Source organism: Pseudoalteromonas sp. PA2MD11, assembly GCF_017808125.1.
Lineage (GTDB): Bacteria > Pseudomonadota > Gammaproteobacteria > Enterobacterales > Alteromonadaceae > Pseudoalteromonas > Pseudoalteromonas simplex.
Genome location: NZ_JADKNF010000011.1, coordinates 57672 through 114293 on the forward strand (window position 1 = coordinate 57672; position 56622 = coordinate 114293).

General features: G+C 42.0%; 59 protein-coding genes (2 of these 59 running past the window's edge). 39 read left to right on the forward strand and 20 right to left on the reverse strand.

Going from position 1 to position 56622, the window contains the following annotated elements; all coding sequences use genetic code 11:
* A protein-coding gene (gene leuC, locus ISP07_RS12740) for a 3-isopropylmalate dehydratase large subunit (protein ID WP_054554474.1) crosses the window boundary here: on the forward strand, window positions 1-1300 show its 3' portion. The gene continues 101 nt to the left of window position 1, outside the view; the window shows 1300 of its 1401 coding nt (coding positions 102-1401); the start codon falls outside the window, past its left edge; it ends in the stop codon at window positions 1298-1300.
* A complete protein-coding gene (leuD, locus tag ISP07_RS12745) occupies window positions 1300-1899 on the forward strand; it encodes a 3-isopropylmalate dehydratase small subunit (protein WP_054562894.1) in 600 nt (199 codons plus the stop codon). Before leuC ends, leuD begins: the two co-directional genes overlap by 1 nt.
* A gap of 47 nt (window positions 1900-1946) precedes the next feature.
* On the opposite strand, the gene ISP07_RS12750 is transcribed toward leuD, so the two are convergent.
* Entirely contained in the window at window positions 1947-2375 is a 429-nt protein-coding gene (locus tag ISP07_RS12750; protein ID WP_209327845.1) for a hypothetical protein, read from the reverse strand.
* A gap of 206 nt (window positions 2376-2581) precedes the next feature.
* Between ISP07_RS12750 and ISP07_RS12755 the strand changes: the two genes are divergently transcribed.
* A complete protein-coding gene (locus ISP07_RS12755; RefSeq protein WP_054562892.1) occupies window positions 2582-3175 on the forward strand; it encodes a hypothetical protein in 594 nt (197 codons plus the stop codon).
* Between the two features lie 2 nt (window positions 3176-3177).
* On the opposite strand, the gene ISP07_RS12760 is transcribed toward ISP07_RS12755, so the two are convergent.
* The gene (locus ISP07_RS12760; RefSeq protein WP_251603649.1) at window positions 3178-3495 is read right to left on the reverse strand and encodes a hypothetical protein; all 318 of its coding nucleotides are present in this window, start codon (window positions 3493-3495) and stop codon (window positions 3178-3180) included.
* 175 nt (window positions 3496-3670) lie between these two features.
* Here ISP07_RS12760 and ISP07_RS12765 point away from each other — a divergent pair, with 175 nt between their 5' ends.
* Window positions 3671-4117 carry a TerB family tellurite resistance protein gene (locus tag ISP07_RS12765; RefSeq protein ID WP_054554468.1) on the forward strand — a complete coding sequence of 149 codons (447 nt, stop codon included), beginning with the start codon at window positions 3671-3673 and terminating at the stop codon, window positions 4115-4117.
* A 23-nt stretch (window positions 4118-4140) separates the two neighbouring features.
* On the opposite strand, the gene ISP07_RS12770 is transcribed toward ISP07_RS12765, so the two are convergent.
* Complete coding sequence (locus tag ISP07_RS12770; protein WP_054554467.1) at window positions 4141-4710, reverse strand: NADPH-dependent FMN reductase; 570 nt, start codon at window positions 4708-4710, stop codon at window positions 4141-4143.
* Between the two features lie 115 nt (window positions 4711-4825).
* On the opposite strand from ISP07_RS12770, the gene ISP07_RS12775 reads away from it, so the two are divergent.
* Window positions 4826-5719: a LysR family transcriptional regulator gene (locus ISP07_RS12775; protein WP_054562888.1), complete on the forward strand. Its 894-nt coding sequence runs from the start codon at window positions 4826-4828 to the stop codon at window positions 5717-5719.
* On the opposite strand, the gene norR is transcribed toward ISP07_RS12775, so the two are convergent.
* A complete protein-coding gene (gene norR / locus ISP07_RS12780) occupies window positions 5716-7278 on the reverse strand; it encodes a nitric oxide reductase transcriptional regulator NorR (RefSeq protein ID WP_209327846.1) in 1563 nt (520 codons plus the stop codon). The genes ISP07_RS12775 and norR overlap by 4 nt on opposite strands.
* A 156-nt stretch (window positions 7279-7434) precedes the next feature.
* Here norR and ISP07_RS12785 point away from each other — a divergent pair, with 156 nt between their 5' ends.
* On the forward strand, window positions 7435-8667 hold the full coding sequence (locus tag ISP07_RS12785) for an NnrS family protein (RefSeq protein WP_209327847.1): 1233 nt from the start codon (window positions 7435-7437) through the stop codon (window positions 8665-8667).
* Between the two features lie 20 nt (window positions 8668-8687).
* Window positions 8688-9851 carry an NO-inducible flavohemoprotein gene (hmpA, locus tag ISP07_RS12790; protein ID WP_209327848.1) on the forward strand — a complete coding sequence of 388 codons (1164 nt, stop codon included), beginning with the start codon at window positions 8688-8690 and terminating at the stop codon, window positions 9849-9851.
* A gap of 33 nt (window positions 9852-9884) precedes the next feature.
* Here hmpA and ISP07_RS12795 read toward each other — a convergent pair whose 3' ends face one another.
* From ISP07_RS12795 to ISP07_RS12805, 3 genes are all read right to left on the reverse strand, one after another.
* Window positions 9885-10259 carry a hypothetical protein gene (locus ISP07_RS12795; RefSeq protein WP_209327849.1) on the reverse strand — a complete coding sequence of 125 codons (375 nt, stop codon included), beginning with the start codon at window positions 10257-10259 and terminating at the stop codon, window positions 9885-9887.
* A complete protein-coding gene (locus ISP07_RS12800) occupies window positions 10252-11883 on the reverse strand; it encodes a S41 family peptidase (RefSeq protein WP_209327850.1) in 1632 nt (543 codons plus the stop codon). Before ISP07_RS12800 ends, ISP07_RS12795 begins: the two co-directional genes overlap by 8 nt.
* Window positions 11884-11947: 64 nt before the next feature.
* On the reverse strand, window positions 11948-12607 hold the full coding sequence (locus ISP07_RS12805) for an endonuclease (RefSeq protein ID WP_209327884.1): 660 nt from the start codon (window positions 12605-12607) through the stop codon (window positions 11948-11950).
* Window positions 12608-12717: 110 nt separating this feature from the next.
* Between ISP07_RS12805 and ISP07_RS12810 the strand changes: the two genes are divergently transcribed.
* The gene (locus tag ISP07_RS12810; RefSeq protein ID WP_209327851.1) at window positions 12718-13071 is read left to right on the forward strand and encodes a VOC family protein; all 354 of its coding nucleotides are present in this window, start codon (window positions 12718-12720) and stop codon (window positions 13069-13071) included.
* Here the strand turns inward: ISP07_RS12810 and ISP07_RS12815 are convergent.
* A complete protein-coding gene (locus ISP07_RS12815) occupies window positions 13046-13771 on the reverse strand; it encodes a hypothetical protein (RefSeq protein ID WP_209327852.1) in 726 nt (241 codons plus the stop codon). The two genes, ISP07_RS12810 and ISP07_RS12815, sit on opposite strands and share 26 nt — an antisense overlap.
* Before the next feature lie 158 nt (window positions 13772-13929).
* Here ISP07_RS12815 and ISP07_RS12820 point away from each other — a divergent pair, with 158 nt between their 5' ends.
* Window positions 13930-14310 carry a hypothetical protein gene (locus ISP07_RS12820; protein ID WP_054554459.1) on the forward strand — a complete coding sequence of 127 codons (381 nt, stop codon included), beginning with the start codon at window positions 13930-13932 and terminating at the stop codon, window positions 14308-14310.
* Between the two features lie 7 nt (window positions 14311-14317).
* Here the strand turns inward: ISP07_RS12820 and ISP07_RS12825 are convergent, their stop codons facing one another.
* Entirely contained in the window at window positions 14318-14755 is a 438-nt protein-coding gene (locus ISP07_RS12825) for a PaaI family thioesterase (protein ID WP_209327853.1), read from the reverse strand.
* A 161-nt stretch (window positions 14756-14916) separates the two neighbouring features.
* Between ISP07_RS12825 and lexA the strand changes: the two genes are divergently transcribed.
* From lexA to ISP07_RS12850, 5 genes are all read left to right on the forward strand, one after another.
* Entirely contained in the window at window positions 14917-15534 is a 618-nt protein-coding gene (gene lexA, locus ISP07_RS12830; protein WP_054554457.1) for a transcriptional repressor LexA, read from the forward strand.
* A gap of 437 nt (window positions 15535-15971) precedes the next feature.
* A complete protein-coding gene (coxB, locus tag ISP07_RS12835) occupies window positions 15972-17114 on the forward strand; it encodes a cytochrome c oxidase subunit II (RefSeq protein WP_054554456.1) in 1143 nt (380 codons plus the stop codon).
* Window positions 17114-18709: a cytochrome c oxidase subunit I gene (gene ctaD / locus ISP07_RS12840; protein WP_054554455.1), complete on the forward strand. Its 1596-nt coding sequence runs from the start codon at window positions 17114-17116 to the stop codon at window positions 18707-18709. The genes coxB and ctaD overlap by 1 nt, the downstream gene beginning before the upstream one ends.
* Window positions 18709-19239 (forward strand): cytochrome c oxidase assembly protein, encoded by a 531-nt coding sequence (locus ISP07_RS12845; RefSeq protein ID WP_054554454.1) that lies wholly within the window; start codon window positions 18709-18711, stop codon window positions 19237-19239. The genes ctaD and ISP07_RS12845 overlap by 1 nt, the downstream gene beginning before the upstream one ends.
* A 37-nt stretch (window positions 19240-19276) precedes the next feature.
* The gene (locus ISP07_RS12850) at window positions 19277-20152 is read left to right on the forward strand and encodes a cytochrome c oxidase subunit 3 (RefSeq protein WP_055020536.1); all 876 of its coding nucleotides are present in this window, start codon (window positions 19277-19279) and stop codon (window positions 20150-20152) included.
* On the opposite strand, the gene ISP07_RS20735 is transcribed toward ISP07_RS12850, so the two are convergent.
* The gene (locus tag ISP07_RS20735) at window positions 20052-20363 is read right to left on the reverse strand and encodes a DUF2909 domain-containing protein (RefSeq protein ID WP_209327854.1); all 312 of its coding nucleotides are present in this window, start codon (window positions 20361-20363) and stop codon (window positions 20052-20054) included. The genes ISP07_RS12850 and ISP07_RS20735 overlap by 101 nt on opposite strands.
* A gap of 14 nt (window positions 20364-20377) precedes the next feature.
* On the opposite strand from ISP07_RS20735, the gene ISP07_RS12860 reads away from it, so the two are divergent.
* The 13 genes from ISP07_RS12860 to ISP07_RS12920 all read left to right on the forward strand — a co-directional run bounded on the left by ISP07_RS12860 (window position 20378) and on the right by ISP07_RS12920 (window position 32429).
* Window positions 20378-21127, forward strand: coding sequence for an SURF1 family protein (locus tag ISP07_RS12860; protein WP_209327855.1), 750 nt, complete (start codon window positions 20378-20380; stop codon window positions 21125-21127).
* The gene (locus tag ISP07_RS12865) at window positions 21108-21602 is read left to right on the forward strand and encodes a hypothetical protein (protein ID WP_054554451.1); all 495 of its coding nucleotides are present in this window, start codon (window positions 21108-21110) and stop codon (window positions 21600-21602) included. The genes ISP07_RS12860 and ISP07_RS12865 overlap by 20 nt, the downstream gene beginning before the upstream one ends.
* A 20-nt stretch (window positions 21603-21622) precedes the next feature.
* Window positions 21623-22612, forward strand: a complete 990-nt coding sequence (locus ISP07_RS12870; protein ID WP_054554450.1) for a COX15/CtaA family protein — start codon at window positions 21623-21625, stop codon at window positions 22610-22612.
* Between the two features lie 9 nt (window positions 22613-22621).
* Window positions 22622-23530, forward strand: coding sequence for a heme o synthase (cyoE, locus tag ISP07_RS12875; protein ID WP_054554449.1), 909 nt, complete (start codon window positions 22622-22624; stop codon window positions 23528-23530).
* Window positions 23527-24144 carry an SCO family protein gene (locus ISP07_RS12880; RefSeq protein ID WP_194442656.1) on the forward strand — a complete coding sequence of 206 codons (618 nt, stop codon included), beginning with the start codon at window positions 23527-23529 and terminating at the stop codon, window positions 24142-24144. The genes cyoE and ISP07_RS12880 overlap by 4 nt, the downstream gene beginning before the upstream one ends.
* A gap of 164 nt (window positions 24145-24308) precedes the next feature.
* A complete protein-coding gene (locus ISP07_RS12885; RefSeq protein ID WP_054554447.1) occupies window positions 24309-24581 on the forward strand; it encodes an STAS domain-containing protein in 273 nt (90 codons plus the stop codon).
* A 9-nt stretch (window positions 24582-24590) separates the two neighbouring features.
* On the forward strand, window positions 24591-24953 hold the full coding sequence (locus ISP07_RS12890) for a response regulator (RefSeq protein WP_054554446.1): 363 nt from the start codon (window positions 24591-24593) through the stop codon (window positions 24951-24953).
* A 15-nt stretch (window positions 24954-24968) separates the two neighbouring features.
* Entirely contained in the window at window positions 24969-27050 is a 2082-nt protein-coding gene (locus ISP07_RS12895) for a chemotaxis protein CheA (RefSeq protein ID WP_209327856.1), read from the forward strand.
* Window positions 27047-27532 carry a chemotaxis protein CheW gene (locus ISP07_RS12900; RefSeq protein ID WP_054554444.1) on the forward strand — a complete coding sequence of 162 codons (486 nt, stop codon included), beginning with the start codon at window positions 27047-27049 and terminating at the stop codon, window positions 27530-27532. Before ISP07_RS12895 ends, ISP07_RS12900 begins: the two co-directional genes overlap by 4 nt.
* A gap of 29 nt (window positions 27533-27561) precedes the next feature.
* Window positions 27562-29889, forward strand: coding sequence for a methyl-accepting chemotaxis protein (locus ISP07_RS12905; RefSeq protein WP_209327857.1), 2328 nt, complete (start codon window positions 27562-27564; stop codon window positions 29887-29889).
* A 64-nt stretch (window positions 29890-29953) separates the two neighbouring features.
* Window positions 29954-30772, forward strand: coding sequence for a CheR family methyltransferase (locus ISP07_RS12910; RefSeq protein ID WP_054554442.1), 819 nt, complete (start codon window positions 29954-29956; stop codon window positions 30770-30772).
* Window positions 30769-31386 carry a chemoreceptor glutamine deamidase CheD gene (cheD, locus tag ISP07_RS12915; protein ID WP_054554441.1) on the forward strand — a complete coding sequence of 206 codons (618 nt, stop codon included), beginning with the start codon at window positions 30769-30771 and terminating at the stop codon, window positions 31384-31386. The genes ISP07_RS12910 and cheD overlap by 4 nt, the downstream gene beginning before the upstream one ends.
* A gap of 8 nt (window positions 31387-31394) precedes the next feature.
* Window positions 31395-32429 (forward strand): protein-glutamate methylesterase/protein-glutamine glutaminase, encoded by a 1035-nt coding sequence (locus tag ISP07_RS12920; RefSeq protein ID WP_138601017.1) that lies wholly within the window; start codon window positions 31395-31397, stop codon window positions 32427-32429.
* On the opposite strand, the gene ISP07_RS12925 is transcribed toward ISP07_RS12920, so the two are convergent.
* Window positions 32416-33447 carry a polysaccharide deacetylase family protein gene (locus tag ISP07_RS12925; protein WP_228290611.1) on the reverse strand — a complete coding sequence of 344 codons (1032 nt, stop codon included), beginning with the start codon at window positions 33445-33447 and terminating at the stop codon, window positions 32416-32418. The genes ISP07_RS12920 and ISP07_RS12925 overlap by 14 nt on opposite strands.
* On the opposite strand from ISP07_RS12925, the gene dinF reads away from it, so the two are divergent.
* On the forward strand, window positions 33424-34758 hold the full coding sequence (gene dinF, locus ISP07_RS12930; protein WP_209327858.1) for an MATE family efflux transporter DinF: 1335 nt from the start codon (window positions 33424-33426) through the stop codon (window positions 34756-34758). The two genes, ISP07_RS12925 and dinF, sit on opposite strands and share 24 nt — an antisense overlap.
* A 1-nt stretch (window position 34759) precedes the next feature.
* Here the strand turns inward: dinF and ISP07_RS12935 are convergent, their stop codons facing one another.
* Both ISP07_RS12935 and nfuA read right to left on the reverse strand, forming a co-directional pair.
* A complete protein-coding gene (locus ISP07_RS12935; RefSeq protein ID WP_054562862.1) occupies window positions 34760-35029 on the reverse strand; it encodes a hypothetical protein in 270 nt (89 codons plus the stop codon).
* A 14-nt stretch (window positions 35030-35043) separates the two neighbouring features.
* Window positions 35044-35619, reverse strand: coding sequence for a Fe-S biogenesis protein NfuA (nfuA, locus tag ISP07_RS12940; protein ID WP_209327859.1), 576 nt, complete (start codon window positions 35617-35619; stop codon window positions 35044-35046).
* A 144-nt stretch (window positions 35620-35763) separates the two neighbouring features.
* On the opposite strand from nfuA, the gene ISP07_RS12945 reads away from it, so the two are divergent.
* Window positions 35764-38316 carry a M14 metallopeptidase family protein gene (locus ISP07_RS12945; protein WP_209327860.1) on the forward strand — a complete coding sequence of 851 codons (2553 nt, stop codon included), beginning with the start codon at window positions 35764-35766 and terminating at the stop codon, window positions 38314-38316.
* A 6-nt stretch (window positions 38317-38322) separates the two neighbouring features.
* Here the strand turns inward: ISP07_RS12945 and ISP07_RS12950 are convergent, their stop codons facing one another.
* Complete coding sequence (locus ISP07_RS12950) at window positions 38323-39039, reverse strand: ComF family protein (protein WP_138601023.1); 717 nt, start codon at window positions 39037-39039, stop codon at window positions 38323-38325.
* 58 nt (window positions 39040-39097) lie between these two features.
* Here ISP07_RS12950 and bioH point away from each other — a divergent pair, with 58 nt between their 5' ends.
* The 3 genes from bioH (at window position 39098) to ISP07_RS12965 (ending at window position 41118) form a co-directional block, all read left to right on the forward strand.
* Complete coding sequence (gene bioH / locus ISP07_RS12955) at window positions 39098-39835, forward strand: pimeloyl-ACP methyl ester esterase BioH (protein WP_209327861.1); 738 nt, start codon at window positions 39098-39100, stop codon at window positions 39833-39835.
* Window positions 39836-39936: 101 nt separating this feature from the next.
* A complete protein-coding gene (locus ISP07_RS12960; protein WP_054554434.1) occupies window positions 39937-40245 on the forward strand; it encodes a hypothetical protein in 309 nt (102 codons plus the stop codon).
* A gap of 6 nt (window positions 40246-40251) precedes the next feature.
* Entirely contained in the window at window positions 40252-41118 is an 867-nt protein-coding gene (locus ISP07_RS12965; protein WP_209327862.1) for a putative metalloprotease CJM1_0395 family protein, read from the forward strand.
* Window positions 41119-41185: 67 nt separating this feature from the next.
* On the opposite strand, the gene ISP07_RS12970 is transcribed toward ISP07_RS12965, so the two are convergent.
* From ISP07_RS12970 to greB, 4 genes are all read right to left on the reverse strand, one after another.
* On the reverse strand, window positions 41186-43501 hold the full coding sequence (locus ISP07_RS12970; RefSeq protein WP_209327863.1) for a Tex family protein: 2316 nt from the start codon (window positions 43499-43501) through the stop codon (window positions 41186-41188).
* Between the two features lie 135 nt (window positions 43502-43636).
* Window positions 43637-44233, reverse strand: a complete 597-nt coding sequence (locus ISP07_RS12975; RefSeq protein WP_209327864.1) for a CBS domain-containing protein — start codon at window positions 44231-44233, stop codon at window positions 43637-43639.
* A gap of 49 nt (window positions 44234-44282) precedes the next feature.
* Window positions 44283-44588 carry a hypothetical protein gene (locus ISP07_RS12980; protein WP_054554430.1) on the reverse strand — a complete coding sequence of 102 codons (306 nt, stop codon included), beginning with the start codon at window positions 44586-44588 and terminating at the stop codon, window positions 44283-44285.
* Window positions 44589-44702: 114 nt separating this feature from the next.
* Complete coding sequence (gene greB, locus ISP07_RS12985; RefSeq protein WP_209327865.1) at window positions 44703-45185, reverse strand: transcription elongation factor GreB; 483 nt, start codon at window positions 45183-45185, stop codon at window positions 44703-44705.
* 166 nt (window positions 45186-45351) lie between these two features.
* Here greB and ompR point away from each other — a divergent pair, with 166 nt between their 5' ends.
* A complete protein-coding gene (gene ompR, locus ISP07_RS12990; RefSeq protein ID WP_054554428.1) occupies window positions 45352-46071 on the forward strand; it encodes a two-component system response regulator OmpR in 720 nt (239 codons plus the stop codon).
* A gap of 5 nt (window positions 46072-46076) precedes the next feature.
* Window positions 46077-47372, forward strand: a complete 1296-nt coding sequence (envZ, locus tag ISP07_RS12995) for a two-component system sensor histidine kinase EnvZ (protein ID WP_138618428.1) — start codon at window positions 46077-46079, stop codon at window positions 47370-47372.
* Between the two features lie 132 nt (window positions 47373-47504).
* Here envZ and ISP07_RS13000 read toward each other — a convergent pair whose 3' ends face one another.
* Window positions 47505-49547: a glycoside hydrolase family 97 protein gene (locus ISP07_RS13000; RefSeq protein ID WP_209327866.1), complete on the reverse strand. Its 2043-nt coding sequence runs from the start codon at window positions 49545-49547 to the stop codon at window positions 47505-47507.
* A 160-nt stretch (window positions 49548-49707) separates the two neighbouring features.
* Between ISP07_RS13000 and ISP07_RS13005 the strand changes: the two genes are divergently transcribed.
* The 3 genes from ISP07_RS13005 to ISP07_RS13015 all read left to right on the forward strand — a co-directional run bounded on the left by ISP07_RS13005 (window position 49708) and on the right by ISP07_RS13015 (window position 53213).
* Window positions 49708-50322, forward strand: a complete 615-nt coding sequence (locus ISP07_RS13005) for a methylamine utilization protein (protein ID WP_209327867.1) — start codon at window positions 49708-49710, stop codon at window positions 50320-50322.
* Entirely contained in the window at window positions 50309-51538 is a 1230-nt protein-coding gene (locus ISP07_RS13010) for a hypothetical protein (protein ID WP_209327868.1), read from the forward strand. The genes ISP07_RS13005 and ISP07_RS13010 overlap by 14 nt, the downstream gene beginning before the upstream one ends.
* Window positions 51539-51611: 73 nt before the next feature.
* A complete protein-coding gene (locus ISP07_RS13015) occupies window positions 51612-53213 on the forward strand; it encodes a methyl-accepting chemotaxis protein (protein WP_054554423.1) in 1602 nt (533 codons plus the stop codon).
* A 49-nt stretch (window positions 53214-53262) separates the two neighbouring features.
* Here ISP07_RS13015 and speE read toward each other — a convergent pair whose 3' ends face one another.
* The gene (gene speE, locus ISP07_RS13020) at window positions 53263-54126 is read right to left on the reverse strand and encodes a polyamine aminopropyltransferase (protein ID WP_054554422.1); all 864 of its coding nucleotides are present in this window, start codon (window positions 54124-54126) and stop codon (window positions 53263-53265) included.
* 198 nt (window positions 54127-54324) lie between these two features.
* Between speE and speA the strand changes: the two genes are divergently transcribed.
* Complete coding sequence (speA, locus tag ISP07_RS13025; RefSeq protein WP_054554514.1) at window positions 54325-56205, forward strand: biosynthetic arginine decarboxylase; 1881 nt, start codon at window positions 54325-54327, stop codon at window positions 56203-56205.
* 21 nt (window positions 56206-56226) lie between these two features.
* Window positions 56227-56622 carry the start of an acyltransferase gene (locus tag ISP07_RS13030; protein ID WP_054554421.1) on the forward strand. 483 nt of this gene lie beyond the right edge of the window, so only the first 396 of its 879 coding nucleotides appear in the window; it begins with the start codon at window positions 56227-56229; the stop codon falls past the right edge of the window.

The following is a 56622-nucleotide window of genomic DNA, read 5'->3' on the forward strand; positions in this document are numbered from 1 at the left end:
AGTTACATCGCCGCAAGCCTTTGCGGGTTTACGTGAGAAAAACCGCAAAGTACGTTGCCCAGAAAAAACCTTTGCGACTATGGACCATAATGTTTCAACAAAAAGTCGCTCATTAGATGCTGCGAGTGAAGTGTCAAAAAATCAATTAATGGCACTGGATGCAAACTGTAAAGAGTTTGGTATACAACTTTATGATTTAAATTCGATTAATCAAGGTATTGTGCATGTAATGGGGCCTGAGCAGGGCATTACCTTACCGGGCACAACCATAGTGTGTGGTGACAGCCATACCTCTACCCACGGTGCATTTGGCGCACTAGCGCACGGTATTGGTACTTCAGAAGTTGAGCATGTTCTAGCTACTCAAACGCTACAGCAGAAAAAAGCCAAGTCGTTAAAAATTCAAATAAATGGTCGCCTGCGCCCAACCGTTACTGCCAAAGATTTAATCATGGCTGTGATTGGTAAATTAGGCACTGCGGGTGGTACTGGCTATGTTGCTGAGTTTTGTGGTGAAGGGATCGAAGCGCTGTCTATGGAAGCGCGCATGACACTTTGTAATATGAGTATTGAAATGGGCGCAAAAGCGGGTTTAATCGCACCAGATCAAACAACTTATGATTATTTAAAAGGTCGCCCATTTGCACCACAAGGTGCTGACTTTGATAGTGCCGTTGCCTACTGGCAAACACTAAAAACTGATGAAGGCGCAGAGTTTGATCATGTTGTTGAATTAGAGGCTGCTGATATTCAACCGCAAATTACGTGGGGTACCAGCCCTGAGCAAGTGATTGGCGTAGATGAATTCATTCCTGATCCTGAGCAAGAGCCAGATCTAATCAAGGCTGATGCAATCCGCAGCGCACTAAAATATATGGGTTTAAAAGCTGGTGATAAATTGTCTTCTGCGACTGTTGATACCGTATTTATTGGCTCATGTACAAATAGCCGAATTGAAGATTTACGTGCTGCTGCGCAAATTGTTGAAGGTAAGCAGGTTGCAGCGGGTGTTGAAGCGCTGATTGTTCCTGGTTCTGGCCTTGTAAAAAAACAAGCTGAAGACGAAGGCCTTGCAGATATCTTCAAAGCAGCTGGCTTTGAATGGCGTGAACCAGGTTGTTCAATGTGCTTAGCAATGAATGACGACAGATTAGAAGCCGGTAAACGCTGTGCGTCGACCTCTAATCGTAACTTTGAAGGTCGCCAAGGTCGCGGTGGCCGCACTCACTTAGTGAGCCCAGCAATGGCTGCGGCAGCGGCAATTCATGGTCGTTTTGTTGATATCAGAGGAGAAGCCTAATGAGTGTATTTTTTAGTGGCTTAATGGCCCCGTTAGATAAAAACAATGTTGATACTGACCAAATTATTCCAAAGCAGTTTTTAACTTCGACCAGCCGTGATGGCTTTGATGCGGCGCTTTTTTATGATTGGCGTTATTTAGATAACGGCGAGCCAAACCCTGAGTTTATTTTGAACCGCCCTTGTTACCAAGGTGCGCAAATTCTTTTAACTCGCGACAATTTTGGTTGTGGTTCATCGCGTGAGCATGCGCCATGGGCATTAAAGCAATATGGTTTTGAAGTGATCTTAGCGGAAAGCTTTGCCGATATTTTCTTTAATAACTGCGGCAATAACCAAATGCTTGCTATCGCATTACCAGCAGAAACACTTGAGCAATTATTTGTGCTGAGTGAACAGCATGACGATATTCATATCGAAGTTGATTTAGAAAACCAACAACTTCGTAGCGATAAGTTTGACACTATTCACTTTGATATTCGCCATGACATTAAAGAGCGTTTATTAAGTGGCTTAGACTTTATCGGTGTGACTGAAACACTTAACAGCCAAATTGATGCCTTTGAGCAGCAACTTGCAGCAGAACGCCCTTGGCAATAACCTGTTTTTCCATGTGAACCTAAACGCGGCCAAGGCCGCGTTTTTATTTATTTTTTGCAGGATATGATTGCTTGTTTGAGCTCATGTCCATCATCACATCTAAAAACATCATATTTTTTACCATGTTCACATATAATAGTTTCACGATAATATAAAGGTTTACGACAGACTCTTTGTCGTAAAGGCAGCTTGAAACTACAGAGTTTTGTTGTTCCTCTTGAAGCCTTAGCTCCTTTTTTGGTGAAATAGTTAGTCGTTAATACAGTTGCAACGAAGGGCACAACGACTTTGCCCACTTCATAAAGAGCTTGGATCTCTTCAGGCCCAAATAAAAGACTAGCCCCACGATACTGACCTCTTTTAAATCGACCCTCATTGCCTTTTAATACAATATTTTTTCTGCTAACAGTAAGTCGAAAGTTACTTTCAGCCTTTTTAGGAGCGGAACTAATTTTATTTGGATTAATCTTTTTCATGTAATTTTTATTTTAGATTTGGATAAATGAATATTTATTCTGCTTGATGGCGTTTGAACTTATAAAAAAGATAATATTAGCATGACGCAGTAATTTTACTAATATTGCGAGTGTTCTGATATGAAAGCTCACTATTCATCTATTTTATTTTCTTTCTAAACTTTAAGTCATTAGGCTAGGCTGAAATTTTATTTAGGGAACACACCATGAAATATTTAGTGGCATCGATGCTCGTAGCTGCATCATCAGTAGCGGCTGCGCGACCTGCACCGTTAGTGTCAATTCCAAGCCATGATGGCTTTTTTGATAATATTGCTGCCCATTGCGGTAAAGCTTACGAAGGTAAAGTGAGCGTTGATAACGCAGCTGGCCCGAGCTCATTTGCGGGCAAAAAGTTAGTAATGCATGTACGTCGTTGTAACGAGCGTGAGTTACAAGTGCCATTTCATGTAGGGGATGATGCGTCTCGTACTTGGATCATCACAAAAACGGGCAGTGGACTTAGTTTAAAGCATGACCATCGTCATAAAGATGGCAGCGATGATAAATCAACCATGTATGGTGGCCATACCCTTGATGCGGGTTTTGCTAACGCACAGTCGTTCCCGGCTGATCAGTATTCAAAAGAGTTGTTTGTGAGTCAAGGTATTCCCCAATCAATGGGTAACACGTGGCAAATGTATATTTATCCAAAGCAATTTACGTATCGCTTAGTGCGTGAAGGACGTGAGTTTCGCGTTGATTTTGACCTAACTAAACCTATCACGCCGCCAAGCGCGCCGTGGGGATATGAAGACTAGTGCTATTTAGCTTCGTCTTCACACTGTAAAACAACCGTTAAAGGTGGCTGATAGGCGCGTGGTTTAGTTGGAAAACGTTCATACTCCTGCACCCCATCAGTCACTCTTAGCATAAAAGGTTTGTCTCTACATAAGCGACTAGCATGGCGCAGTAAGAATACGCTTTGATTGCGAAAGTGCTTGTAGTCGTCAGACTGAATTTCGAGGTGGTAGCGGCCGTCGGCCAATTTAGTTTGGTAGTAATGGACTTTTTCGTCGAAGTCATAGAGCTTTTCGGTTTCGCCTTTTGCTGCCTGTGCATTACTGCACCCCGCTAACATTAAAACGGCGCTAATTAATAGTGCTTGTGTACTTCTCAGTTCACTCATTAACACTTAACTCCATGTGATTAATACCTTGTTTCATCGTGATGTTGAACCTGAATTAGCATCCATAGTCAAACTAAGGTAACGTTACGTCTTACATGTAGTCTAACACCCAAAAAGGGAAAATGTGATGCTCAATAAAATAAAACAGCTGTTTTCAGCGCTGAATGATACCCAATCTAGCATTACTGAGCATGACCTAAAAACCGCCGTTGCTGCGTTATTGATTGAGGTTATGCGTGCAGATAATGAGTTACAAGATGATGAGCAACAGACCCTGAATGAGACCTTAAAGAAGTATTTCTCGCTTAACGAGGAAGAGGTTCAAGAGTTAGTTGCAAGTGCATCACAAAGCCTAGATGATGCAATAGATTATTTTCAGTTTTCAAAGCAAATTAATGCCCAGTGCAGCGCCGAGCAGCGTATTGATATCATCGAACTGTTGTGGCGATTAGCCTACGCAGATGGCAATTTAGATAAGCATGAAGAAATGGTTATTCGCCGCGTCGCAAGCTTACTTTATGTAACCCATGAAGACTTTATCGCTGCTAAGCTAGCAGCGACAAAGCTAAGTTAGTAGCGATAAAACTAGGCTAGCAATTATTTATTTAATTTGCTCGCTACGCTCACAAGTTGCTGGGCAAGGCTGGCAACTTTATCGGCTGTATCAGCATCGCTGATGCGGCCTTGCTCATCTAATTTAGTGTGGATAGCAGGCACTGCTAGTTGATCTGCAAGTACTAAGCTACCAATACCCGATAAAATATCACGTACGTGATTTAAACCACGTAAGCCACCTAAACCACCCGGTGACGATGCATACAGTGCAGTAACTTTATTTCGAAAAGCAGGCACTGCACCTTGCTCTGTACGAGATGCCCAATCGATTGCGTTTTTAAGTGGTGCTGTAATTGAGCCATTATATTCTGGGCTTGCTAATAAAATGCCATCAGCAGCGCGGAGCTTATCTTTTAATAATTGTGCGCCAGCAGGTGTACCTTGCGCTTCAATATCTTCGTCAAATAAAGGTAAGTTTAAATCGCTTAATTTAATCACTTCTACTTCAGCACCACTTTCGAGGGCGAAGCGCGCAGCTTCATTGATCAGTTTTTGATTAAAGCTGTCTTTACGTAGGCTGCCTGCTAGGGCAATAATTTTTGGTGCTGTCATGATTGCTTCCTTTTTTAAGCTTCACTGTTGATATACTCACTGTAGCAAAAAACAGCTTGCAGAAAAGCCAAATAAACGCAAAACTTATGTGCGTATATGCACACAAGGAGCCGTTATGGCGATTCAATTTGATGATTGGCAAGATGTAAAAGTTGCTTATGAGGTGGCAAGGCTCGGCACGTTAACCGCTGCTGCCGAATCGTTAGGTGTTCATCACAGCACAGTGCTTAGAAGAATCAACAATTTAGAAGATAACCTTGATGCGCGGTTATTCCACCGTCATGCTCGTGGCTATACAGTGACAGAAATTGGCGCTAAGTTGTTTGCGACTGCAAAATCGATTAACGCTGAACTTGAAAAACTTCACAACGATATTATTGCCGCTGATAGCCAACTGCGAGGCAGTTTATTATTAACTACGGTTAGTGGTTTTATTGATGTGCTTAGTGATGTCTGCGAGCAGTTTCAAAGTCTGCACCCGCAAGTGCAACTCGAAGTTATTCTTGATCAAAACCGTTTACGCCTTGATCACGGTCAGGCGCATATTGCCGTGCGAGCGGGCCCTCGACCTGATGAAGGCGACTATATTGCCCAGCATTTAGCTGAACTTTCGTCAGGGTTTTATGCCTCTAAAAGTTATATTGAAAAGTATGGCATGCCAAAGAATATTGAGCAGTTGCAGCAGCATAGTTTTGTCTCTGGGGTGGCTGGCTATAACGGTAAAGTGCCTTATTTTGCATGGGTTGATCAACACATTGAACCTTCGCAAATTAAGCTACGGGTGTCTGAAACATCAGAAGCTACACGGGCGATTGTGAGGGGCTTAGGAATTGGTGGTTTACAGCATGAAGTGGCAAGCCAATACCCTGATCTGCTGCCAGTGCTTCCTAAAGAGCTAAACTGGCCAACGGATCTTTGGCTGGTAACGCATCACTTGGTGCATCGCACAGCCAAAGTCCAAGCATTTAGTCAGCTTTTAAAAGCCTATTTTAAAGATTTAAAAGCTTAAACAGACTTTTTAACGCTAATGCCTAGCCGTTTGGCTAGGCGCACAAGGTTGGCTCTATCAACACTTAAGCTACGTGCTGTGGCAGCCCAGTTTAGGTTATGTAGTTCAAGTTGTTGCATAATCAATTGATAACTAAAAGCGTCAGTTGCCTCTTTCAGCGATAAGCGAGTGGCTTTTTGTTCGTTAACTGCAACAGGGCTTGGTGCGGCAACGGCGGTTTTAGCAATATCACAATGTTCAGGCTCGATTGTGACAATGCTTTGTTGCCATTGCTGTTGTTTGGCTTTGAGTGCTGCGCGACTGATCACATGTTCAAGCTCTCTCACATTGCCTGGCCAATCATATTGACGCAGTAGTAATTGTGTATCGCTACTAAGCTTAAGTTGCTTAATTGCCAGTTTTTTAGATGTTTGCTCAATAAAAAAGCCTGCTAATAAAATAACATCGTTATCGCGCTCTTTTAGTGGTGCAACATGCAATGGGTAAACGCTTAATCGGTGATAAAGATCTGCACGAAAGCGCCCCGCAGCGACTTCTTGTTTTAAATCGCGATTGGTTGCTGCAATCACTCTGACATCAACATAACGGCTTTGATCTTCCCCCACCGTTTGTACTTCACCACTTTGTAATACGCGCAATAGCTTACTTTGCATAGCAAGCGGCAGCTCGCCGATTTCATCTAAAAACAGGGTGCCACCATCGGCAAGTTGAAACTTTCCCTGACGCGCAGTATGTGCGCCAGTAAATGCACCTTTACTGTGACCAAAAAATTCACTTTCGGCTAAGTTCTCTGGTAACGATGCACAGTTTAAGTGGATCAACGGCATGTCGCGGCGTTTTGAGTTTAAATGGATATTGCGCGCAACGAGTTCTTTACCGACACCTGTGTCGCCTTGTATCAATACGCTAAATTCTGAGGCAGCCACCAGCTGAATATCATTTTTAAGGGTCTGCATTGCTTGGCTATTACCAATAATTTCGACACCTTCTCGTGTTAGTGCCTCAAGGTTAAGCTGCTGCGCAACTTGATGGTTGTGCTGTGCATGTTGCCTAAAATGCTGCAAGGTTAGGGCATGCTCAACATAGCCTGCAGCTAGCTGTTTTAGTTGATTGAGCTCGTTCATTGCTAAAGCGTCAAAGGCATGTTCATCTAAACTATCAAAGGTCAAAACACCGAGTAGTTCGTTATTGTCTTTGCTGCTCTGCAGCGGCACACCCATGCAGGCATGAACAGGAAAGTCGCCATGCTGGCTTTGTAATAAACCATCGTAAGGGTCGGGTAGGCCACAATCTTTGGCAAATTTTAGCGGTTCACTGCCACGGCATATTTCAAATAAACGCGGATGCTCCGCTATTTTAAAGCGTCTTCCTAACGTATCGTCCGACAATCCACTAAGGGCTACGGGCTTTAACACATCGCCTTGTTTCAATAATAAGGCAACTGCATCACATTCAAGCCAATCATTAATGCAACTCAACAGATAACTGAAATTATGATCAACACTGCTTGCTTTGGTAAGTGCAAGTGCAACATCAAGAAGGGATTTTTTGAACATCATGTCAATTTGACCTGAATGTGTTTTATTGATGTTTTTAATGGTGTGTTATTTTGACTTATTTATCAAGCGCCCAAATTTAATGTATTGATATTTAATGGTTTTTATTTTTGGCTTGAACTGTGCAATAGCTGGGGAAATTAAACGCTGAGAGCACGAATGAAAGTCATTAATTTAACTGAACCTATGCCAACTAAGATCAAATTTTATCAACTCAGCCAGTGGCCGTTATGGGCATTAGCATTTCGGCCTTTTTTCTTGGCAGCAGGTGCCTTAGCTGTATTTGCTATGAGTTACTGGTTTTTAATCTTGGCGGGCTATGCACAGTGGCACCTAACAATGCCCGCAACGCTTTGGCATGCTCACGAAATGCTGTTTGGCTTTGCAGGCGTGGTTGCCATGGGTTTTTTGCTAACCGCCGCACAAACATGGACAGGCGTGCCGAGTGTAAGTGGTATTAAGCTTTGTTTGCTTAGCATGATTTGGCTTGCTGCAAGGTTTAGTTTTTTTATTGATATTGCAGGGTTCGAGCAGCTTAACCTTTATATTGTTAGTGCGCTACAACTCGTTTGGTGGCTAGCTGGAATTATTATTCTAGCTGACATGCTGATACAGGCAAAAAGCAGCCATAACTACTTATTTGTTGTCATCGCATCTTTGCTCTGTGCGCTCAATGTGATTTTTTTGAGCTTAGTTGTACTTAATAAAATGTCGCTGGCACTGGGGGTTGTTGATACCGCTGTACTTATCATGACACTGCTAGTTGGTGTTGTGGCTGGGCGAGTTGTGCCATTTTTTACCGCGCGCGGTCTTAACCTAAGTGAGCAAGTTAGAGCCCCCAAGCTCGATAAATTAGTCGTATTTAGCTCATTTTTCGCTATTGCGTGGTTCTTTATGAGTCAGCTATTTTTTAGCGCAATGAGCACCGGTTGGGTTTTTGCTTGGCTTGCTTGTTTACATTCAGCTCGGTGTGTTTTGTGGTGGCATAAAGGCATTCTAAAAGTGCCTTTGCTATGGTCATTACACGTGGCTTATTGGGCTTTATCGGTTGGTTTAATACTCATCGCGCTGAGCTATTTCAGCCCCATTATCTTATTCAAAGATGCGCTTCACCTGATCACTGTTGGCACCATAGGTGTGATGATCATCGCCATGATGGTACGTGTCTCTCATGGTCACACTGGGCGTGCATTACAAGCCCCTGGGTACATTAGTTTTGCATTTATACTCATTGTGATAGCTGCCATTGTACGTTCGTTACTTCCCGTTTATTTAGGTCATCACCTTGCATGGCAGTTAAGTGCGTTGCTGTGGGTTGCTGGCTTTAGCTTATTTTTATTTCATTGTGCGCCCATCTTAGTGAATCGTCGTGTTGATGGTCGCCGCGGTTAACCTCTCTAATAGGAAAAACTATGTTATCTGAAAAAACGATCCAGGTTGTTAAAAGTACTTTGCCTTTGCTTGCACAAGCAGGCCCTCAAGTGACTGAGTATTTTTATGATCGTATGTTTAGCTACAACCCGGAGCTTAAAAATATTTTTAATATGACACATCAGCAATCGGGCTCTCAGCAATTTGCGCTGTTTAATGCCTTAGCTGCCTACGCGGCAAATATTGATAACTTGGCAGTGTTAAAAGGTGCGCTTGCACGCATTAATCATAAACACACCAGTTACCATATTTTGCCTGAGCATTATCCTATTGTTGGTGGACATTTAATTGCGACTTTAAAAGAGTTATTGCCAGAACAATTTACTCCTGAGGTCGAGTATGCATGGCGTGAAGCCTATTCATTATTAGCTGATGTATGTATTAATGAGGAGATGTCGCTTTATCAAAAAACCAAAAAGGCACCGGGTGGTTGGTTCGGTACTCGTACTTTCACTATTACAGAAAAACGTATGGAGTCATCGCAAATTTGTAGTTTTACATTAACGCCTGTCGATACAAAGCCTGTAGTGGCGTATTTACCGGGCCAATATTTAGGGATTAAAGTAACGCCTGCAAACAGTGATTTAACGCAAGTGAGACAATACTCTTTATCGCAGCAAAGTAATGGTCGTAATTACCGAATTAGCGTGAAAAAAGAAGGCTTAGTATCTAACTACCTACATAGCTTAACTGAGGGTGATGAGGTAGAAATTTACCCACCCGCAGGCGACTTTGTGCTTCGCGAAATTGACTCGCCTGTTGTATTGATTTCAGCGGGAGTTGGTCAAACCCCGATGATGGCGATGCTCGAAACACTATTAAGTAATCAACCTAATCAGCCAATTCATTACCTGCATGCTTGCGACAGTGAGACACAGTTTGCCTTTAAAGAGTACTTATTTAAGCAACAGCAAGCGCACGCTTCATTACATTGTGTTACCTGGTTTAAAGATGGCAAGGGGGGCGATTTTGCGGGCTTAATGGATGCAAACCTCATCGCTGACAGCTTACCAATAAGCAAAGGTGACTTTTACCTGTGTGGCCCAATCGCATTTATGGCAATGATAAAAGAGCAACTACTAGGTATTGGGGTTGCAAGTGAACGCATTCATTATGAGGTGTTTGGCCCTCACCAAAGTCTATGATGTAAAAGGCGCAGCTGAAGCTGCGCCTTTTTGTTAGTTAACTTCGCACTCTAAATTGGGAAGTGAAATACGGAGCTCTTTTTTGGGGTAGTAAAGCAGGCATTGCTCACCTGCTTTTTGCAACACAAACTTCTCAGAAGGAATTGAATGGGCACCCATAATTGGCAGGCCATCAGGGCCTTTGTTGGTGCCGTGATCAATCAGTAACTCTGCGCTCTTAGTAAACACATCATCGGCTAAGGTGACCAATGCACCGCCTTTAGCTGATTGAATAGCCTGCTGTAGCTCAGTAATCACTCCCGGGTTTACCCGAACAAGCGTGGCATTTTGCGGTTGCTCCGCTTGAGTACTTTTACAGCCAGCTATGCTTGCCAGTAAGGTGCAGGTTAATAACAGTGCTTTATTCATTATCATCCTCCTTAGCTGGTAGCGGACGGGTTAAATCCATATTATTTTTGAAAAGTGAAGTATTGGCTTTTAGCGAAATACCAGCTTCATCAGCAGCATAAGATGAGGTTGTCGCTTGCTTAGCTGTGACACTTTGCGTTACCACTGGGCAACTATCATTCTCAATATGATAAAGTGCTGCACTTAGTAGTGCTTCATCGCTATCACCAAGTTGATGGGAAAAGTCGTCATCAAGTTCGCAGCCTTTTACATCAGCAGCGAATTGTGGTGAAGGAGTAGGCATTAAGCCATCGGCATATTCACCAAAACCTTTGTAATTAGTACCTGTAAATTGAATAGTATAGTAGGTTGTTGCGCAATTATGCGTAGGCGTAAATCCGTAAGGCTTACCGCAAGTTTTTCCACCTATTAATATCACTTCAGCATTAATACCATTTAAACCATTTATAAATGCTTCAGATGCAGAACAGGTACTCGCAGTGCTAAGCACATAAACTTTAGATAAGTTTAAATCTGGAAGAAGGTCATTTGTTAGCTCAAAGGTTGAATAGTCAACTTCAACGTTGATAAATGGAAATGGGTCGTTAAGAGGTTGTTTATCATTTTCAATGACTTGATAATAATAAAAGTCTTCTGTATTGGCCGGGCCTGCAACCATGTAGGCAAGCTGTGATGAAAGCGCTAATAAACCACCGCTATTGTATCTAAAGTCGATAACAAGCTCATTAATGTTATCTTCTTGAAATTTGTTCATCGCACTTATTAGTTCAGGCTGCGCAATACTAATATGGCTGTTGAACTGCATATAGCCAACTTTTGTTCCGCTATTCGTTATAATTGTGTCTACATTTTGTACAGGTGTTTGCGTTATATTTCCAGCTACTAATGAGAATGTTTTTTCTGTCCCATCATTGCTTTTTACTTTGAAGGTATGAGTATCGCCAGCGGTTGGCCCAAACAAAGCTTCATTCAAAGTGTCGATCCCGGACTCAGTATTTGTATCAATACTTACGCCATTGACTAAGATAACACGATCGCCTCGTTGTAATCCTGCATTGGCAGCTGGAGAGTTATCTTCTAAATAAGCAACTCTTAAGTCACGAGGTGGGGTATTATTAATTAAGGCCCAGTTAATTCCATAACCTGACACCACGCCAGACTGAGATTCTTGAAAAAAATCTTCAGTAGGTTCACTAAAATGGAAGTTATCTTTAAAGGCGCCTGAGTCTGTAGTTTCGAAGGTTTTTAGTTGTTCAAAATAAGCGGCGACTGAGCTGAAGTTATCAGGGTCGTTGTCTTCTATTTCGTTATACCAAAGATAGGTTTCGTCACTCCATGAACGTAGCCACATCTTCTCAGTAAACTCAGAGCCTGCTGTATCTGGGTAAGGTTGATTATCGTTATATGGATCATTGCCAGTTCGCGGTACAGCGCATTGATCTTTAAATTCGCTTGATGGCTCAAAGACACCAGCCGTCCAAGTGGGGTCGCTGCTTGTTGGTGGCGGAGTTGTTGTGTTGTTGTTATTGGTAGAGGAGCTTCCGCTACCGCCACCACAGCCAGATAAAGACACGCTTGAGACAGCTAAAAATATCGCAAAAGCGAGTTTATTTTTGGTAATCATAAGTGCTTCCATTCTAATAGTCATCGCTTTAAAGTTAACAATTACTTTACATGAAAGCAATATATTATAGCGCCTTACGATTGCTCATTTCAGCTATTTCAAGCTTTTGCCACGATTCAAATAACTTACGTTGTTTGTCAGATATTTTTAAGCCATAGGTTTTTTGCATATAAAAATAGGTATCGGCTATTTGCTTTCTTGCATAAATGGGTGGCTCAAATACGCGTTGCTTAAAGTCAACTTTTACAGGGCATGCTCCGTAACTTGCACTTGATGTTGACACCATGCCATAGCGAAAGTTTGAGCGGTCAGCATTGATCTCGCCTATAGCAGGTGCAAGGTTATTAATGTCGGCTTCCATTTGACGAAACTTTTCACTGACCTTTTTACAGTTTTTGCGACCGCCATCCTGCCAGCATTGTAATTGATGGCCAAACTCCCAGGCAGGCACAATGTGCTCCCACTCTATTCTTTTTGCGCGAGCATTCTCTTTTCCAGAGCGGGTGACAGAGTTTCTAGGAATATAACCACAAGCATCAGGATCTGGCACAAGTTTTTTACCTTGGCGCTTGATATCGCAACCACAATATAAGCTTTTACTATTGCTTGGTAGATTCTTAATTAAATGCTTTTTGGCACTGTAAAAGCTCGAAAACTCTTTAGCGGATATAGGAGAAGTGAAAATAAAACAAAGGGCTAAGTATAGGAATAAACGCATATCCATCACATCAGTGAACTACAGGAACAGCTATTCTAGAACGACTATTCTAAAAAGGAAAAGTTTTTCAACTCAGCTATAGTTGTTAGGCCGTTTTTATTAAAGGAATTACAACCATGTTATTAGGTGCTTTTTCTGTAAGTCTAAATGTAAAAGATATTCGTGCTTCAAAGCAGTTTTATGAAAAGCTAGGTTTCAAAGAGTTTGCTAGGGAGATAGAACAGCATTGGCTAATTATGAAAAACGGTGAACATTTGATTGGTTTGTTTCAAGGTATGTTTGATAAAACCATGCTGACCTTTAACCCTGGGTGGGATCAAAATGCCGAAGCTTTGGATGAATTTGCAACCTTTGAGCAATTAGCTGCACATTTTCAGCAACAAGAATTAGAAATACAAAAGGTCGGTGATGCGAGTTTTATTATCACCGACCCAGATGGCAATCCTATTTTGATTGACCAGCACGTGTAGCCGGTTTTTTACGTTTAATTCGAACGTTTTGTAATAACAAAATAATTCCCGTGATACAAAACAGTACGCTGGTGGCTGAGAAGCTGATGAGTAGTGGATTGTTAAAGTTTTCACGCTCATCATAATCCATAATGTGCAGCATCCAGAAAAAGTCGAAAACCCGCCACAGATTGCTGCGCACAGTAATAACTTTACCGGTTTGACTATCTAAATATAAAGTAGTTGTTCGCCAATCATCAAAGCTTACTTGCCAAACATTGGCTTTGTGACCGACTTCTCTAGGCCCTTTTGTTAATAACTGCGCTTGCGTTATTTTTGCCTCAATAAGCAGGTGAGCTTGCGCATTTTCAGTGATTTGCGCTTTACTCGGTACAGGCATTTTAGCACCTGTTCTGCCATCAAAAGTAAACGTACCGCTAGAGGTTGTGACTTCTATAGTCGGGGTATCTAGAAAGTGGCTATATTTAATACCTTCGATTTGCTCAAATTGCGCTGTTATTTTATCAATTGAAGTTGGGTAGTCCGACAATAAAAATGGGCTACTTAAACTGCGATTAGCCAGATGCTTACCATGTACTTTTTCAAGTGGTAATGAACTCATTACCAGCCCACCTAAGAGCCAAAAGAAGATCTGTACAGCAAGCAAGTAGCCAAGCCATTTATGCCCTTTGCGAGCATATTTGAAGGTGCGTTTATTCATTACTACCCCGTTATTATTGTTCTGTGGGCGCTATTTTAGGTTGTTTAGCTAGATTGCCAATGCGGCATAATGTCGCATTAACTGTATTCTAGATTTGGTATATATACAAAACTGAGTTAAAGTTTCAGTCGATATCAATAGAGGGTAAAAACGAGAGTATGTCGGAAATTCAATTTTTAAATGTAGATCTGGAGCTTGAATCAAAGCACGATATTAGTGCGCTTGTTGCTGATTTGAAGAAAAACGCCATGGTTTTACATTATGACCAAGATGAATACCGCCAACTAGCACGTATTGAAGCAACCGCAGATATCAGCTCTCCAGATAAAGCGATTAACCAGCTTTGCGAGCTTATTGAGTCTTGCTCGCGCAATGCATTAAAACAGTGGTTATCGTGTTCAAAGCGTACATTTGATATAGGCTTTGAATCAGGTAATTCGCCTAAATGCTTTAACCAACCCCTGCATGCCGATACTTTGTTACGTATCTCAGCAATTGGCGCAGGGATTGAAATTACTATTTATCCTGTTGAAAAATAGTCTTAGTTTAGCGCTCTACAACGGCTGCGGTCATTCTTGATACGCAGCACAGCTCTCCTGCGGCATTGGTAATTTTAATATCCCAAACAGAAGTTCGCTTACCTAAATGCAGCGGCCTAGCGGTTGCTGTTAACGTTCCTTTACGTGATGCTTTAATATGGTTGGCATTAATTTCTTGGCCAACAGCATAAAACTTACTGAAATCAACCACAAAGTTGGCTGCATAGCTTGCTACTGTCTCTGCTAATACAACGTTTGCTCCGCCATGGACCATACCCATAGGGTTGTGATGTTCAGGAATAGCAGGCATGGTCGCTACTAAGTAGTCATCACCAATTTCAGTTACCTCAATGCCCATGGTTTTCATTAAAGTGCCTTGCCCTGTTATTCCATTTTCAAAGCCTTTGCATTGCTCTAGTGTAATTGGGTGGTGCCAAATACTCATTGTGTTTCCTTAGCCTGCTAGTTAAAGCTATTACCTTATGGCATCTTTCGATGTGGTTCAATGTTAGTTTTGTAGCAATATGATGAGGTTAATTTAAATTTGCGATTTTCAAATAACTGTATATACTCACAGTTAAATGTACTGTATGGAAAACCAGTTGTATGCGCCCATTAACGAAACGCCAATCGCAAATTTTAGAACTAATTAAAGTCTTTATTAAAGATACTGGCATGCCTCCTACGCGTGCTGAAATAGCTCAAACATTAGGTTTTAAAAGTGCCAACGCTGCTGAAGAACACCTAAAAGCACTGGCTAAAAAAGGCATGATCAAAATGAAGCCTGGGGCGAGTCGCGGTATTCAGTTAATTGAAGAAGATGAGCCAGAGCAACTAGGCTTACCTTTAATTGGCCGTGTTGCAGCTGGTGAACCTATTTTGGCGCAAGAGCATGTTGAAAGTCACTGCCAAGTTGATCCTTCATTATTTAAACCTGCAGCCGATTTCTTACTGCGTGTAAATGGCATGAGTATGAAAGACATTGGTATTATGGATGGCGATTTGCTTGCAGTACATAGAACACAAGTTGCTGAAAATGGGCAAGTAGTTGTAGCTCGAGTCGATGAAGATGTAACAGTTAAGCGCCTAGAAAAGGCAGGTCGCAAAGTGCTTTTACATGCTGAGAACGAAGAGTTTTCGCCTATTGAGGTTGACCTTGAGCATGAGTCGTTCAACATCGAGGGGTTAGCTGTTGGGGTTATTCGTAACGCTGATTGGATGTAAACGTTCCCAATTTGGTGCATCAAATTGACTCAATTTGGTGCGCCACTGAAATTTTACTACTTAATTAGGATTTGTGAATCCTTACTCTTCATTTAAAGCCTTATATGGCGCAGTTTTCCTCTCTTTTTATATTTCGTTTTTACTCCTAAACATTAAATAACGCGCTGATTATAGTTGTTATTTCTGCACCAAAATAAACATTTATTATCATTAAAACTTGCTTATTGGTCATTTTTTAACTAATTGGTTAATACACTGTATTAACACCTAATTAATAAAAAGACACAAAAATGTGCGAGGTGTTAGACAGGGGGTCGGTATCATAAGTGGGTCAAAATGATACGTAGTCGCTCTGAACAATAAGAAAAACGAATGGGCACCTTGTTGTATCGCCTTTTCGCTTTGCGTCTTGCAATAGCATCTAAAGGAGCCGTCACATGGGTAAACTGCGTTACGCCTTGTGGCTTATATTGGTTGCACTTCCTGAACTTGCATTGGCGAACAGCCAATACAATATGCGTAAAGGGGTGACCGATATAAGTAATAATGTTTATGAGTTACACATGACGATATTTATTATCTGCTGTGTAATCGGCATCATCGTATTTGCGGTGATGTTTTGGGCTTTAATACACCACCGTAAATCCAAAGGGGCCAAGCCTGCCCAATTTCATGAAAGTACAAAAGTTGAAATACTTTGGACTGCCATTCCATTTGTCATCTTAATCGCCATGGCTGTGCCTGCCACAAAAACCTTAATTGCCATGGAAGATGCCTCTAAAGCCGATATCACCATTAAAGTGACCGGCTCACAGTGGAAGTGGCATTACGAGTACATGGGCGAAGACATTGCTTATTACTCGATTCTATCTACTCCTAAAGACCAAATAGACAACCAAGCAGAGAAAACTGAGCATTATTTGCTTGAAGTAGATAAACCGCTAGTACTTCCTATCAATAAGAAAGTTCGCTTTTTAATGACCTCAGACGATGTAATTCATTCATGGTGGGTGCCTGATTTTGCGGTTAAAAAGGATGCAAATCCTGGGTTTATTAATGAAGCGTGGACACGTATTAACGAACCCGGAGTATACCGTGGTCAATGTGCTGAGTTATGCGGTAAAGATCATGGCTTTATGCCTGTTGTGGTGAAAGCCTTACCTGAAGATGAATTTGCTAATTGGCTTGCAGATGCCAAGCAAGAAAAAGCCAATGCGGCCGCAGCAGATGCTGCTTTGCTTGATCAAACATTACCGAAAGAAGAGCTTATGGTCTTAGGTGAGCAAGTGTATATGGCAAGCTGTGCTGCATGTCACCAACCTACCGGTATGGGCCTACCTGGCGTATTTCCAGCACTTAAAGGCAGCCCGATTGTATTAGGTGATGTAAAAGATCACATAGACATTGTGTTACACGGTAAGCCTGGTACAGCAATGCAAGCGTTTGATAAACAGCTTTCAATTAAGCAACTTGCTGCGGTTATTACTTATAAGCGAAACGCGTGGGGTAATGATACCGGCGATGTTATCCAACCGAGTCAAATTCAAGCCGCGATTGATGCAGCAGCGGAGGCGAACTAATGAGTAATGTTATTAACGAGCAAGCAACAGGGCATGCGCATCACGACCATCATCACCCAGCTAAAGGTTTTAAGCGTTGGCTTTACACCACCAATCATAAAGACATCGGGAGTTTATACCTGATTTTTTCACTCACCATGTTTTTAATTGGCGGAGCAATGGCAATGGTGATCCGCGCTGAACTGTTTCAGCCTGGATTACAGTTAGTCGATCCGCACTTTTTTAATCAAATGACTACCGTACATGGCTTGATCATGGTGTTTGGTGCCGTTATGCCCGCGTTCACTGGGCTTGCAAACTGGATGGTACCTATGATGATAGGCGCACCAGATATGGCCTTACCACGTATGAATAACTGGAGCTTTTGGATATTGCCGTTCGCATTTTTAATCCTGTTGGCTTCGTTACTCATGCCTGGTGGTGGTCCTGCGTTTGGTTGGACTTTCTACGCACCACTATCAACAACTTACAGCAACGATAACACTGCACTTTTTGTGTTTGCCGTACATATCATGGGTATCAGCTCAATTATGGGGGCGATTAACGTTATCGTGACCATCGTCAACTTAAGAGCACCAGGTATGACGTGGATGAAGCTACCGCTATTTGTTTGGACATGGTTAATCACTGCATTTTTGTTAATTGCTGTTATGCCTGTTCTAGCAGGGGCGGTCACTATGGTGTTGACCGATAAATACTTTGCAACCAGCTTTTTTGATGCAGCCGGAGGGGGCGACCCTGTGATGTTCCAGCACATTTTCTGGTTCTTCGGTCACCCTGAAGTGTACATCATGATTTTACCAGCCTTTGGCATTATATCGACTATCGTACCTACCTTCTCGCGCAAAAAGCTATTTGGCTATGCGTCTATGGTGTATGCAACTTCATCGATTGCGCTGCTAAGTTTTATCGTTTGGGCACATCATATGTTTACCACAGGGATGCCTGTAGCAGGCGAGTTGTTTTTCATGTACGCCACCATGCTCATTTCGGTACCAACGGGCGTTAAAGTGTTTAACTGGGTAGCCACCATGTGGCGCGGTTCAATTAGCTTCGAAATTCCGATGATGTTTGCCATCGCCTTTATTGTGTTATTCACCTTAGGTGGTTTCTCTGGCTTGATGCTTGCGATTACACCGGCAGATTTTCAGTATCACGATACCTATTTTGTGGTGGCTCATTTCCATTATGTGCTTGTGACAGGAGCTGTGTTCTCAATTATGGCGGGGGCCTACTACTGGTTACCGAAATGGACTGGCAACATGTACAACGAAACGCTGGCGAAATGGCATTTTTGGTTATCGCTAATCAGTGTCAACGTGTTGTTCTTCCCTATGCACTTTGTTGGCCTTGCCGGTATGCCGCGTCGTATTCCTGACTATGCACTGCAATTCGCTGACTTTAACGCCATTATCAGTATTGGTGGTTTTGCATTTGGCTTATCGCAACTGTTGTTTGTGTTGGTGGTATTTAAATGTGCCAGAGGGGGCGAAAAAGCACCTGCCAAAGTATGGGATGGAGCTGAAGGTTTAGAGTGGGAAGTCGATTCTCCAGCACCTTATCATACTTTTGAAACACCGCCGGAGATTAAGTAATGAACCATGCACCTTTGCTAAAAAAACTGCTGATTACATGCTTGCTCATGTTTGCTTTTGCTTTTGCAATGGTGCCGCTTTACGACGTGTTTTGCGACGTTACAGGGTTGAATGGTAAGCCATCATTAGAAAAAGCGAGCGCGAGTGAATCAATAAATACACAGCGTCAAGTTGATGTCAGCTTTACCACTCACGCTCAAAGCGGCGCGCCATTTAAGGTGCAGTCTGAGCAATACAGTGTGGCAGTACAACCTGGTGCCATGCGTGAAGTTAAATTCTCAGCGAAAAACACCAGTAATGAAGACAAAGTCATGCAAGCAATTCCATCAGTATCACCGGGTAAAGCAGCAAAGTACTTACATAAAATCGCCTGTTTTTGCTTTGATCAGCAGCCAATGAAAGCCGGTGAAGAAATGGAGTTTACCTTGTTGTTTTATGTTGATACTGAGTTACCCGACGATGTTGAGGAACTGACGTTGTCGTATACCGTGTTTGATATTAGCGGGCATGTTGTGGCTAAAAACGATTAAAAGCCGCCAAGCTAATTGCTAATTGGGAGCAAACAAAATGAATCAAAATTATGAAAAATACTATGTTCCAGCCGAGAGTCCTTGGCCAATAGTTGGTGCCATCGCGATGTTTTTAATTGCTGTTGGTGCTGGTTTAACTGTGATGCAAGTAAGTGGTGAGGGCAGTAGTGGCCAGTATGTGTTGTATCTAGGCATTGCCATATTAGTTTATATGGTTTTTAGCTGGTTTAGAAACGTTATTGAAGAGTCTCATAAAGGGCTTTACTCAGCACAAATGGACCGCTCCTTCAGACAAGGTATGAGCTGGTTCATATTCTCTGAGGTTATGTTCTTTATGGCGTTTTTTGGCGCTCTCTTTTACGCACGTATGATTTCGGTGCCTTGGCTCGGTGGCGCTGGTAATAACGCTATGACCAATGAAGTGCTCTGGCCAACCTTTGAAGCCGTATGGCCGCTATTAACTACGCCAGCGGGCGAGACCACACAAGCTATGGGCTGGCAAGGTCTACCATTGATCAACACGCTTATTCTGCTTACCTCGTCGGTCACAATTCACTTTGCTCATGTTGCTATTGAAAACAATAAGCGCGGCGCCCTGAAGGTGTTTTTATCTTTAACCGTGCTATTAGGTGTGATTTTCCTTGGCTTACAAGTTTATGAGTATATGCATGCTTATCAAGATCTAGGTTTGACCTTAGATGCGGGCGTTTATGGGAATACCTTTTTCTTGTTAACGGGCTTTCACGGTATGCACGTGACACTTGGAACCATTATTTTATTTGTAGTGCTACTAAGAATTTTTAAAGGCCACTTCACGAGTGAAAAGCACTTTGCCTTTCAAGCAGCTGCTTGGTATTGGCACTTTGTTGATGTGGTGTGGTTGTGTTTATTTGTATTTGTGTACGTGCTGTAGCTTTGTGAAGCGGCGACGGGTTGGTGTGAATAAAGCCTAATTTCATTGCGGCAATGATGAGCACCAGCACAATACCTGAAAACAGCACTCGACGACCTAAGTAATGCGACATGGGTTTCGAGTGCTCTTTTGCTGACATCATCACAAACAGCGCTCTAAACAGGTTGAACAGAATATAAAGTAATAACAAAACAATAATGACTTTAATCATATTAGGTATTCCAAATGCAGTTAATTTTATGGCGCAAACAAAAGCTTAGCTCAATTATCGCAATTTGCGTTGTGATACTTGCAGTGCTTATTTGTTTACGACTCAGCGTTTGGCAATACCAGCGAGGCGAGCAAAAACAGCAGCAACTAAGCCAGTTAGCCGTTTCGAAAGAGCAAGGAGTTTTGAATTGGCAAGAGCTGCAAAATTTACCTAAAGAGCTGAACAAAACGGGCATGCAAGTCAAAGTCTCTGGCGAGGTAAATAAACAACAGTACTGGCTGCTTGATAATCAAATTTATCAGGGGCAAGTGGGCTATGACTTACTAGTAGCGATGACAATTACCGGTGAAACCGCGCCTTTAATCGTTAACTTTGGTTGGCTAAAAGCTCCAACAAACCGTAGCCAGTTGCCAACCGTTGTGTGGCCAGAATCAACAAGCTTTACGGCTACTGTGCAATTGAAACAAGGCAACTTACAAGGCTTCACACTTGCCGATGAGATTGGTGCAGAGCAAGGCTGGCCTAAGCGTATTCAAGGCATTGACTTAGCAATTTTTAGTGCTCAATTAGCAAAGCCCTTACAAGACTTTATTGGTTATCGTAATGAAGCAGATGGTATTGCAACCCCGCATTACCAGAGTGTCGTGATGGGGCCAGATAAACATTACGCCTATGCCGTGCAGTGGTTATTAATCGGCTTAGCGTGTGTTGTTATTGCTTATTTTGCGATGAGAAGGAGAGGTTATGAAAATAAACCCGCTTAGTTTATTCGTTTTATGCTGTTTTGTGCCGTTGGCACTTGCATATGCAGCATTAAAGCTTGAGTGGTTACCGAGTGGTTCGAGTAATCATGGTGAGCTTTTAAGTGAAGAAGTGAAGCTAGTTGATTGGCAACAAGGCGAACCTAAACAATGGACTATTGCGCTTAATTATCCAAAAGAGTGCACTGATGTTTGTGCAAGCCAATTAGCCAGTCTAGATAACCTATATGTCGCTTTAGGTAAAAATCAGCAAAAAGTGGATGTGGCGGTACTGACAAATCAACAGCAGGTATCGGCAAATTGGCGTCAATTAGCAGTAAGTCCTGCACTTAAAGCGGGAGACCTATATTTAGTTGATCACATGGGCTTAGTAGTTTTGCATTACCCCTACACGGCTGAGCCAGAACAAAACAGACTGATTCAAAAAGGCTTACTTAAAGACTTAAAGAAACTACTTAACTATGCGCGTTCAAGTTAAACCTCATTAAGGGGATAAAGATGTATAAAAATTATAAATATTTAGTCTTAATTACGGTTTTCTTCTCAATCTTAGTTGTTGGGCTTGGTGCTTATACACGGCTGAGTGATGCTGGGCTTGGCTGTCCTGACTGGCCTGGGTGCTATGGATTTTTAACCGTGCCAAAACATGAAACTGCTCTGTTACATGTTGAGCAAAACTACCCTGATATGATGTTTGAGGCTGCAAAAGCATGGAAAGAAATGATCCACCGCTATTTTGCCGGTGCCCTTGGCCTATTAATTTTAGCTTTGTTTGTTTTTGCATTTTTAAAACGTCAATATCCAAATATGCCGGTTAAGCTGCCATTAGCACTATTATTACTGGTGGTATTCCAAGCCGTATTGGGCATGTGGACTGTCACTATGAACCTACAACCTTTAGTTGTAATGGGGCATTTGCTCGGCGGTTTTAGTATTTTGTCGTTGCTGTTTTTATTGTATCTACGTTTAAAGACCGAACCTGTTGCTAGCAGTGATAGCGGCGCAAAGCCATATTACCGGTTAGCGCTGGTGGGCTTGGTGGTGCTTATACTGCAAATTGCATTGGGTGGCTGGCTTGCGGCGAATTATGCAGCTCCACATTGCAATGGCTTACCGCTGTGTAGCTACGGACAACCGTTTTCTTTGAAGAGCGTTTTTCAATTACCGCTCGAGCACAGTACCTATGAATATGGTGTGCTATCGCAGCAAGCGCGTATGTCTATTCATTTGCTGCATCGTATTTGGGCGCTGGTTACTTGTGTAGTGTTAGCGCTGATCATGTGGCGCATATATTCACGCTGTTACTCACGAAAAATTAAGCACTGTACCGTCACTGTATTAATCGCTTTGTTGTGCCAAATCTGTTTAGGTCTAGCTGTTGTGCACTGGCACTTTCCATTAAGTGTTGCGCTTGCGCACAACCTAATGGCCGCATTGTTACTGCTTAGCATGGTAAGACTATGCTTCCACTTAAAAATAAGAACCTAGGAGGCTGTGATGGCATTATTACTAAGCTCAGAAAAATCATTATTTATTCAAAGCTCAGAGTTACTTAAAGATTACTTAGCTATAAGTAAATTTAAAGTGGTTGCCATGCTTGTACTCACAGCATGGGTTGGTCTGGCATTAGCTCCTGATGTTGGGCGAGGAGTATTTGTGCAACTCGCAAGCTTGCTAGGCATTGGCTTGCTGTCGGCCGCAGCTGCTGTGATCAATCATGTTGTTGATAGTGAAATCGACAGTAAAATGGCACGTACGCGCCATCGCCCTGTGGCAAAAGGTCGACTCAGTAAACAGCACGCTTTGAGCTTTGCTGGAGTGATTGGCGTAATAGGTTTTATGATGCTTGTGATTTGGGCGAATACACTTACAGCCATTCTTACTTTGTTTGCGCTTGTTGGCTATGCCTTTATTTACACTTCATTTTTAAAGCGTGCCACACCGCAAAATATTGTTATTGGTGGTTTGGCTGGAGCTATGCCACCGCTGTTAGGATGGGTATCTGAAACTGGCCATATGGCTGCTGCACCATGGTTATTGGTGATGATTATATTTACCTGGACCCCACCACATTTTTGGGCATTAGCGATTGCACGTAAAAGTGATTACGAGCGGGCAAAAATTCCGATGCTGCCAGTTACTCACGGTATTGAATTTTGTAAAACATGTGTAGTGGCTTACAGCATTTTACTCGCGTTAGTGTGTGTACTGCCTTACTTAATTGGTATGTCAGGGCTAATTTATTTGCTTGGGGCGAGCATACTAAATGCTGTTTTCATTTATAAGGCGCTGAAGCTGAAAATAGCACCTAAAGATGATACTGCAATGGACTTATTTCGTTTTTCAATTGTGCATTTAATGCTACTCTTTATTGTCTTATTTATTGATAAATGGTTAGTTTTATGACGCGAATAGTCGCTTTATTATTTATGGGCTTGGTGTTATTTATTGCTGGATGTGAAAAAAATAATAGCGTCCCTGAGGTGGAAGCGCTGGTTTATGAGCAAGCGAAACCGATTAGTCCTTTTTCATTAACTGATCAACATGGTGCGCCTGCAAATAACAGCCAATTTATGGATCATTGGAATTTGGTCTTTCTAGGTTACACCAGTTGCCCAGATATTTGTCCAATGACACTGGCAAAACTAACCGCGATTCAAAAACAGTTAAGTCAAGATTACAAAGTACAAGTATGGTTTGTTGCTGTTGATCCAAAGCGTGACACAACTGAAAAGCGTAAAGCTTATATTGATTACTTTAATCCTAACTTTCTTGCTGTTTCAGGTCCGCATAAACAACTTTTTCCATTTGTAAGAGAGTTAGGCTTAATTTACGCAATTAACGATAGCGATCAGCAAGAATACGCAGTTGATCATAGTGCATCAGTTGTTTTAGTTGATCCTACAGGCTCTGTTAGAGCTATTTTTAAACCACAATTTAAGCAAGGTAATGTGCCATTAGTAGATGCTAGCAAGTTAACGGAGGAGTTTAAGTTAATAGCAGACTATTATGCAGAATAAAGCATTTGCCTTGCGATATTAGCTAACAATAGTAAATACATTTTTTGCCATAACTCGCTAAGCTACTAAAAAAATTTACTATTTTTTAAAGCAATTTATGGCAATTTCGTTTAGTCAGTCTAAGCTTTTATTATGAATTGTTTTAAGCAGGGAAGATTCAAATAATGTTAAAGCTCCCTATTGAATTAGCCATTACTCAGGTCGAAACACTCCATCAAGATTTGTTACAAGAATTGTCTGCGAATGACGATATTTGTCTTGATATTAGTGAAGTGACACGAGCTGATACGGCGTCAATTCAGCTTTTATGTGCGCTGCAAAAACATTTGCTTTCGGTACAACACAAAATCATATGGGTTGGTGAAAGCAAGCCTTTGCAACAAGCAATTACTAGTTTGGGTTTAAGCCATTATCTTGTGCTTGAAAATGCCAATTAAGAGGTTTTTATGAAGAGAATTCTAGCTGTCGATGATTCTGCATCAATGCGCCAAATGGTCAGCTTTACACTAAAAAAAGCAGGCTTCGATGTAACAGAAGCAAAAGATGGTAGCGAAGCACTAAATATCGCTAAGCAACAAGGTTTTGATGCGGTTATTTCTGATGTGAATATGCCTGTCATGGATGGCATTACTCTTATTCGCGAGCTGCGTAGCTTACCTAATTATAAATTTACACCACTACTAATGCTGACCACAGAGTCAGGGCTTGATAAAAAAACAGAAGGTAAAGCTGCTGGAGCAACAGGGTGGATTGTTAAACCATTTAATCCTGAGCAATTGTTAGCGGTATTGAAAAAAGTGATTCGCTAATAATAGGAGCGGGGCATGAGTATAGATCTAAGCCAATTTTTTGAGGTTTTCTTTGAAGAAAGCTTCGAAGGTCTTGATGCAATGGAAGCCGAGTTATTGAACTTGGTGCCAGGCGAAGAAGACTTGGAAACGATAAATACAATTTTCCGTGCTGCACACTCAATAAAAGGAGGCAGTGGTACCTTTGGTTTCAGCGCCGTTGCTGACTTTACTCATGTACTTGAGACTTTGTTAGATCAAATCCGTGAAGGCGCTCGTACCTTAACCGCAGAACACGTTAATCTACTTCTCAAGTCGGTTGATTGCTTAAGAGCGTTGTTAAGAACATTACAAGCGGAGCAGCAGCCAGACTTAACAGAGGCTGATGAGTTACGGGTTAAATTTGAAGAAATTCTGGGCATGCGCTCTAAGAGCAAAGTTGTTCAGCAGCAGGCAGTTAGTAACGAAACTAACATAAAAAATACCTTTCAAATTGACTTCAAACCCCATCATCATTTATTTAAAACTGGCAATGAACCACTGTACATGATCAGTGAACTTGCTGAGTTGGGTGAGCTAGAAACACAAGCCTTTCAAGATGATGTCCCCGATATTACTAACCTTGCCCCCGAAGACTGTTTCTTATCATGGCGTTTTTTCTTAACCACAGACAAAGAGCAAAGTTGCATAGAAGAAATTTTTGAGTGGGTTGAGGATGACGCTGACATTGCTATCACATTGTGCGGTGGCTTGTTTGGTGATGAAGAAATTACAACGACTGAAACGGCTACAGCAGTTGTCGAACAAAAGAAAGAAGTCGAGCCTATTCCAGTTAAATCAACTACTGATACGAAAAAACCAGTACCCGTTAAAGCGACCACAGCCAATGCAGAGTCAACCTCAATCAGGGTTGGTATCGACAAAGTTGATTCATTGATCAACATGGTGGGTGAGTTAGTTATTACTCAAGCGATGTTAAGCCAGTTAGGTGAGCAAGAAATAACCGAAGCAACCATCGCCTCGTTACAAGAGGGCTTAGCGCAACTGGCACATAATACTCGTGACTTACAAGAAAATGTCATGCGTATTCGTATGTTACCAATAAGCTTTGTATTTAGTCGCTTCCCTCGGTTAGTTCGTGATATCTCGCAAAAGTTGGATAAACAAGTTGAGCTTAAATTGCTTGGTGAACAAACAGAACTAGACAAAACGGTGATGGAGAAGCTTTCTGATCCTATGGTGCATCTAGTGAGAAACTCCTTAGATCATGGCTTAGAGACAGTTGATAAGCGTGTTGCTGCGGGCAAAGACCCTGTTGGCACTGTGACGCTTAATGCATTTCATCAAGGCGGTAATATTGTTATCGAAATTATGGATGATGGTCAGGGGCTCAACACGCAAAAGATCAGAGAAAAGGCGATAAAAAATGGCTTGATCTCTGAAAGTGACGATTTAAACGATAACGAAATTAATGAGCTTATCTTTTTACCTGGCTTTTCGACAGCGGATCAAGTGAGTGACTTATCTGGCCGCGGTGTTGGTATGGACGTGGTTAGGCGTAATATCGAAGCGCTCAGTGGCTCGGTTGAGGTGGCTTCAGCGCCAGGTGTCGGTTCAACCTTCACCATCCGGTTACCTCTTACTCTAGCTATTTTGGATGGTCAATTGGTTAAAGTTGCCCAGCATACATACATTATTCCACTCATTTCTATTATTGAGTCACTACAAATTGATATCAGCAAAGTCAGTCGCGTCGGTAAAGATTTAGATGTACTTCGTTTGAGAGATGAGTACATCCCAATTTTAAGGCTTTACAATATTTTTAATCACAAAGGTGCGATAGAAACGCTTGATAGAACTTTGTTGGTTGTTGTTGAGAGCGATAATCAAAAAGTTGGTTTGTTGGTTGATGATTTATTATCACAGCAACAAGTGGTTATTAAAAGTTTAGAGGCGAATTATCAAAAAGTTGATGGTGTATCAGGAGCGACAATTTTAGGAGATGGCAGAGTATCTTTAATTATAGATATCAGCGGCTTAATTAAATTGTCAGGCTTAAGGAAGCCAGGAAGCCAAGAGTTAATTATTGAATCTAAAGCTAATTTGGAGGCGTCATGATTGTTGAGCACGATGACCTACAAAGTAAGCTGAATATCGGGCAAGACGAAGATATTAAACAGTTTTTAACCTTTTTCATGGCTGATGAAGAGTACGGTGTAGATATTCTTACGGTACAGGAAATTCGTAGTTGGGAAGAAATTACTGAAATTCCAAACTCACCTGACTTTGTTAAAGGCGTTATAAATTTGCGCGGCACTATAGTTCCTATTATTGATTTACGGCTGCGCTTTGGCTTGCCCGCTGTCACTTATGGACCGTTAACTGTCGTTATTGTACTGAAAGTTAAACTAGAGAGCACATGTAAAATTATGGGTATCGTGGTTGATGCCGTGTCGGATGTCTATAGCATTGCAGAGCATGAAGCGAAAGCGGTGCCGCACTTGTCTGACTCAGACAACACTCAATTTGTTGCGGGTTTAGTCAATGTGGGTGAAAAGATGGTCGCGTTACTAGACCTACAAAAAACAATGGACATTTAATTGGGTAGATTAACAAGAAGGTGAAGGGTATGGGATGGTTTAGTAGTCCTAAAAACGTTGAGTCAAATAATGATTTAGTTGTTGCAGCACTGAACAAATCGCTGGCAGTTATTGAGTTCGAACCAAGTGGAAACATAATCACTGCGAATGCTAATTTTTTGAATGCCATGGGTTACCGACTTGAAGAAATTCAAGGGCAACATCACGCAATTTTTGTTGATGACCAAGAAACTCAAAGTCCTGAATACCAACAGTTCTGGCAGCGCTTGCGCACAGGTGAATTTATGTCAGATGAATTCAAGCGGTTTGCCAAAAATGGTAAAGAAATTTGGATTCAAGCTACCTATAACCCAATTATTGATAGTAATGGCAATGTCGTTAAAGTTATTAAGTTTGCCAGTGATATTACAGCGCAAAAAGAGCTAGAAAAAAAATCTAAGCGTGATGCAGATCTGTCAAACGCGCTTCGGGTCTGCCAAGCCAATGTGATGATTGCTAATAATGACCTAGAAATTATTTTTGTTAACGAACAAGTACAAAAAATGCTTAAGTTTCGTGAAGAAGCTTTAAAAGAGGTGCTGCCAAACTTCTCGGTTGATAGCTTAGTTGGCACCTGTGTTGATGACTTTCATAAGCAACCATCTCATCAGCGTGAAGTACTAAGAACCTTGACCGAGCCTTTTAAAACAACGCTTAAAATTGCGGATTTAATATTTAGTTTAATAGCAACGCCGTGGCTCAGTGTATCTGGAAGTCGCCTAGGAACAATTGTTGAATGGCAAGATATCACTGATAGCGTGGCAAAAGCGGAAGCTGAAAAACGTGAAGCAGAAGAAAATCTTCGTGTTCGACGCGCGTTAGACCGTGTGGCAACCAATACCATGATTGCAGACGCCGGCAATAATATTATTTACATGAACGAAGCTGTTTTAAATATGATGAAAGCAGCTGAAAGTGATTTACGTAAAGACTTACCTAATTTCAACAGTAGTAACCTCATTGGTCAAAATATTGATGTGTTCCATAAAAACCCAGCACATCAGCGCAATATGCTGGCGAAGCTGAGTAGCACATATAGCACTGAAATATATGTTGGTGGTCGAACATTTGGATTAGTTGCAAACCCTATCTTTACGCCAGAAAACGAACGAATTGGTACGGTTGTAGAGTGGGAAGATAGAACAGCTGAAGTGGCGATTGAAAAAGAAATTGCAGGCCTTGTTGCTGCTGCCGGGAATGGTGATTTAGAAGCGCGTGTTGAAGAAGCGGGCAAACAAGGATTCTTCTTACGTCTAGCGCAGGGCTTGAATAGTCTAGTTAGTATCGTCGATGATGCAGTAAAAGACACGGGCAATATGCTTGATGCCATGGCAAATGGTGATTTATCAAAACGAATAGAACAAGAGTACCAAGGTTCATTCGATAAGTTAAAACGTGATGCAAATGCCACAGCTGATAAGCTTACTGAAGTGATTAATCGCATTAATACCTCTGCAACGCTCGTTGCCAGTGGTGCAGAAGAAATTTCGCAAGGTAATGCAGATTTAAGTCAACGGACTGAAGAGCAAGCTTCATCACTTGAAGAAACAGCATCAAGCATGGAAGAAATGACCAGTACGGTTCGTCAAAATGCTGATAATGCAAAAGAAGTGAATGAACTTGCGGAAGAAACGCGTACAAAAGCGCAAAAAGGTGGTGAAGTTGTCAATCGCGCCGTAACCAGCATGTCGGCAATTAATGAATCGAGTAAGAAAATTGCTGACATCATTAGTGTGATTGATGAAATAGCTTTCCAAACAAACCTACTTGCGTTGAATGCTGCAGTCGAAGCTGCACGAGCAGGTGAGCAAGGCCGAGGTTTCGCTGTTGTTGCTGGTGAGGTCCGTAACTTAGCACAGCGTTCAGCCGCCGCAGCAAAAGAAATCAAAGAATTAATCCGAGACAGTGTTGGCAAAGTTGAAGATGGTACATTACTTGTTAATGAATCAGGTTCAACATTGCAAGAAATAGTAACAGCAGTACAAAGAGTTACGGCAATGATCTCTGATATTGCCCAAGCATCAGAAGAGCAAAGCTCTGGCATTGAGCAAGTTAATAAAGCCATCGCTCAAATGGATGAAATGACTCAACAAAATGCAGCTTTAGTTGAAGAAGCATCAGCTGCGGGCGAATCAATGGCTGAACAAGCAAATGATATGCGCCGCTTGTTAAACTTCTTCTCGTTATCAAATAACGAAGTTGATATTTCAAACAGCGCTAGTTCAGCGCCTGCAGCTAAACAGCCAAGCTCACCAGTGCGTTCGGCACCAAAAGGCAACAATTTTGTTGATCCCAGTGACGAGTGGGAAGAGTTTTAAACTCTTCCCGACTTTATCCTAATAAGTTAATTGCACCGACTGTTACAGCTGCAGGGTCTAACACATGAAAGAGTTTTTATTAACGGATAATGATTTCAAGGCTATTTCTTCTCAGGTGTACGATGCGTGTGGCATTGTATTGGCGGAGCATAAACGTGAAATGGTTTACTCGCGTTTAGCAAGACGTATCCGCCATCACAAGCTAAAGAGTTTTAGGGAGTACTTAGGTTTTCTTGATGAGAATAAAGAGCAAGAGTTCAGTGAATTTATTAATGCTATAACCACTAATCTGACTTCTTTTTTTCGTGAGCCCCATCACTTTAATTACCTGAAAAATACTATAGTGCCAAAACTATTGGTTGGTAATGCAAAACAAAAGCGGGTAAGGGTCTGGTCAGCTGGCTGTTCCACTGGCGAAGAGCCTTATACGATTGCTATGACATTGCATGGTTTATTTCCACCCGATTGGGATGTGAAAATTTTAGCCACCGATTTAGACTCAAATGTACTCGCAAAAGCGCAGGCTGGCACCTATACCGCAGCAAATGTGAATGGACTAGACAAAAGCCATCTTAAGCGCTGGTTTTTGAAAAGCCACGATGGAGAACTTTATAAAGTAAAGCCCGAACTACAAAAGAACATTTTTTTTAAGCGTCTAAACTTATTACAGAGCTGGCCTATGAAAGGACCGTTTGATGTGATTTTTTGTCGTAATGTTGTTATCTATTTCGATAAGCCAACCAAAGACGAACTTTTTAAACGCTATCACGACTTACTGACTAACACTGGCTACTTATTTTTAGGGCATTCAGAGACATTAGGGAAGGATCATAAGGAATTTAAAAACTTAGGCCAGACTATTTACCAAAGGGGCGGATCATGAATAGTCACTTCCGGCCTGTTATATCTGGCTTTGAGCATGTGAAACGGTTTTGGGATAATCGTCGTGGGAAGGTAATTGCTAAGGTATTACCTGGCGAGTTTTATGTCTCTAAAACTGATGAATTGATCACGACAGTGCTTGGTTCATGTATTGCAGCATGTATTTATGATGAAGGCCTAGGAATTGGCGGCATGAATCACTTTATGTTGCCTGTAGAAAAAGGAGTCGATCCTAGTAATGCTCATAGTCTTAATTGTCGTTACGGTAACTGGGCAATGGAATATCTGATCAATGAAATCCTTAAAAACGGTGCTTCTAGGCGCAATCTCAAAGTAAAACTGTTTGGCGGCGGGAAAATAATCCGCTCAATGACTGATATTGGTGTTGGCAACATTCGTTTTGCAAATGCTTATATACTTGAGGAAGGTTTAGATTTAGTATCTCATGATGTCGGTGGGCCTTGGCCCCGAAAGGTGATGTTTGATCCTCAAACAGGTAAAGCCCAAGTAAAAAAAATGCGTGAACTGCATTCAGATAAGCTCGAAAAACGTGAAATCAAATACCTACACGATATCGAACAGCAAGATGCAGAAACGGATATTGAATTATTTTAGGAGAGCAAATGATCAAAGTACTCATAGTTGATGATTCTGCTTTGATCCGTGGTTTACTCAAGGAAGTACTCGAGCAAGCAGAAGACATTCAAGTTGTTGGCGCGGCAGAAGATCCTTATCAAGCCCGAGATTTAATTAAGCGCCTCAATCCTGATGTCTTAACGCTGGATATCGAAATGCCGAAAATGGATGGATTAAGCTTTTTAAAAAACTTGATGCGCCTTCGTCCTATGCCAGTTGTGATGATTTCAACACTGACTCAAAAAGGCTCACCCATTACACTGGAAGCCCTCGAAATTGGTGCTGTTGATTTTATTGCTAAACCAACTATCAATGTAACAGAAAACTTGCAGCGATATGCACATTTACTTCATCAAAAAGTACGCACAGCCGCAGGTGCAAGAATACGTGCATTTAAAGAAACAAAAATTGAAGACGATAGCGCCTTAACAGCACTGCAATTTAAGCCCAATAGTGTACTTGCAATTGGTGCTTCAACAGGTGGAACAGAAGCAATTAAAGAAGTGCTTGTGCGCATGCCAGAAAACTGTCCACCGATAGTGATTACACAGCATATCCCGCCGGTTTTTAGTACTTCGTTTGCGATGCGCATGGATAGAACCTGCAAAATTAGTGTTAAGGAGGCTGAACATGGCGATAAGTTACAGTCAGGTTGGGCGTACATTGCGCCAGGCGATCAGCATTTAAGTGTAGTGAAAAAAGCAGGCGGCCTATACTGCCAGCTTGATACTAATGAGTTGGTTAATCGCCATCGCCCAGCGGTTGATGTGCTATTTAACTCCTTGGTTGTGGCTTGCCCTAAAGCGGTTGTGGCTGCGTTATTGACCGGTATGGGCAGCGATGGCGCAAAAGGCATGCTCGCATTAAATCAAGCAGGAGCTTACACCATCGCGCAAGATGAATTATCGTCAGTGGTATGGGGCATGCCAAAAGCCGCAGTCGAACTCAATGCGGCTAATGAAGTGGTTCGCCTTGATAAAGTCACAGCGCAAATGCTAAAACAAGCAGTTAAGGTACAATAACCCAAGGTTGAGAGAACCAATAATAGCTGCCTTTCTTCGCGATAGAAGGGGCCGTGCAGTTAAAGCGAGAACGGCCTTTTTTCAGTTTTTCAGGTGATGTGATCTTCACCGTATCTTTACTAAGCCAGGTTAAATCAGCTTGACCAATACCTGATACATAACAAGCAAACTGGCTTTTATGAAAGTCCTGCATATCAAATTGCATCGTTAAACTAGGTGGGTTTTCGTCTGTCACACTATCTGAGTAGGTGAGCTGTTTGATAGTGAATGCTTGAGAGTCGAGTTTAGTGGCAAGTGTTTCAAGCTTTGAATAAAAGCCCGATGCTGGAAAACGTGGTAATCGGGTAAAGTCAGAATGGATACCAACAGCACCCGAATGCTGACCTATACCAACAAAGCCTAGCGATTTTACTAGTTGTTGCAATGAATTATTAAACTCGCCATAAGGGTAAGCGAGGTATTTATAATCATGGCCAATTTCTTCTTTAATTCGCTGCTGGGCAGATAAAATGTCTTTTTTAGTCCGTGCAAGCCATGCTTCTTCACTCTCGCCTGGTTGTTTGCGATGTAAGTAATTATGAATTTGCGTATGGTTGCTAATTAAGGCACCTTTTTTCGATAGCTCCTTTAACTGCTGCCAAGTCATTACATAGCTTTTGCCTTCATCAATTAGCTCGGGATTGACGAAAATAGTGTACGGATAGCCAAATTTTTCTAAGATGGGCGCTGCTTCTTCATAGTTATTTTTGTAGCCATCGTCGAAGGTAATCGCGACGGTTTTATCTGTTAGCGGTTGGCCTGTTTGTAATGAGGTAATGAGTTCATCTAATGGAATAACGTTAAAGTTATTATCTTTTAAATATTGCATATGTTCAGTGAATGTTTCGCTACTGACACTGGTGACCGCAGGAAGGCTTTCACTGACGTGGTGATACTGTAGAATGACTGCACCATGGGCGCGCAAAGATAAACCTAACAGGACTGCAAATACTACATGAAACATTTTCTTAAACGTCATAAGGCACACCATAAAAGTTTACTGTTATTAGCCGGTCCGATGATTTTATCAAATATTACCGTGCCAATGTTAGGTTTAGTTGATACTGCTGTAATCGGCCACTTAGGAAGCGCTCACTATTTGGCTGGTATAGCGTTGGGCTCAGCAGTTATCTCGTTATTATTTTGGCTAGCAGGCTTTTTGCGCATGAGTACCACAGGTTTGGTTGCCCAGGCTTATGGTAAAAGCGATCATACCTTGCTCGCTGAGCTATTAAAGCGCAGCTTGTTACTAGCAACAGCGGTTGCGCTATTATTAATAGCGCTGAGTATACCTATTCAATCCTTAATGGCATATTTATCAAATGCTAATGAAGCTGTTTTAGAACAAGCAAATAGCTATTTTTCGATTCGTATTTTTAGTGCGCCAGCTGCTTTGTGTAATTTGGTTTTACTTGGTTGGATGCTAGGTGTCCATTATGGCCGCGGGCCTTTTTATTTATTACTAATCACCAATATTACCAATATCGTGCTTGATATTTATTTTGTGGTGTTTCTTGATTGGGGTGTGGCTGGAGCTGCGTGGGCGTCTTTAATTGCTGATTATATCGCACTTGCTTTTGCACTTATGTTAGTTCCACAGCTCGCCAAAAAGCAAGGTGTTAATCTTGCTGTGAAAGCCTGGTTAAGTGTTGCTAAGTTACTTGATTTGGTGAGCTTAAATCGCGATATTTTTATTCGCTCATTAGCACTCCAGCTATGTTTTAGCTTTATGACTTTTTATGGCGCACGGATCGGCGAAACAACCTTAGCGGCTAATGCCGTGTTGCTAAACTTTTTAATGTTGGTGAGCTTTGCGCTTGATGGTATTGCTTATGCAAGTGAGGCAAAGGTCGGTAAAGCGAAAGGTGAGCACAGCGCTAAGCAGATTAAGTTATGGGTTAATTTGAGCTTGTTTTGGGGCGGGTTATTTGCACTGTTTTATAGCCTTATATTTTTATTATTTGGTGAGGCAATTATTCGCTTACTTACCGATGTGCCCGAAGTTATCAGCCTTGCAACGGTTTACCTTCCTTGGGTGATTATATTGCCTATCGCGGCGATGGGTTGCTTCTTATTTGATGGTGTATTTGTCGGCTTAACCCGTGCTAAAGACATGCGTAATACTATGTTATTTAGTGCTCTAGTGGGCTTTTTTGGACTGTTTTGGGTAGTGAGTAGCTGGCAAAATCATGGTTTATGGTTTGCGATGACCAGCTTTATGCTAATGCGCGGGTTAACGCTGTGGTTTCGCTATTGTAAAATTGTCAATAATCAGCAATTATTAGATTAAATTACTTCCACAAATCAGGGTCGTGATTTTTGGGAGACGAGCGCTCTAAAACTTGCGCAAAACGGTTGGCAAAAATACCTAAGTAGCCCCAACCAGCAAAGAATAAAGCCACTGCTAGTATGGCTAGGCCAATTAATTGAAATAGTGCGGGTCCATAGTAACCTATGGCAATAAAAATCACGGCTAGCACAAATAGTGCTAGGCCGCGAAGAAAGCGTTTTAAGCTTAACTTGGGGTCGCTACCTAAGCGAAATACCCATTTTTTAAGCATGCTTAATATACCGGTTAGTAGTAAGAGTGCTCACCAGATTGGTGATCAGTAATGTCTCTTACACCGTTGATTTCGTCAAACTTGGCGATCATTTCTTTCTCGATGCCTTCTTTTAGTGTGACGTCAATCATTGAACAACCGTTACAGCCACCACCAAATTGCAGTACCGCGATGCCGTCAGCAGTAATTTCTACTAGGCTAACTTGGCCGCCGTGGTTAGCGAGCTGAGGATTAACTTCAGTTTCAAGCATATGTTGAACACGTTCTTGCAGTGATGCATCGTCGCTAAGTTTACGTGCTTTCGCATTTGGCGCTTTAAGCGTTAACTGAGTACCCATTTTGTCAGTTACAAAATCGATTTCAGCTTCTTCTAAGAAAGGGGCGCTTTCTGCATCAACAACGGCATCAAAACCATTGAATGGTATACGAATATCAGTCGCTTCAACGGCGTCTTCTGGGCAGTAAGAAACACCACACTCAGCCTGCGAAGTACCTGGGTTTACTACAAACACACGAATGTTTGTTTGTTCAGCTTGGTCTGCTAAAAGTTTAGCAAAATGAGATTGTGCAGATTCAGAAATAGAGATCATAAAACGGACTATACTTGACTAAATTACTCGGATACTGTGTATCATACTCCGCTCATCGTGTTGTCGCCAGTGTTGAGCGTAAAAAGTTGCATCTATTTTATCGAATGGTAGCGTTAAAACATCAAATAATTACGGGTGCTATCTATGCGTTTCATAATAACAATATTAACCATGCTAGTGAGCGTCAGCGCATTAGCAAAACCTCTTTCTTATTACTTTGAACAAGATGTGAAATTTGACCCAAGTATTCCGACTCCTGAGCAGGTGTTAGGCTACGAAGTGGGTGAGTGGCATGTACGTCACGATCAACTTGTGCAATATATGCAAATTCTTGCTGAAAAAAGTGACCGAATGAATTTTAAAGTAATCGGTCGCACTCATGAGCAGCGTCCACTGGTGATGCTAACGGTTACAGCGTCCGACAAACTTGACCAAGTAGAGCAAATCCGCAAGGCTCACTTAGCTCGCCTAAATGGTGAAGCGAGTGACTCAAGCAAACAGCCTGCAGTTGTTTGGATGGGTTACAGTGTTCATGGTAATGAATCATCAGGCAGCAATGCATCGCTTCTCGTTGCTTATTACCTTGCTGCAGCACAGGGGCCAGAAATCGATGCCTTACTTAACAACACGGTTATTTTACTAGACCCATCATTAAACCCAGATGGCTTAGCGCGTTTTGCAAATTGGGCAAACAGCAACCGCGGCATGAAGTTATCATCAGATCCACAAACTCGCGAGCATATCGAAAGTTGGCCAAGCAGTCGTACTAACCATTACTTGTTTGATTTAAACCGTGACTGGTTGTTACTGCAGCACCCAGAATCGCGTGCACGTATTGCACAGTTTCACCAATGGAAACCGAATATTCTAACTGACTTTCATGAGATGGGCCCAAACAGCACTTATTTTTTCCAACCAGGGATCCCAACCCGTAAGCACCCAATCACGCCTGAAGAAAATGTCACGCTGACTAAAGCAATTGCAAACTATCATGCAAAGACACTTGATGAGCACAACGCACTTTACTTCACTGAAGAAAGCTTTGATGACTTTTACTATGGTAAAGGCTCAACTTACCCAGACGTCAATGGCGGTGTAGGCATCTTATTTGAACAAGCGAGCTCGCGTGGTCACTTACAAGAAACGATCAACGGTCCGTTAAGCTTCCCGTTTACAATTAAAAATCAGTTATTAACTAGCTTATCGACATTCCAAGCAGCGATTGATAACCGTACAGACTTACTTGATTATCAAGCAAAATTTTACAACAAAGCAGTTGATCTTGCTGGTGATGAAGACTTTAAAGGGTATGTAGTTAAAGGCGGCGCTGATCAAAGCCGCATGCAATACTTCCTTGATTTACTTAGACAACATCAAATCAATGCGTACATGTTAGAAGAGCCGTTAAAAGTAAACGGTCAAAGCTTTTCTGAGCAGAGCTATTATGTGCCATTAGCACAGCCACAATTTCGTTTAATTAAAGCAATTTTCAGTGAGCAGCAGCGTTTTGTTGATAATACGTTTTATGATGTATCTGGCTGGACACTTGCTCATGCCTTCAACCTAGAATTTGCAAAGGTAAGCAGCAACTGGGGTTTAAATGTGGCAAAAAAGCCTTGGCAGCAAAGTGTTAAGTCAAGCTTTGCAGCATTACCGCAAAGCTATGCTTACGCATTCAAATGGGATGACTACCTAGCGCCAAAAATGCTTAATAGCTTACTCGAGCAAGGCGTGAAAGCACGTGTGGCATTAAGCCCACTAACAGCAAAAACACCATCAGGTGAAATCGCTTTTGAGCCAGGTAGTATTCTTGTTCCTGCTGGTCTGCAAACTGATAGCAACTGGGTTAGTTATTTAAACCAAGCACAGAATGAGTTTGGCATTGAAATTACACCCATTAGTTCGGGCTTAACGGTGAAGGGGGCTGATTTAGGTTCTCGTGCAATGGCGGTTGTGAAAGCGCCTAAAGTATTGCTAGTGGGTGGTCAAGGAACTAGCCAGTATGAGCTGGGAGAAGTGTGGTACTACTTAGATCGTTTTGTTGGTACAGCGCCAAGCATTATCGAAATGGAACGTTTAGGTAACATCGACCTTGAAAACTACAGCCATATTATTTTAGCGCACGGAAATTTCAATCGTCTTGATGATGCGACTAAAGTGGCTATTAAGTCGTGGGTGCGTAAAGGCGGTGTTATTTGGGGTCACAAAGGCGGTGCTAAGTTCTTAGCCGATCAGCAGCTACTAAAAGCCAATTACTTATCTCGTCGTGATGTAGCGAGTGCCTTTGATACCACAGGGCTTAGCTATGCTGATAAAGATGACTTAGCAGGCCGTCAGCGTATTGCAGGGGCTATTTTTAATACCTCAGTGGATTTATCTCATCCACTTACCTATTCGCTGAATCGTAATACATTACCTGTGTTTAAGAATAGCACTTGGCTACTTGAGAAGTCAGATGCCCCATTTGTTAATGTGCTTACTTACACAGATAAACCGCTTTTAGCTGGCTTTACTGATGACGTAAACGTAGAGCAAGTAGCGGGTGCTGCTGGCCTCATTGCGCATTCATATGGCAAAGGCAGTGTGATAGGCATGACAGATAACCCAGTATTCCGTGGTTACTGGTACGGCACGAGTCGATTACTAAGCAATGCCTTATTTTTTGGTAATGCCTTTCATGCCTCTGGTGATAAATAATCACACTTAATCATAATGCAGGTTGCCTAACCCTGTTAGGCAAGTGAGCATAGCCCATATTTGCTTCGCCCCTGCATTTTTTATGGCTTCTGTCGCAGCATTTAAAGTTGCGCCAGAGGTCATCACATCATCAACAACTGCCACGGTTTTCCCTGTTAAATCTTGCTGACAAACAAATGCATTTTGTAGATTTTTAACTCTTTTCGCTTTACTTAACTGTGATTGTGCTTTGGTTGCTTTTTGCTTGTAAAGAGCTGAACTAACAGTACATTGCTGGTTTTTTAAAACAGGCAGCCAAGTTTGGCTTACCTGATTAAAGCCGCGTGCTAAAAAGCGTTGATTATGCAGAGGCAGCACAATAAAAAGGTCGGGCCAATTTGCATTAACTTGACGAGCTAATTGCAGCTGTTTCCCTATCACTTGTTGTAGTGCCACACGAAAATATTGTTGGTCATTAAATTTCAATTGCTTGAGCCAAAGTTTAAAAGGTGCTTGATACCACGCACAGGCAATTAAATGGTCAAAATTACTATCAGGAAATGCATCACATATATCTGGTCGGTGTAACAGATTTGGATGGCGTGTAAGGTCAAATAAATTAAGGTCATCTAAACAATACTGACACAAAGCTTGATCAGCCTGTATGTGATTCTGGCAGCTAATGCAAAAGTTGGGGAATAGTGCGTCTAGCCCTAGTTTTAAGGCATGAGGTAAGTGAGACATTGCATTCATTCCTTTAAACGCTATTATGAGCGCTAAGTGTGGTTGGGAAATACAAATTATGCAAAATGAGATGGTGCTATTACATGGCTGGGGAATGAACCAAGGGGTTTGGCAAGTGATCAAACCTGAGCTTGAGTTTTTTCATTATGGTGAAGTCCGTTGTCTCGATTTACCTGGCTTTGGTAACGCACAGTCTATTCCCATACCTTACACTTTGCACGCTGCGGCTGAGCAACTAAGTACACAGCTAAATGATCAGTCTATTCTTGTTGGCTGGTCGTTGGGCGGGCTTTTTGCCTTGTATATTGCAGCACATTGGCCTGACAAAGTAGCAAAGGTTGTGTTGGTTGCCTCAACGCCTTTTTTTGCGCAAACCGACGAATGGCCGGGTATCAAACCTGACGTATTAAATGCATTTAAAGATCAGCTAGTTAGTCACAGAGAAAAAACGATAGAACGGTTTTTGGCGATACAAGCGATGGGCAGTGAATCAGCGCGGGATGATATTAAGCAACTTAAAGCACTTTTAAACCAATACCCTGCGCCTCAAGAGCAAGCTTTAAGTGCGGGCTTAGACATTTTACAGCAGGATGATTTACGGGAACTATTCGCTAACCTTAGCGTACCTGTGCGTGGTATTTTCGGTCGCTTAGATTCATTAGTACCGTATCGTGCGATTGAAAAAATGCATGCCATACAACCCCAGTTTGAATACGAGGTTTTAGATAAAGCTTCACATGCGCCTTTTATTTCTCATAAAGCAGCATTTATATCAGCACTGAAATCAATGTGTTAAGCAAAACTCGCTGAGAGGCCAGAAAAATAGCGGGATTTAGCTTTATTTTGCTCGTTTTATGAGCGATACTTACCGGGTAGATCTCACTGTTGGAGGGTGTTATGCCAATCAGTTCTGTTTTTAATAATGCGGTAGAAGGTTATAACCGTGCAAGCCAAGGTATCGAAAAGGCAAGCGCTGAGATTAGCCGTGCCTCAATTGATCAGCAAGATGATGCCCAATTAGCTCAACAACGCCAATTACAAGCGGCGACTCCAAATGAAGCTGTAACTCCGCCAGTTTCACAACCTGCCCCAATTGATGAGTCGCTTGTTAACTTAAAAGTTGAAGAGTTTAATGCAAAAGCCAATATCAACACGATTCAGACTGCTGATGAAGTGCTCGGCACATTAATAGATATTAAAGTTTAAAAACTTATGAATATCGTCACTCCGTTTCCTTCGATTAATATCAACACGGCGAACGTGCACACCGAAAGTGCTCGCCGTGATAATCAGTTACGTGAAGTGATCCCGCCACCTGCCGCTACCAAGCCGAGTAACGCAGAAAATAAAACCCTGAATGATGGCGACAAAACCAAGCAGCCGGGTTCTGAGGCGGGTACGTATGATGCAAAAGGGCGTCTGGCTGAAGACAAGGTGATTGAAGAACGTAAGCAAGGTGGTGAGCAAGAAGAGCCTGAACAATCAGAGCAAGAACAACAAGAAGCTAAACAAGAGCAGCAAAAAGAGCAAAAGGTTGCCCAGCAAGAGCAGCAAGATGCTGAGCAAATTAAAGAGCTAAAAGCCCGCGATACCGAAGTACGTATTCATGAGCAAGCTCATGCATCAGTGGGGGGGCAATATGCGGGCTCACCAAGCTATGAATATCAACGCGGTCCTGATGGTACGAACTATGCTGTGGGCGGCGAGGTGCAAATTGATGTTGCTGTAATTGAAGGCGACCCAAAAGCCACAATTGAAAAAATGCAGACGGTGCGTGCTGCAGCACTTGCACCACAAGAGCCTTCGAGTGCTGATCGTTCAATTGCCGCAGATGCCACGCAAAAGCTGATGGCAGCGCAGGCTGAACTTGCCAGTCAATCAGCTGATGGCGATGCTGATTCAGGCAAATCGACCTTCAAAATAAACAGTGAGTATGCCGAAGATAGCGCTACTCAAACCAGCGAAACCAAAACAGCAAAGCGTGATGTTGAAGTAGATGAGCGCGCTGCTCGTATTGCTAATTTTTATCAAGCAGCGACCTTGCCAACTAATCAAAATCAGTTCTCTGCTTTTATTTAAGCTCCTAAAATAAAAAACCGCGTAAGTTTACACTTACGCGGTTTTTTCGATTTATACCTACAGCCTATTATTTTTTCACTTTTGCATTGGCAAATGCATCAGCAAAGGCATTACCCATGGCAACATTGCCAAATTCGCGTTTTTGTTTAGGTGCACTTTTCGCTTTCGCAGCTGGCTTAGGTTTGCTAGCTGATGCGGCTTTATTGCTGGTATCAACATCATCGTCTAAACGCATGGTAAAGCTAATACGTTTACGGGCAGCATCTACTTCAACTACTTTTACTTTTACAATATCGCCCGCTTTAACCACTTCACGTGGATCAGAGATAAACTTGTTCGTAATAGCAGAAATATGCACTAAACCGTCTTGGTGTACACCCACATCAACAAAGGCACCAAAGTTAGCAACGTTAGACACTACACCTTCTAAAATCATACCCGGTTTTAGGTCATTAATGGTTTCAACACCGGCTTTAAATTCAGCTGTTTTAAACTCAGGGCGCGGGTCGCGGCCCGGTTTATCAAGTTCTTTGATAATGTCGGTAACCGTTGGTAAACCAAACTTTTCGTCTGTGTAGTCGTTCGCAACGAGCTTGTTTAGGATGTCAGAGTTACCAATTAGGCTGTTAACATCTAAGTTGTTCTTCTCGCAGATACGCTTAACAACTGGGTAGGCTTCAGGGTGAACTGACGAGTTATCAAGAGGATCTGAGCCTGTGCTGATACGTAAGAAACCGGCAGCTTGTTCAAAGGCTTTAGGCCCTAAACGTTCAACTTTTTTAAGTTCAGAACGTTTGCTAAATGAGCCATTCGCATCACGGTAGCTAACAATGTTTTGTGCTAACGTTTTGTTTAAGCCAGATACGCGAGTAAGTAGTGGCACCGACGCCATATTTAAGTCTACACCCACTGAGTTTACACAGTCTTCAACCACAGATGTTAGCGTTTGACCAAGTTGGCTTTGCGATACATCGTGCTGATATTGACCTACACCGATTGATTTAGGCTCAATTTTTACCAGCTCAGCAAGTGGGTCTTGTAAGCGGCGCGCGATAGACACAGCACCACGTAGTGAAACATCAAGGTTAGGGAATTCATTGGCGGCAAACTCAGACGCTGAATAAACAGAAGCGCCCGCTTCACTGACCATAATTTTATTTAGCTTAAGCTCACTGTTCGCTTTGATCAGCTCTGCAACTAACTTGTCAGATTCACGTGAAGCCGTACCATTACCAATAGCGATTAGCTCAACTTTATGCTGGCGGCATAGTTGTTCTAAAGTACGAAGTGATTTATCCCAATGATTTTGTGGTGCGTGCGGGAAAATTGTTTGTGTTGTTAACAGCTTGCCAGTGCTATCGACAACGGCAATTTTACAACCAGTACGTAGGCCAGGATCGAGTCCTAACGTAGTACGTGGACCTGCAGGAGCGGCCATTAATAAATCTTTTAAGTTTTTAGCAAAAACGTCAATTGCGCCGGTTTCTGCTTTTTCGCGCATTGCACCTAAAAATTCATTCTCAAGGTGAAGGCTTAACTTAATTTTCCATGCCCATTGCACTACGCCCATTAACCAACTACTTGCAGCAGAATTGCTAACATCTAAGCGATAATGATCGGCAATCATTTGTGCACACACTTGCGCCGGATTTTCTGCGCCAGGCTCTGGGTTGATACTAAGTTGTAACACGCCTTCATTACGCGCACGCAGCATAGCAAGTGCACGGTGTGATGGTACTTTTTTTAGTGGTTCTTGATGCTCAAAGTAGTCGCGGTACTTTACGCCTTCATTTTCTTGACCAGCGATTACAGTACTTTCAATCTGACCATGTTGTGCGATATGACTACGGAATTTAGCAAGTAGTTTGGCGTCTTCTGCAAAACGCTCCATTAAGATAAATTTAGCGCCATCGAGTACCGCTTTATTATCTGCAAAGCCTGCATCGGCATTAATGTAGTCACTTGCTTGTTGTTCAGGGTCGAGGCTAGGGTTGTTAAATAGCGCATCGGCAAGCGGCTCAATACCCGCTTCAATGGCAATTTGTCCTTTTGTACGGCGCTTAGGTTTGAAAGGCAGATATAAATCTTCAAGCTCAGTTTTACTGTCAGCGTTATTAATATCAGCACTTAGCTCAGCAGTTAACTTGCCTTGCTCTTCGATAGTATTAAGGATAAAGCTGCGGCGCTCTTCTAATTCACGTAAATACGATAAACGCTGCTCAAGTAAACGTAATTGCGTGTCATCTAAGCCACCAGTTACTTCTTTACGATAACGGGCGATAAAAGGAACTGTGGCACCTTCATCAAGTAATTTGATTGCAGCAACAACTTGTGGTTGCTGGGCACTTAGCTCAGTTGCTAAGCGTGCAGAGATATTGCTCATGCATAACCCTTTTTAAAAATAGAAAATCAGTAAAACTGAAGATTAATTGCCTGAATAATATCACAATAAGAAGGCCTTAAAAGCACTGCTTTTAAGGCCTGCAAAAATAGTCTTACACAACGCGGGTTTTAACGCTTAGTGCGGGTGATCAACCTGCTGTAATACTTCGCTGAAGCCATTAGCAATTGGGTTGATATTAACAGGAATATGTAATTTTTTAGCAATTTCACGGGCTGAAATCAAACCACAAATTTCATGTTCAGCGCTGGTTACTAAAAGGAACATCATACCTTGGTGTTCCATAGTTTGCAGTGCATCGCCAATGCATGCATCGCCAATGCATGCATAGCTAATACTTTGTAAGCTTACACCAGCTAAGCTGCTAAGTGGTGTCATTACATGCTGCAAAGTAACTTCATTGCGATGTAAATTGAGGCGCTGAGCAAGAATCATGATTTTAGAGCTTTGTAAGTCAGCACTTGAAGTAATACCAATAAGCTTTTCGTCATTATCTACGACTAAAATAAAGTCAGAACAACGACTGCTGGTTTGTTTAAGTGCATCGACAATACTCAAATCATGATGTGCTCGCACAGGGTCTTTGCTTGTAAAGCTATTTAATACTTTTAGCGCTGGAGAAGTTAAGTCGAGGGTTGGTTCAACTTCGTTTACAGTATTAGATAAAGCACCATTAGAAATGTCTTGAAGACGTAATTCTTTGAATTTATTCATTTTGATCACCATACATTTTAATAAAACTGAAATAGAAAATTTGAGTTAATTAAAAAGCAGGTGGTCCTCGCTGGTGCGCGCTATAAACAGACACCTTATTACAAGGGGGAACATACGAAACAACAGGCGCATCTTGCAGTGGTTGGGCTACATTAGTGATGAACGCAGGAGTATGTTTATCGAGGTCGGTATCTAAGTTAGCAGGGTCTGCACTATCACACGCAATAAAATGAGCAGTTGGCGTAACACTGTCTGAGTGGCTTTCTATATCACTGGCGTAAGATATCAAACTCACACTAATTAATAGTGCGAATACAATGGCATTACTCATTATGCGTTGTATTGCGTTTGACATACTTACTACCTTCTAAAACTCAAGTAATGATTTATCTTGAGTACCTTTAGTTATAGATCACATTTTTAGACTAAACAATCACTAATTAACGCTTTCTGAATTTTCTGGCAAAAATTATTTCGCATCCGGATAAGTTATCTCGTTGATATACCATTCTTTTGCGCCTTCAGGCGTGATCACTGAAAAATCATCATCTACCTGTTTGCCAAGGAGCGCTCGAGCCATAGGTGCATCAATCGAAATGTAATCTTTGCGCTCGTAAATTTCGTCGGGGCCGACAATGCGAAAACGCTTTGTATCGCCTTGTTCATTCTCAATTTCGACCCAAGCACCAAAAAACACTTTACCTGCTTGTTGCGGGTTGTAGTCAACAATTTTAAGATCTGGCATGCGTTTACGAAGATAGCGCACACGGCGATCTATCTGTCGTAAAACACGCTTATTAAACTGATAATCTGCGTTTTCAGAACGGTCGCCCAAGCTTGCTGCCCAAGTCACAATTTTGGTAATTTCAGGGCGCTTTTCATGCCATAAGTAGTCATGTTCTTGTTGTAATTGCTGATACCCTTCTCGGGTTATTAAATTTGTCTTTGCCATTTTATTCAGCCTAAAAAGAAAACCAGCCGCAAGGTATAAAAGTCTTTTACCTTTGTCGAGTCGGATTTTGAAATGTTCAGTAACAATCTAAGCGCGTAATTCGTTTTTTATTCTTAACTTTTTCATTTATATTAATAAGTAACATATTACAAAAAGAATGAAAGTTATGGGACACGAAACGACAAAAGTATTGGTTGTTGATGACGATATGCGCTTACGTAGTTTGCTAGAGCGTTACCTTGTAGAACAAGGCTTTATTGTTCGCTCAGCAGCAAATTCAGAGCAGATGGATCGCTTATTAGAGCGCGAGAACTTCCACTTGATTGTATTAGATTTAATGTTACCAGGTGAAGATGGATTATCAATTTGCCGTCGTTTACGTCAAAAAGAAAATGACATTCCAATTGTAATGCTTACAGCCAAAGGCGATGAAGTTGACCGCATAATCGGTTTAGAGCTTGGTGCTGATGATTACATTCCTAAACCATTCAACCCACGTGAACTGTTAGCGCGTATTAAAGCAATTTTACGTCGTCGTGCGAAAGAAGTGCCAGGTGCGCCTGCTGCCGAAGAAAACGAAATTAGCTTTGGTGACTTCACACTAAACCTTGCGACCCGCGAAATGAGCCATGGTGATAAAACAATGTCGTTAACCAGTGGTGAGTTTGCGGTATTAAAAGCATTAGTGACTCATCCTCGTGAACCGCTTAGTCGCGATAAACTGATGAACTTAGCGCGCGGTCGTGATTACAGTGCGCTTGAGCGCAGTATCGATGTGCAGGTTTCACGCTTACGCCGGATGATCGAAGTGGATGCCGCGAATCCACGTTATATACAAACAGTATGGGGCTTAGGCTACGTATTTGTGCCAGACGGTGAAAAATAACAGTAATGGGCATGTTTCCACGTAGTGCGTTTGGACAAACGGTATTTTTGGTTGCAGCCCTGCTGTTAATCAATCAAATTGTCTCTTATATTACGGTCAGTTTTTATGTTGTTAAACCAACTATAGAACAAGTAAACCTGATCCTATCTAAACAGGTGAAAACCGTGTTTATTGAATGGGAAGAAGGGGTTGAGGTTAGCAAGGAAGCTTCTGATAAGTTTTTTGAGATCACCGGCATCGAGGTCATGACCCAGCGCCAAGCAATGAGTCAGGGTTTGGCTGAAACTCGTGAGTACTCAATGCTATCGCGAAGCATGTCGAAAGAGCTCAATGGTTCTGCTCGGGTACGTATTAGCCAAACCGACCCACTTGTTTATTGGGTTGAAGCTCCACAAGCACCGGGTTATTGGGTACGCGTGCCGCTCACCGGCCTGCAAGAAAACAACCTAAAATTCTTAACCTTTTATTTATCGAGTATTGGCTTTTTAAGTGTGCTCGGTGGTTGGTTGTTTGCCCGCCATCTAAATAGACCTTTAAAAGCACTGCAACAAGCCGCTGTTAAAGTAGGGGTAGGTGACTTTTCTACCAAATTAGAAGAACAAGGTTCTACAGAAGTCATTGAAGTAACCCGTGCGTTTAACCAAATGTCGCGTGGTATTGCAGCTCTTGAGAACGACCGTCGGTTATTAATGGCAGGTGTTTCTCATGACTTGCGCACGCCGCTTACACGAATTCGCCTTGCCACGGAAATGATGTCGGACGATGAAGATTACCTGCGTGAAGGGATCATTCATGATATTGAAGACATGAATGCCATTATCGACCAATTCATTGAATATTTACGCCACCACAAACGTGAAGAACTTGAGCTAGAAGACTTAAACGCGATTGTGTCAGAAGTTGTCGAAGCTGAACAAAAACATCACCGCACTATTACCTTTAAAGAGAATCCGAGCTTAAGCGAAGTGCCAGTGAGTATGGTAGCAATAAAGCGTGTTGTTACTAATATGATTGAAAACGCAATTCGCTATTCAGATGGTGATATAGAGGTTGAAACCCGCGTGAGCAGTAATAAAAAGTTTGCCATGGTCGTGGTTAACGATCACGGTCCGGGGATCCCAGAAAGCGAACTTGAAACTGTATTTGAACCGTTTAAACAAGGTGATGCGGCACGTGGTAGCGAAGGCAGTGGCTTAGGCCTTGCGATTATTAAACGTATTGTCGATATGCACGGCGGCCGAGTACAACTACTTAATCGCCCAGAAGGTGGCCTCAGTGCGCAAATCTATTTGCCGTTTTAAAAGTATTTAGCTGTAAGCCTTAAGCTATAAGTTTCAAGCAGCCCGAGTGGGCTGCTTTTTTATGGCAATAAAAAAGCGCGACATCAAATGCCGCGCTCTTTTTACTTGAAGCTTAAACTAACAGCTTTTAGCTTAGATTGCTTTAAAACGAATCGCTGTACCGCCGCTGGTGGCAAGCTTTAACGTTAGCTTATCATCAGCAGTCACAATGCGTTTTTCTACTTTTAAGTCGTAAGGGTTATTTACCCATTCAGCTTTGTCACCGTCGCGGTAGATTTGCGCTTCAAACTTTTTACCTTTATCTAAGAAGTCTAACTTCACTTCTAAAGTGCGGGCTTTTTCGTCTGTAACAGCACCTAGATACCAGTCGTTACCTGAGTATTGATCACGCTTGCGTTCTTTACGTGCAAATACAACGAAATCGCCAACTTCACCTTGTAGTGCAATACTTTGTTGCCAATCAGTTGGTACATCCTGAATAAACTGGAATGCATCTGGCTTCGCTAAATAATTACGTGGTAAATCTGCCGCCATTTGAATTGGGCTGTACATTACAACGTATAGCGCTAATTGCTTCGCTAGGGTTGTTTGTGGGCGGTTGGTATCAGCACCTAAACCGTTAAAGCCCATATCAAAAATACCTGGCGTAAAGTCCATTGGGCCTGCAAGCATACGCGTGAAAGCTAGCATTGGAATATGCTCTGGTGGATTCGGCGGTGTACCCCATGCGTTAAACTCTTGACCACGGGCACCTTCACGAGCAATCCAGTTCGGGTATGTACGACGTAGGCCGGTATCTTTCACAGGCTCATGCGTGTTGATACTAATTTTATGTTTTGCAGCAAGTTTTACGTTGTGTAGGTATTCATTAACCATGAACTGACCATCGTGCCACTCTTTGCGTACAATACCATTTTCATCGATACGCTTGATGTTACCACCGTCGGCGACATAACCTGTTTTAACTTGGCTTACATTTGATTTTTCGTATAACGCAAATGCATCTTCCATTTGGTTACGGTAGTTAGTCACGTTACCCGACGTTTCGTGGTGACCGATTAATTGTACGCCTTTTTCTTTGCCGTAACGTGTCAGCTCTTCAATATCAAAGTCGTCATAAGGTTGTGTAAAGCTAAAAACGTCACCGTTATAGAACCAGTCGCCATCCCAGCCAATATTCCAGCCTTCGACTAGCACGCCATCGAAGCCATATTTAGCAGCGAAGTCCATGTAATATTTCGTGTTTGCAGTGGTTGCACCATGAATTTTACCGCTACCCCAAGTATTTTCATTGATGTGCATACCCCACCAAATACCTACGTATTTACCCGGTTTAACCCAAGATACATCACCCAGCTTATTTGGCTCATTTAGGTTTAAGATGATATCTGAGTTGATTAAATCAACGGCTTCATCACCAATTTGAATTGTACGCCAAGGAGTATTAAATGCGCCGTGCTTTTTAACCGCTACACCGTCTGACCAAGGTGTTAAATCGGCTTGGAAGGTACCATCACGACGTTGATTTAACACCATGCCTGCATAATCAACAAGGGCAGCTTCGTGAATACTAATATGCACACCCTCTTTATTTTTTATAGTAAATGGTGTGTGCACAAGTGCTGCTTTATGAAGTGGAGTGGTGTTATAAACATACTCATAACGGTTCCAACCACGAGCTGGTATCCACCATGCAGTTGCATCTGATGAGTCTGTAATAGCAAACTCTGTAAGTTCTTTAGTGATTTCTACATCATCATAGCCAGCTTGTTTTGGTAATTCGTATCGAAAACCCACACCATCATTAAAAGCGCGAAAACGTATCGTAAACGTGCCACCTTGTGGTTGTGGTTTTTTAAAGGTAACAGCGACTTCGTTATGGTTATCAACCACAGTTTGGCGTTCACCCCAAGGTTGCTCCCAGCTGCTTTTTACCGAATCAGTGGTTTGGCTGCTAATTTTATAACCTTCACTCATTGCTGGTTGTTGTTTAAAAACAAGGCCTAACGAAGAGTTCGCAATGACTTGTTTACCTGCAAAGCTGATTTCGTAGCTAGGTGTGTGTTGCTCATCTGAGATAGTTACTTTGATCTGCCCATCAGGTGAACTGACGGTTGTGGTTTGTGCTAGGCAAGTACCTGAAAAGGCTGCTAACATTAAGGCAGTTAATCGCATTGTTGTTCCTTGGCGGCTTATGGTTATGGATTGTTGTCACGTATTCACATACATCCTTAAAGCATAAAGTGACTTGCCGGTTAATACGAGAGATCTGCATACGTATTCAACAAAGTGAACGCGGCGATATCCAGCCTAGCACTGAAAAAGGTTTAGCAAAATGACAAGAATAACCCTGTTGCTACTATTGTTTAGTCAAAGTTTATTGGCACAGCAAATACAGATAGTTGATAAGCAGAATCAGCCAGTCAAGAATGCCGTGGTTTGGCTCAAAGGTTCAAAACAGCTTGCTGTTGCTGAGAGTCACTACACCATGAGCCAAAAAGAACGTGCCTTTGTGCCTCATGTGCTGGCAGTGCCACAAGGGGCAAATGTTGAATTTCCTAACCTTGATTCAATCATGCACCACGTTTATTCATTTTCTAAAACAAAGCAATTTGAGTTAAAGCTTTACCACGATAAACCCGAAAAACCGATTAACTTTGCACAATCGGGGGTTGTTGAGCTTGGCTGTAACATTCATGACTGGATGCTGGGTTACATTGTGGTCGTCGATGGTGGGATTTATGGGCAAACAGATGATCAAGGTATGGTTGAATTAAGCTTACCTGAAAGTAAGTTTACTTTGGCTGTTTGGCATGACCGCTTTAATGATATCAGTACACCAGAAACTATCGAGATAACAAACAATGGAAAGTCGGTGAGCTATCAGTTAAAGCAAAACTTATTACCAAAATTAGAACTAAGCAGTGACGAGTTTGATGATTATGAATAAATGGCAAGCCTTGCTATTGGCGAGTGTTTTTGGGTTGCCTGCAGTGGTATATGCTGAGCATGATGGTCTGGTAACTGTTTCGGCTGTGCGTGGTGACCAACTAGCTAGCTATCAGCGTAAAGAAATTGGCTTATACCGTTATGACCAAGAGCATGATGGTGTTGTGATATCCCAAGCTATGCTGAGTAGTCGTTTTGAGTTAAATAGCGATTGGTCTGCGCACACAGTACTTAACGCTCACCCTGATCCAGAACTAACAGTTGGTTTAACTCAGGCTTATTTGCAATATCAGCCTCTTACAGCTAGTCGTTATAAATGGACAGTGAAAGGAGGTGGCTTTTATCCCAAAATGTCGCTTGAGAACCCGCAAAATGGCTGGATGTCACCTTATAACTACACTAATTCTGCGATTAATACTTGGATTGGCGAAGAAGTGCGGGCCTTTGGTTTAGAGGCAAACATTAAGCGCCCAGGTAGGCAATTTAGAAGTAATCATAGTTTTGAAGGCTTTGCTGCGGTTTTTAAAGGCAACGATCCTGCTGGGACGTTGCTGTCATGGCGTGGCTTTGCTATGCATGACAGGCAGACTACGTTCAATGAACAAATTGATTTTGCTGTTCCACGTTCATTTGAATGGTCGCAGCTAGATAAGCAAGCCGAGCACGTGGAGCCTTTCGAAGAAGTAGATGGGCGTTTTGGCTATTACGTTGGCGCTCATTGGGATTATCAAAAAAAATCACAATTACGTGTCTATTATTATGACAACAATGGCGATCCAGGTGCTTTGAATACCCGTACTGGTCAATATGCGTGGGATACACGTTTTTTAAGCGCGGCATGGTTGTATAAGTTTAATAAGCAAACACGCATTATTGTACAGCTCCTTGATGGTAAAACTGCGATGGGTACAAATCGTGGGGTAGACAATGATTTTTATAGCCATTTTGTTTTATTAAGCCACAAGTTAGACCAGCATCGTCTCACAATTAGGTATGATTATTTCAAGGTTAGCGATCATGATGATTGGCAATTTGATCCTAACCAAAGTCGTGGAGAAGCTTTAACCGCAAGTTGGCGTTATCAACTGTCAACCAAGTGGCAAGTAGGTGCTGAATATTCAGTGCTGAGCAGTGACGCTCAAAACAGACCCGGTATGGGATTTAATGAGCATAACTCGCAGCAGCAATTTCAGCTTTCAGCGAGTTGGCACTTTTAATTTCATACAGTTTTATATTTTTCAGCTAAGATTCAATAAGCATGCTGGTTTCGATTTTTAATTAGGAAAATGTATGAATTTACAAAGCATTCGCGTTAAAAGTTCCCTACCGATTATTTTGTTAGGCATTGCCATTCTTATTCTAATTGCAGGCTACACTTATCTTATCAGTTTGCAAAAACAAGCTGTTGACGCGCAATCAGAACGATTTTTGAATGCGATTTCGGTCGTTGTTAATGCTGATAGAGATATTTACCAAGCAAAGGTTGCCGAGCTTACTCTTGTTACAAGCAGTAACACAGATAAAACTTATCTAAATGAACATCAAGAAAATGCCGATCAAGTTAAAGAGCGCTTTGGGCAATACTTGTCTTACATGTCACCTTACACCGAGGTAGTCGACCGGTTCCGTCATTTTGATAGCGCATTTGATTCATGGTATTCGGCATCAAAAAACTTTATTAATGACCCACAAAACAGTGAAAAAAAGCAGATTGCTGAACAAACATTTTCAGCACTGAGGGATATTTTAGATAAAGCAGGCGAAGCAGCAGATAAAACATCAAAATCTGAAACTGAGAAGTTAATGGATGGTGTTATCAGCTTTAAAGTTAAACTAATGATAATGATCGCTATCGTTTTACTTGTCGCTGGCTGGTTTAGCTATTATGTACCTCGACAACTCACGAAGCAGATTAACTTTGTGACAGAGCGAATTAATGAGATTGCGTCGGGAGATGGTGATTTAACAGGCCGTATCAATGTAAAAACACAAGACGAGTTTGCAGAACTTGCGACGGCTTTTAACGGGTTTTTAGATAACCTACAACAACTTATCAAAGACATACTTGGACAGGCTAAAGAGCTGCATAATTTAGGTCGTGACCTTGATAATTTTGCTAATCAGAACCATCAAATAAATCAAAAGCTTAGCCAAGCATCTGAATCAATAGTTAGTGCAGTACATGAAATGAGCGTTGCAAGTCGTGAGGTTGCAGGTGTGGCACAAAACTCATCCCATGAAGCTGACAACTCACAGCAACTGGCTAAACAAGGCTTGGCTGCGGTTGATAACTCGAGTCGAAAAATTGTTGCCTTGTCAGATAATATGGAACATGCCAGCCAACGTTCCACTGAACTGCAACAAAGCTCAGACAACATTGCTAAAGTGCTTGAAGTTATTCGCGCTATAGCTGAGCAAACTAACTTACTTGCACTCAATGCTGCAATTGAAGCTGCGCGAGCTGGTGAGCAAGGGCGAGGTTTTGCGGTGGTTGCAGATGAGGTTCGCACCCTAGCAACTCGGACCCAAGAAAGCACTAATGATATTCAAACTATGGTTGAGCAATTTGCAGCCAGTGTTGAGCAATCCTTACAGGCGATTAATAGTGGTAAGCGTTTTGCTGATGAAGCAGTAGAGTCGTTTACCCAAACTAACGATATACTTAACTCGATGCAAGAATCATCGGTCAAAGTAAATGATATGGCGATGCAAACAGCACAAGCAACTGAAGAGCAAACTGCTGTGGCAGATGAAATTAGTCAAAACCTGTCTGATCTAAACGATCAAACCCAACATGGAGGCGGGTTAGCGAGTTCAACACAAGAGGTCGCTAACCGTATGAATCAGCTTACTGACGAACTGAATCAGTTAGTTAATAGATTTAAGGTTTAATACAATAAAAAAGGGCTCAATGAGCCCTTTTTTCATTTAGTCAAAACGCTTACTTTTTCTCGAAAGCACGTTTCATATAATTAGGTGTGGCTAATGCACCGTGGTGAATACCTGCATTATAGTATTCAGTGCTTTGCGCAAGTTTATTGGCATCATCTTCACGAAAACCAGCGAACGCTTCTGACTTACGAGCAAGCGTTACAGACCATAAACCACTTGGATAAATTGGTTGTGGGAAAGGCAGCGTTTGTAAGTCAACAAAGCCCACTTCAGTCATTGCATCACGCATTTCAACTAAAAGTGGCATGTGCATAAGTGGCGATTCACTTTGTTGAATTAAGATGCCACCTGGGCGAAGTGCAGTTAAACAGCTGGTATAGAAAGCGTGGTTAAATAACCCTTCGCCTGGGCCAACTGGATCTGTACCATCAACAATGACTACATCGATTGATTCTGGCGCTGCTTCGCGCATGTACTTGATGCCGTCATCAAACATCACTGTAGCACGCGGATCTTGATTTGATTCACACAGCTCAGGGAAGTATTTAAGTGACATTTGTGTCACGACTTCGTCGATATCAATTTGCGTTACGTTTTCAACACTTGGGTGTTTTAATACTTCGCGTAAAGTACCGCAGTCACCACCACCAATGATCACAACATTTTTTGGATTTGGGTGTGCAAGCAGTGCCGGATGGCTGATCATCTCGTGGTAAAAAAAGTTTTCACGGCTACTTACCATAGTGCAACCGTCAATAATCATCAGATTACCGAAGTCAGTTGTTTCGTACATTTCTACTTTTTGAAATGGCGATTGCTGTTCATCAAGCTTTTTAGTAATGCGTAATGAAAAGGCACTACCATCACGGTCACTAATTTCAGTGAACCAGTTATTTTGATCTAAATTAGCCATCTTGCTTATACACTTTTGGTTAATGGTAAAAAAGGGGTGCAATTCTGCCAGTGCTTGGCTAATTGCTCAATCAAATTTTAATCAGTATAGCGAATATTTTTTATCACTTTGGCATACAGCGCAATTTTTGTTAGCGTGGTCAGCCCTAGCGTATTAAAATGTGCGTTTATATTTAATGAATTTACAGAAGACATTGCCATGACTTGGGGTTTAGATAAAGCACGCGAAACATACAATGTTGCTCACTGGAGTGACGGTTACTTTGACATTAACGCACAAGGTGAGCTGGTGGCTTACCCTGATGGCGATCAAACTAAAGCCGCGGTGTCTTTATCTGAACTGACTGAGCAATTTAAAAAGCAAGGTCTTACCCTACCTGTTTTAGTGCGTTTTACCGATATCTTACAAAATCGCGTTGAAACGCTGACTAGCGCATTTACCAAAGCACGAAATGCCCGTGAATACCAAGGTAGTTATACCTGTGTTTATCCAATTAAAGTTAATCAACAGCGTTCTGTGGTCAGTAAACTACTTGCTCACCCAAGTGGTTTAGTGGGCCTTGAAGCCGGCTCAAAACCTGAGCTGATGGCTATTTTAGGTGTAGCACAAGAGCCAATTACCATCGTTTGTAATGGTTATAAAGACAGTGAGTTTTTACGCTTAGCCTGTATTGGCCAAGGCATGGGTCATAAGGTTCATATTGTTGTAGAAAAACTTTCTGAGCTAACTACTCTATTGGCAGAAATTGATGACCTAGGCATCGAGCCATCAATTGGGATTCGTATTCGCTTAAACTCGGTTGGTAAGGGGAAATGGCAGAATACCGGTGGCGAAAAAGGTAAGTTTGGTTTAACAGCAGGGCAAGTGCTATCTGCGGTTGAGCTGCTTAAATCGCGCAATAAACTTCATTTAATGCAACTAGTGCATTTCCACATCGGCTCGCAAATTGCCAATATCCGCGATATTCATCGCGCACTGCGTGAATGTGCTCGTCACTTTGCAGAGTTAACACAGTTAGGCGTACCACTTAATACCGTGGATGTCGGTGGCGGTTTAGGTGTTGATTACGAAGGCTCTGGGTCACGTAGTTCGTGTTCAATGAACTACAGTGTTGAAGAATATGCGCGTAATGTAGTTAATGCGTTTGCTGAAGTGTGTCAGCAACATGACCTAAAACACCCTGCCATTATTACCGAGTCAGGCCGTGCGTTAACAGCGCACCACGCGGTATTAATTACAGATGTTATTGATGTTGAGCGTGCGCCAAACCATGCAAATCCAACGGCGCCAGAGGCAGGCAGTGTATTGGTACTAGATGAAATGTGGCAGTGTTTACAGCGTTTAACACCGCGTATGGCGTTGGAAATTTATCATGATGCAATGCATCTATTCAGTGAAGCCCATGACCAATATGTGCATGGCCTACTCACTATGCTTGAGTGGGCGAAGCTCGAGCAGTTGTATTTCACAATTTTACATCGTGTTCGTGCATCACTTAGTGAGAATGCCCGTTCACATCGAGAAGTGTTAGACGATTTAAACGAGAAACTTGCCGATAAGCTCTTCGTTAACTTCTCATTATTTCAGTCACTCCCCGATGTCTGGGGGATTGGGCAGTTATTCCCTGTCATGCCAGTTGAAAACTTGCATCAGCCATTAACACAGCGCGCCATTATTCAAGACATTACCTGTGACTCAGATGGGCAAATTCGTGATTATGTCGAAGGCACAGGCATAGAGAGCAGCTTACCTATTCCTGAGTACAAGCAAGGTCAGCAATACCATATTGCAATGTTTTTAGTGGGTGCGTATCAAGAGATTTTAGGTGATTTACATAACCTGTTCGGCGATACAGATTCAGTGCATGTTGAGCTTACAGAAGCAGGCTATCAACTGACTAATGCCATTAAAGGTGACAGTGTTAAGGACGTATTAAAGTTTGTTGATTATGATAGCGAGATTCTTGCTGAAAACTTTGCAAAACGGGTCAACTCACTGGCAATTGATGAGCAATCTAAGGCACAATATTTATCAGAACTAAATGCAGGCCTTGCTGGCTATACGTATTTTGAAGATTAAGCGTTAAAGGAATAAGTAGTAATGTCGATGATCCGTTGTGTGTTCAGTTTTTTATTTTACACCCTCAATACCCTTTTTTGGTTTGTGCCTATTTTTATTTGTGGCCTCATAAAGCTTATTCCAATCAAGCCATTGCAAAAATTAATGAGTTGGATTGCTAAGCAATGCGCCACTATGTGGGTGAGTTGCAACAGCATCAACCAAAACATATTTGCTTCATATAATCTGAACGTGACAGGTCTTGAGCAGTTAAAAGCGAAAGACTGGTACTTGGTGATCGCGAATCATCAAAGCTGGGTCGATATCGTTGTTATGCAACGTCTGTTTAATCGCCGTATTCCGTTTTTAAACTTTTTCTTGAAAAAAGAGCTGATATACGTTCCTTTCTTGGGTCTTGCATGGTGGGCGTTGGATTTC

Bases quoted from the DNA above. Each gene is read 5' to 3' on its own strand.
- leuD (WP_054562894.1), top strand. From the start codon at position 1,300: ATGAGTGTATTTTTTAGTGGCTTAATGGCCCCGTTAGATAAAAACAAT.
- ISP07_RS12750 (WP_209327845.1), bottom strand. From the start codon at position 2,375: ATGAAAAAGATTAATCCAAATAAAATTAGTTCCGCTCCTAAAAAGGCT.
- ISP07_RS12755 (WP_054562892.1), top strand. From the start codon at position 2,582: ATGAAATATTTAGTGGCATCGATGCTCGTAGCTGCATCATCAGTAGCG.
- ISP07_RS12760 (WP_251603649.1), bottom strand. From the start codon at position 3,495: ATGTTAGCGGGGTGCAGTAATGCACAGGCAGCAAAAGGCGAAACCGAA.
- ISP07_RS12765 (WP_054554468.1), top strand. From the start codon at position 3,671: ATGCTCAATAAAATAAAACAGCTGTTTTCAGCGCTGAATGATACCCAA.
- ISP07_RS12770 (WP_054554467.1), bottom strand. From the start codon at position 4,710: ATGACAGCACCAAAAATTATTGCCCTAGCAGGCAGCCTACGTAAAGAC.
- ISP07_RS12775 (WP_054562888.1), top strand. From the start codon at position 4,826: ATGGCGATTCAATTTGATGATTGGCAAGATGTAAAAGTTGCTTATGAG.
- norR (WP_209327846.1), bottom strand. From the start codon at position 7,278: ATGATGTTCAAAAAATCCCTTCTTGATGTTGCACTTGCACTTACCAAA.
- ISP07_RS12785 (WP_209327847.1), top strand. From the start codon at position 7,435: ATGAAAGTCATTAATTTAACTGAACCTATGCCAACTAAGATCAAATTT.
- hmpA (WP_209327848.1), top strand. From the start codon at position 8,688: ATGTTATCTGAAAAAACGATCCAGGTTGTTAAAAGTACTTTGCCTTTG.
- ISP07_RS12795 (WP_209327849.1), bottom strand. From the start codon at position 10,259: ATGAATAAAGCACTGTTATTAACCTGCACCTTACTGGCAAGCATAGCT.
- ISP07_RS12800 (WP_209327850.1), bottom strand. From the start codon at position 11,883: ATGATTACCAAAAATAAACTCGCTTTTGCGATATTTTTAGCTGTCTCA.
- ISP07_RS12805 (WP_209327884.1), bottom strand. From the start codon at position 12,607: ATGGATATGCGTTTATTCCTATACTTAGCCCTTTGTTTTATTTTCACT.
- ISP07_RS12810 (WP_209327851.1), top strand. From the start codon at position 12,718: ATGTTATTAGGTGCTTTTTCTGTAAGTCTAAATGTAAAAGATATTCGT.
- ISP07_RS12815 (WP_209327852.1), bottom strand. From the start codon at position 13,771: ATGAATAAACGCACCTTCAAATATGCTCGCAAAGGGCATAAATGGCTT.
- ISP07_RS12820 (WP_054554459.1), top strand. From the start codon at position 13,930: ATGTCGGAAATTCAATTTTTAAATGTAGATCTGGAGCTTGAATCAAAG.
- ISP07_RS12825 (WP_209327853.1), bottom strand. From the start codon at position 14,755: ATGAGTATTTGGCACCACCCAATTACACTAGAGCAATGCAAAGGCTTT.
- lexA (WP_054554457.1), top strand. From the start codon at position 14,917: ATGCGCCCATTAACGAAACGCCAATCGCAAATTTTAGAACTAATTAAA.
- coxB (WP_054554456.1), top strand. From the start codon at position 15,972: ATGGGTAAACTGCGTTACGCCTTGTGGCTTATATTGGTTGCACTTCCT.
- ctaD (WP_054554455.1), top strand. From the start codon at position 17,114: ATGAGTAATGTTATTAACGAGCAAGCAACAGGGCATGCGCATCACGAC.
- ISP07_RS12845 (WP_054554454.1), top strand. From the start codon at position 18,709: ATGAACCATGCACCTTTGCTAAAAAAACTGCTGATTACATGCTTGCTC.
- ISP07_RS12850 (WP_055020536.1), top strand. From the start codon at position 19,277: ATGAATCAAAATTATGAAAAATACTATGTTCCAGCCGAGAGTCCTTGG.
- ISP07_RS20735 (WP_209327854.1), bottom strand. From the start codon at position 20,363: ATGATTAAAGTCATTATTGTTTTGTTATTACTTTATATTCTGTTCAAC.
- ISP07_RS12860 (WP_209327855.1), top strand. From the start codon at position 20,378: ATGCAGTTAATTTTATGGCGCAAACAAAAGCTTAGCTCAATTATCGCA.
- ISP07_RS12865 (WP_054554451.1), top strand. From the start codon at position 21,108: ATGAAAATAAACCCGCTTAGTTTATTCGTTTTATGCTGTTTTGTGCCG.
- ISP07_RS12870 (WP_054554450.1), top strand. From the start codon at position 21,623: ATGTATAAAAATTATAAATATTTAGTCTTAATTACGGTTTTCTTCTCA.
- cyoE (WP_054554449.1), top strand. From the start codon at position 22,622: ATGGCATTATTACTAAGCTCAGAAAAATCATTATTTATTCAAAGCTCA.
- ISP07_RS12880 (WP_194442656.1), top strand. From the start codon at position 23,527: ATGACGCGAATAGTCGCTTTATTATTTATGGGCTTGGTGTTATTTATT.
- ISP07_RS12885 (WP_054554447.1), top strand. From the start codon at position 24,309: ATGTTAAAGCTCCCTATTGAATTAGCCATTACTCAGGTCGAAACACTC.
- ISP07_RS12890 (WP_054554446.1), top strand. From the start codon at position 24,591: ATGAAGAGAATTCTAGCTGTCGATGATTCTGCATCAATGCGCCAAATG.
- ISP07_RS12895 (WP_209327856.1), top strand. From the start codon at position 24,969: ATGAGTATAGATCTAAGCCAATTTTTTGAGGTTTTCTTTGAAGAAAGC.
- ISP07_RS12900 (WP_054554444.1), top strand. From the start codon at position 27,047: ATGATTGTTGAGCACGATGACCTACAAAGTAAGCTGAATATCGGGCAA.
- ISP07_RS12905 (WP_209327857.1), top strand. From the start codon at position 27,562: ATGGGATGGTTTAGTAGTCCTAAAAACGTTGAGTCAAATAATGATTTA.
- ISP07_RS12910 (WP_054554442.1), top strand. From the start codon at position 29,954: ATGAAAGAGTTTTTATTAACGGATAATGATTTCAAGGCTATTTCTTCT.
- cheD (WP_054554441.1), top strand. From the start codon at position 30,769: ATGAATAGTCACTTCCGGCCTGTTATATCTGGCTTTGAGCATGTGAAA.
- ISP07_RS12920 (WP_138601017.1), top strand. From the start codon at position 31,395: ATGATCAAAGTACTCATAGTTGATGATTCTGCTTTGATCCGTGGTTTA.
- dinF (WP_209327858.1), top strand. From the start codon at position 33,424: ATGAAACATTTTCTTAAACGTCATAAGGCACACCATAAAAGTTTACTG.
- ISP07_RS12925 (WP_228290611.1), bottom strand. From the start codon at position 33,447: ATGACGTTTAAGAAAATGTTTCATGTAGTATTTGCAGTCCTGTTAGGT.
- ISP07_RS12935 (WP_054562862.1), bottom strand. From the start codon at position 35,029: ATGCTTAAAAAATGGGTATTTCGCTTAGGTAGCGACCCCAAGTTAAGC.
- nfuA (WP_209327859.1), bottom strand. From the start codon at position 35,619: ATGATCTCTATTTCTGAATCTGCACAATCTCATTTTGCTAAACTTTTA.
- ISP07_RS12945 (WP_209327860.1), top strand. From the start codon at position 35,764: ATGCGTTTCATAATAACAATATTAACCATGCTAGTGAGCGTCAGCGCA.
- ISP07_RS12950 (WP_138601023.1), bottom strand. From the start codon at position 39,039: ATGTCTCACTTACCTCATGCCTTAAAACTAGGGCTAGACGCACTATTC.
- bioH (WP_209327861.1), top strand. From the start codon at position 39,098: ATGCAAAATGAGATGGTGCTATTACATGGCTGGGGAATGAACCAAGGG.
- ISP07_RS12960 (WP_054554434.1), top strand. From the start codon at position 39,937: ATGCCAATCAGTTCTGTTTTTAATAATGCGGTAGAAGGTTATAACCGT.
- ISP07_RS12965 (WP_209327862.1), top strand. From the start codon at position 40,252: ATGAATATCGTCACTCCGTTTCCTTCGATTAATATCAACACGGCGAAC.
- ISP07_RS12970 (WP_209327863.1), bottom strand. From the start codon at position 43,501: ATGAGCAATATCTCTGCACGCTTAGCAACTGAGCTAAGTGCCCAGCAA.
- ISP07_RS12975 (WP_209327864.1), bottom strand. From the start codon at position 44,233: ATGAATAAATTCAAAGAATTACGTCTTCAAGACATTTCTAATGGTGCT.
- ISP07_RS12980 (WP_054554430.1), bottom strand. From the start codon at position 44,588: ATGTCAAACGCAATACAACGCATAATGAGTAATGCCATTGTATTCGCA.
- greB (WP_209327865.1), bottom strand. From the start codon at position 45,185: ATGGCAAAGACAAATTTAATAACCCGAGAAGGGTATCAGCAATTACAA.
- ompR (WP_054554428.1), top strand. From the start codon at position 45,352: ATGGGACACGAAACGACAAAAGTATTGGTTGTTGATGACGATATGCGC.
- envZ (WP_138618428.1), top strand. From the start codon at position 46,077: ATGGGCATGTTTCCACGTAGTGCGTTTGGACAAACGGTATTTTTGGTT.
- ISP07_RS13000 (WP_209327866.1), bottom strand. From the start codon at position 49,547: ATGCGATTAACTGCCTTAATGTTAGCAGCCTTTTCAGGTACTTGCCTA.
- ISP07_RS13005 (WP_209327867.1), top strand. From the start codon at position 49,708: ATGACAAGAATAACCCTGTTGCTACTATTGTTTAGTCAAAGTTTATTG.
- ISP07_RS13010 (WP_209327868.1), top strand. From the start codon at position 50,309: ATGATTATGAATAAATGGCAAGCCTTGCTATTGGCGAGTGTTTTTGGG.
- ISP07_RS13015 (WP_054554423.1), top strand. From the start codon at position 51,612: ATGAATTTACAAAGCATTCGCGTTAAAAGTTCCCTACCGATTATTTTG.
- speE (WP_054554422.1), bottom strand. From the start codon at position 54,126: ATGGCTAATTTAGATCAAAATAACTGGTTCACTGAAATTAGTGACCGT.
- speA (WP_054554514.1), top strand. From the start codon at position 54,325: ATGACTTGGGGTTTAGATAAAGCACGCGAAACATACAATGTTGCTCAC.